This window comes from Arthrobacter endolithicus, assembly GCF_026627425.1.
In the GTDB taxonomy this organism is placed as follows: domain Bacteria; phylum Actinomycetota; class Actinomycetes; order Actinomycetales; family Micrococcaceae; genus Arthrobacter_M.
On the sequence record NZ_JAPNLH010000020.1, the window covers coordinates 1 to 52,670 of the forward strand.

At 61.8% G+C, this 52,670-nt stretch carries 48 protein-coding genes, 4 pseudogenes and 1 riboswitch; of the genes and pseudogenes, 18 read left to right on the top strand and 34 right to left on the bottom strand.

Annotated features, from left to right (window positions below):
• Positions 1-1,696: 1,696 nt before the first annotated feature.
• Positions 1,697-2,065 carry a VOC family protein gene (locus tag OS914_RS15045; protein ID WP_267546881.1) on the bottom strand — a complete coding sequence of 123 codons (369 nt, stop codon included), beginning with the start codon at positions 2,063-2,065 and terminating at the stop codon, positions 1,697-1,699.
• A 63-nt stretch (positions 2,066-2,128) separates the two neighbouring features.
• Between OS914_RS15045 and OS914_RS15050 the strand changes: the two genes are divergently transcribed.
• Complete coding sequence (locus tag OS914_RS15050; RefSeq protein ID WP_267546882.1) at positions 2,129-2,587, top strand: MarR family winged helix-turn-helix transcriptional regulator; 459 nt, start codon at positions 2,129-2,131, stop codon at positions 2,585-2,587.
• 330 nt (positions 2,588-2,917) lie between these two features.
• Positions 2,918-3,574 carry a TetR/AcrR family transcriptional regulator gene (locus OS914_RS15055; protein WP_267546883.1) on the top strand — a complete coding sequence of 219 codons (657 nt, stop codon included), beginning with the start codon at positions 2,918-2,920 and terminating at the stop codon, positions 3,572-3,574.
• Here the strand turns inward: OS914_RS15055 and OS914_RS15060 are convergent.
• Entirely contained in the window at positions 3,571-4,899 is a 1,329-nt protein-coding gene (locus OS914_RS15060) for an FAD-binding oxidoreductase (protein ID WP_267546884.1), read from the bottom strand. The genes OS914_RS15055 and OS914_RS15060 overlap by 4 nt on opposite strands.
• A 93-nt stretch (positions 4,900-4,992) precedes the next feature.
• On the opposite strand from OS914_RS15060, the gene OS914_RS15065 reads away from it, so the two are divergent.
• Positions 4,993-5,847 (top strand): NmrA/HSCARG family protein, encoded by an 855-nt coding sequence (locus OS914_RS15065; RefSeq protein WP_267546885.1) that lies wholly within the window; start codon positions 4,993-4,995, stop codon positions 5,845-5,847.
• Here OS914_RS15065 and OS914_RS15070 read toward each other — a convergent pair.
• Both OS914_RS15070 and OS914_RS15075 read right to left on the bottom strand, forming a co-directional pair.
• Positions 5,821-6,768: an NADP-dependent oxidoreductase gene (locus tag OS914_RS15070; RefSeq protein ID WP_267546886.1), complete on the bottom strand. Its 948-nt coding sequence runs from the start codon at positions 6,766-6,768 to the stop codon at positions 5,821-5,823. The genes OS914_RS15065 and OS914_RS15070 overlap by 27 nt on opposite strands.
• Positions 6,769-7,082: 314 nt before the next feature.
• Positions 7,083-7,658: a helix-turn-helix domain-containing protein gene (locus tag OS914_RS15075; RefSeq protein ID WP_267546887.1), complete on the bottom strand. Its 576-nt coding sequence runs from the start codon at positions 7,656-7,658 to the stop codon at positions 7,083-7,085.
• A gap of 254 nt (positions 7,659-7,912) precedes the next feature.
• On the opposite strand from OS914_RS15075, the pseudogene OS914_RS15080 reads away from it, so the two are divergent.
• Both OS914_RS15080 and OS914_RS15085 read left to right on the top strand, forming a co-directional pair.
• A pseudogene (locus OS914_RS15080) lies at positions 7,913-8,656 on the top strand (class I SAM-dependent methyltransferase); the annotation flags it as partial.
• Positions 8,653-9,663, top strand: a complete 1,011-nt coding sequence (locus tag OS914_RS15085) for an NAD(P)/FAD-dependent oxidoreductase (RefSeq protein WP_267546888.1) — start codon at positions 8,653-8,655, stop codon at positions 9,661-9,663. The pseudogene OS914_RS15080 and the gene OS914_RS15085, both read left to right, overlap by 4 nt.
• 244 nt (positions 9,664-9,907) lie before the next feature.
• Here the strand turns inward: OS914_RS15085 and OS914_RS15090 are convergent, their stop codons facing one another.
• The 4 genes from OS914_RS15090 to OS914_RS15105 form a co-directional block, all read right to left on the bottom strand.
• A complete protein-coding gene (locus tag OS914_RS15090) occupies positions 9,908-10,420 on the bottom strand; it encodes a GNAT family N-acetyltransferase (protein WP_267546889.1) in 513 nt (170 codons plus the stop codon).
• A gap of 358 nt (positions 10,421-10,778) precedes the next feature.
• Positions 10,779-11,303, bottom strand: a complete 525-nt coding sequence (locus OS914_RS15095) for a P-loop nucleotide/nucleoside kinase family protein (protein ID WP_267546890.1) — start codon at positions 11,301-11,303, stop codon at positions 10,779-10,781.
• 368 nt (positions 11,304-11,671) lie between these two features.
• Entirely contained in the window at positions 11,672-12,019 is a 348-nt protein-coding gene (locus tag OS914_RS15100; protein WP_267546891.1) for a maleylpyruvate isomerase N-terminal domain-containing protein, read from the bottom strand.
• Positions 12,020-12,060: 41 nt separating this feature from the next.
• Positions 12,061-12,489 carry a GNAT family N-acetyltransferase gene (locus tag OS914_RS15105; RefSeq protein ID WP_267546892.1) on the bottom strand — a complete coding sequence of 143 codons (429 nt, stop codon included), beginning with the start codon at positions 12,487-12,489 and terminating at the stop codon, positions 12,061-12,063.
• 285 nt (positions 12,490-12,774) lie between these two features.
• Here OS914_RS15105 and OS914_RS15110 point away from each other — a divergent pair, with 285 nt between their 5' ends.
• The 3 genes and pseudogenes from OS914_RS15110 to OS914_RS15120 all read left to right on the top strand — a co-directional run bounded on the left by OS914_RS15110 (position 12,775) and on the right by OS914_RS15120 (position 14,890).
• Entirely contained in the window at positions 12,775-13,221 is a 447-nt protein-coding gene (locus OS914_RS15110) for a DUF6226 family protein (RefSeq protein WP_267546893.1), read from the top strand.
• A 498-nt stretch (positions 13,222-13,719) separates the two neighbouring features.
• Positions 13,720-14,037, top strand: a pseudogene (locus tag OS914_RS15115) (N-acetyltransferase family protein); the annotation flags it as partial.
• Positions 14,038-14,293: 256 nt separating this feature from the next.
• The gene (locus OS914_RS15120) at positions 14,294-14,890 is read left to right on the top strand and encodes a GNAT family N-acetyltransferase (protein ID WP_267546894.1); all 597 of its coding nucleotides are present in this window, start codon (positions 14,294-14,296) and stop codon (positions 14,888-14,890) included.
• Positions 14,891-16,013: 1,123 nt separating this feature from the next.
• Here the strand turns inward: OS914_RS15120 and OS914_RS15125 are convergent.
• Positions 16,014-17,030: a hypothetical protein gene (locus tag OS914_RS15125; protein WP_267546895.1), complete on the bottom strand. Its 1,017-nt coding sequence runs from the start codon at positions 17,028-17,030 to the stop codon at positions 16,014-16,016.
• Between the two features lie 249 nt (positions 17,031-17,279).
• Entirely contained in the window at positions 17,280-17,876 is a 597-nt protein-coding gene (locus OS914_RS15130) for a toll/interleukin-1 receptor domain-containing protein (protein WP_267546896.1), read from the bottom strand.
• Between the two features lie 871 nt (positions 17,877-18,747).
• Between OS914_RS15130 and OS914_RS15135 the strand changes: the two genes are divergently transcribed.
• Entirely contained in the window at positions 18,748-19,872 is a 1,125-nt protein-coding gene (locus OS914_RS15135) for an alkaline phosphatase family protein (RefSeq protein ID WP_267546897.1), read from the top strand.
• Positions 19,873-20,492: 620 nt separating this feature from the next.
• Complete coding sequence (locus OS914_RS15140) at positions 20,493-21,053, top strand: hypothetical protein (protein ID WP_267546898.1); 561 nt, start codon at positions 20,493-20,495, stop codon at positions 21,051-21,053.
• A 258-nt stretch (positions 21,054-21,311) separates the two neighbouring features.
• Here the strand turns inward: OS914_RS15140 and OS914_RS18315 are convergent, their stop codons facing one another.
• On the bottom strand, positions 21,312-21,929 hold the full coding sequence (locus OS914_RS18315) for an HNH endonuclease (protein WP_420713969.1): 618 nt from the start codon (positions 21,927-21,929) through the stop codon (positions 21,312-21,314).
• Entirely contained in the window at positions 21,929-22,522 is a 594-nt protein-coding gene (locus OS914_RS15145) for an HIRAN domain-containing protein (RefSeq protein ID WP_267546899.1), read from the bottom strand. The genes OS914_RS18315 and OS914_RS15145 overlap by 1 nt, the downstream gene beginning before the upstream one ends.
• Before the next feature lie 71 nt (positions 22,523-22,593).
• On the opposite strand from OS914_RS15145, the gene OS914_RS15150 reads away from it, so the two are divergent.
• Positions 22,594-22,836 carry a hypothetical protein gene (locus tag OS914_RS15150; RefSeq protein ID WP_267546900.1) on the top strand — a complete coding sequence of 81 codons (243 nt, stop codon included), beginning with the start codon at positions 22,594-22,596 and terminating at the stop codon, positions 22,834-22,836.
• Here OS914_RS15150 and OS914_RS15155 read toward each other — a convergent pair.
• Both OS914_RS15155 and OS914_RS18320 read right to left on the bottom strand, forming a co-directional pair.
• The gene (locus OS914_RS15155) at positions 22,823-23,272 is read right to left on the bottom strand and encodes a GNAT family N-acetyltransferase (protein ID WP_267546901.1); all 450 of its coding nucleotides are present in this window, start codon (positions 23,270-23,272) and stop codon (positions 22,823-22,825) included. The two genes, OS914_RS15150 and OS914_RS15155, sit on opposite strands and share 14 nt — an antisense overlap.
• Before the next feature lie 71 nt (positions 23,273-23,343).
• Positions 23,344-24,228: a DUF7507 domain-containing protein gene (locus tag OS914_RS18320; RefSeq protein ID WP_420713973.1), complete on the bottom strand. Its 885-nt coding sequence runs from the start codon at positions 24,226-24,228 to the stop codon at positions 23,344-23,346.
• A 1,482-nt stretch (positions 24,229-25,710) separates the two neighbouring features.
• Between OS914_RS18320 and OS914_RS18325 the strand changes: the two genes are divergently transcribed.
• Both OS914_RS18325 and OS914_RS15165 read left to right on the top strand, forming a co-directional pair.
• Positions 25,711-26,067 carry a DUF4395 family protein gene (locus OS914_RS18325; RefSeq protein WP_420713970.1) on the top strand — a complete coding sequence of 119 codons (357 nt, stop codon included), beginning with the start codon at positions 25,711-25,713 and terminating at the stop codon, positions 26,065-26,067.
• Between the two features lie 133 nt (positions 26,068-26,200).
• Positions 26,201-28,507: a putative transposase gene (locus OS914_RS15165; RefSeq protein WP_267546903.1), complete on the top strand. Its 2,307-nt coding sequence runs from the start codon at positions 26,201-26,203 to the stop codon at positions 28,505-28,507.
• Between the two features lie 264 nt (positions 28,508-28,771).
• On the opposite strand, the gene OS914_RS15170 is transcribed toward OS914_RS15165, so the two are convergent.
• The 3 genes from OS914_RS15170 to OS914_RS15180 form a co-directional block, all read right to left on the bottom strand.
• Positions 28,772-29,998, bottom strand: coding sequence for a permease (locus tag OS914_RS15170; protein ID WP_267546904.1), 1,227 nt, complete (start codon positions 29,996-29,998; stop codon positions 28,772-28,774).
• 385 nt (positions 29,999-30,383) lie between these two features.
• Positions 30,384-30,953, bottom strand: coding sequence for a hypothetical protein (locus OS914_RS15175; protein ID WP_267546905.1), 570 nt, complete (start codon positions 30,951-30,953; stop codon positions 30,384-30,386).
• A gap of 107 nt (positions 30,954-31,060) precedes the next feature.
• Positions 31,061-31,303 (bottom strand): hypothetical protein, encoded by a 243-nt coding sequence (locus tag OS914_RS15180; protein WP_267546906.1) that lies wholly within the window; start codon positions 31,301-31,303, stop codon positions 31,061-31,063.
• 43 nt (positions 31,304-31,346) lie between these two features.
• Here OS914_RS15180 and OS914_RS15185 point away from each other — a divergent pair, with 43 nt between their 5' ends.
• A complete protein-coding gene (locus OS914_RS15185) occupies positions 31,347-32,333 on the top strand; it encodes an alpha/beta fold hydrolase (protein ID WP_267546907.1) in 987 nt (328 codons plus the stop codon).
• 255 nt (positions 32,334-32,588) lie between these two features.
• On the opposite strand, the pseudogene OS914_RS15190 reads toward OS914_RS15185, so the two are convergent.
• From OS914_RS15190 to OS914_RS15205, 4 genes and pseudogenes are all read right to left on the bottom strand, one after another.
• Positions 32,589-33,608 (bottom strand): annotated as a pseudogene (locus OS914_RS15190) (IS110 family RNA-guided transposase); the annotation flags it as partial.
• A 377-nt stretch (positions 33,609-33,985) separates the two neighbouring features.
• Complete coding sequence (locus tag OS914_RS15195) at positions 33,986-36,277, bottom strand: heavy metal translocating P-type ATPase (RefSeq protein WP_267546908.1); 2,292 nt, start codon at positions 36,275-36,277, stop codon at positions 33,986-33,988.
• Between the two features lie 35 nt (positions 36,278-36,312).
• Positions 36,313-36,534, bottom strand: a complete 222-nt coding sequence (locus tag OS914_RS15200) for a heavy-metal-associated domain-containing protein (protein WP_267546909.1) — start codon at positions 36,532-36,534, stop codon at positions 36,313-36,315.
• Positions 36,535-36,568: 34 nt separating this feature from the next.
• Positions 36,569-36,892: a metal-sensitive transcriptional regulator gene (locus tag OS914_RS15205; RefSeq protein ID WP_267546910.1), complete on the bottom strand. Its 324-nt coding sequence runs from the start codon at positions 36,890-36,892 to the stop codon at positions 36,569-36,571.
• Positions 36,893-37,424: 532 nt separating this feature from the next.
• Between OS914_RS15205 and OS914_RS15210 the strand changes: the two genes are divergently transcribed.
• Both OS914_RS15210 and OS914_RS15215 read left to right on the top strand, forming a co-directional pair.
• The gene (locus OS914_RS15210) at positions 37,425-37,832 is read left to right on the top strand and encodes a hypothetical protein (RefSeq protein ID WP_267546911.1); all 408 of its coding nucleotides are present in this window, start codon (positions 37,425-37,427) and stop codon (positions 37,830-37,832) included.
• Positions 37,833-37,998: 166 nt separating this feature from the next.
• Positions 37,999-38,139 carry a hypothetical protein gene (locus OS914_RS15215; protein ID WP_267546912.1) on the top strand — a complete coding sequence of 47 codons (141 nt, stop codon included), beginning with the start codon at positions 37,999-38,001 and terminating at the stop codon, positions 38,137-38,139.
• 195 nt (positions 38,140-38,334) lie between these two features.
• On the opposite strand, the gene OS914_RS15220 is transcribed toward OS914_RS15215, so the two are convergent.
• The gene (locus OS914_RS15220; RefSeq protein WP_267546913.1) at positions 38,335-39,318 is read right to left on the bottom strand and encodes a DMT family transporter; all 984 of its coding nucleotides are present in this window, start codon (positions 39,316-39,318) and stop codon (positions 38,335-38,337) included.
• 1,589 nt (positions 39,319-40,907) lie between these two features.
• On the opposite strand from OS914_RS15220, the pseudogene OS914_RS15225 reads away from it, so the two are divergent.
• A pseudogene (locus tag OS914_RS15225) lies at positions 40,908-41,233 on the top strand (integrase core domain-containing protein); the annotation flags it as partial.
• A 417-nt stretch (positions 41,234-41,650) separates the two neighbouring features.
• Here OS914_RS15225 and OS914_RS15230 read toward each other — a convergent pair.
• From OS914_RS15230 to OS914_RS15250, 5 genes are all read right to left on the bottom strand, one after another.
• Positions 41,651-42,085, bottom strand: a complete 435-nt coding sequence (locus OS914_RS15230; protein WP_267546914.1) for a hypothetical protein — start codon at positions 42,083-42,085, stop codon at positions 41,651-41,653.
• Between the two features lie 63 nt (positions 42,086-42,148).
• Positions 42,149-42,595 carry a DUF3515 family protein gene (locus tag OS914_RS15235; protein WP_267546915.1) on the bottom strand — a complete coding sequence of 149 codons (447 nt, stop codon included), beginning with the start codon at positions 42,593-42,595 and terminating at the stop codon, positions 42,149-42,151.
• 89 nt (positions 42,596-42,684) lie between these two features.
• Positions 42,685-43,800 (bottom strand): c-type cytochrome biogenesis protein CcsB, encoded by a 1,116-nt coding sequence (gene ccsB / locus OS914_RS15240; protein WP_267546916.1) that lies wholly within the window; start codon positions 43,798-43,800, stop codon positions 42,685-42,687.
• Positions 43,800-45,506: a cytochrome c biogenesis protein ResB gene (resB, locus tag OS914_RS15245; protein ID WP_420713974.1), complete on the bottom strand. Its 1,707-nt coding sequence runs from the start codon at positions 45,504-45,506 to the stop codon at positions 43,800-43,802. The genes ccsB and resB overlap by 1 nt, the downstream gene beginning before the upstream one ends.
• Positions 45,507-45,518: 12 nt before the next feature.
• The gene (locus OS914_RS15250; protein WP_420713972.1) at positions 45,519-46,172 is read right to left on the bottom strand and encodes a TlpA family protein disulfide reductase; all 654 of its coding nucleotides are present in this window, start codon (positions 46,170-46,172) and stop codon (positions 45,519-45,521) included.
• 112 nt (positions 46,173-46,284) lie between these two features.
• A riboswitch (cyclic di-AMP (ydaO/yuaA leader) is annotated at positions 46,285-46,456 on the top strand.
• Positions 46,457-46,461: 5 nt separating this feature from the next.
• Here OS914_RS15250 and OS914_RS15255 point away from each other — a divergent pair.
• A complete protein-coding gene (locus OS914_RS15255; RefSeq protein WP_267546917.1) occupies positions 46,462-47,277 on the top strand; it encodes a M23 family metallopeptidase in 816 nt (271 codons plus the stop codon).
• 91 nt (positions 47,278-47,368) lie between these two features.
• Here OS914_RS15255 and OS914_RS15260 read toward each other — a convergent pair whose 3' ends face one another.
• The 7 genes from OS914_RS15260 to OS914_RS15290 form a co-directional block, all read right to left on the bottom strand.
• Positions 47,369-48,277, bottom strand: coding sequence for a cytochrome c oxidase assembly protein (locus OS914_RS15260; RefSeq protein ID WP_267546918.1), 909 nt, complete (start codon positions 48,275-48,277; stop codon positions 47,369-47,371).
• A gap of 1 nt (position 48,278) precedes the next feature.
• Positions 48,279-48,527, bottom strand: coding sequence for a hypothetical protein (locus tag OS914_RS15265; RefSeq protein WP_267546919.1), 249 nt, complete (start codon positions 48,525-48,527; stop codon positions 48,279-48,281).
• Between the two features lie 36 nt (positions 48,528-48,563).
• Entirely contained in the window at positions 48,564-49,199 is a 636-nt protein-coding gene (locus tag OS914_RS15270) for a DUF3105 domain-containing protein (protein WP_267546920.1), read from the bottom strand.
• Entirely contained in the window at positions 49,196-50,110 is a 915-nt protein-coding gene (lgt, locus tag OS914_RS15275) for a prolipoprotein diacylglyceryl transferase (protein WP_267546921.1), read from the bottom strand. The genes OS914_RS15270 and lgt overlap by 4 nt, the downstream gene beginning before the upstream one ends.
• A 12-nt stretch (positions 50,111-50,122) precedes the next feature.
• Positions 50,123-51,658, bottom strand: a complete 1,536-nt coding sequence (locus tag OS914_RS15280; RefSeq protein WP_267546922.1) for a multicopper oxidase family protein — start codon at positions 51,656-51,658, stop codon at positions 50,123-50,125.
• Positions 51,659-51,696: 38 nt separating this feature from the next.
• Entirely contained in the window at positions 51,697-52,446 is a 750-nt protein-coding gene (locus tag OS914_RS15285) for a cytochrome c biogenesis CcdA family protein (RefSeq protein ID WP_267546923.1), read from the bottom strand.
• Between the two features lie 4 nt (positions 52,447-52,450).
• Positions 52,451-52,670: beta propeller repeat protein (locus OS914_RS15290; RefSeq protein WP_476375315.1), on the bottom strand; the 220-nt coding region annotated here is incomplete at its 5' end.

Genomic DNA, 52,670 nt, shown 5'->3' on the forward strand with positions numbered 1-52,670 from the left:
GGATCGTGTCCGCTGGGATGCCCAGCTGCGCACCGATCCTGGTGCACGCACCACGGCCGCCACTGGGATTCTTCTGGGCGTCCATCACGAGGCGGACTGCCCGCTGGCGAAGCTCATCTGGATATTTTTTCGGTGCTGGCATGGTGCTCATCCTTTCAAGGATTCAACACCCTCCATTAAACCCGGGGCAGTTCACCTTATGGATTCATTTCCCACACGGCGCCGGCTAGATCCTGGGACTGGGAGTGCCACTCAGTGGTCGCGCCGCTCATGATCGGCGCGGGACTGCGTGAACTTCGGCCAAAATCTTCGAGCGCGTTTCCCCAAAAACGCGGAAAACCGGAAGGGTAGTGTTACGCCCGGGCCAGTGCCCCCGATTACGGGCGCCAGGACAGGCTGGCCCCAATGGGTAAACACTGAGACGCCCCGTGAGCTCCGTTTGGACAGGTTGATGGCTTTCCGCCCGCTCCTCGTGGTCCAAAGATCGAACCCAAACTCCGCGGCGACAACAACCTCCGGCCGCAGTGCAGGCGATGACAACCTGCGATCCGTTCCAAAGTCACAACAAGTACTGTTGAATAGTTTCGAAACGAATACGTACGGTTACCAGTAAGCCACCCCTGTATCCGCACATGGACTGCGGAAGCTGACCCCCTATGGCGGCCGAACACCCACCTGAGGACCCGTCCTCAGCGCTCCATCCCGGCATGAACCTATGAAACTGTCCCGCAAAGCGTTCCCGCTACGGACAGGCTCTGGGCGAGGTCCAGTGACAAGGCGTTGCGTTGACCGCTTGAACCTGTCGCACGACTTATGCCGTTTTCTGCGGCGACCCCATCTGTGCCGGCCAGCAGACCCGAACGTTAGGGGCGGGCAAGGAGTGCATAAAGATGCTCTCAACTTGCCCGCCCCGCGTTACCGGTACTGCTCTGGCCGTCTCAAGCTGTCCGACGACCAGGTGTTACTGGTGTTGCTCTGGCCGTCTCAAGCTGTCCGACGACCAGGTACTGCGGCACTGCTATGTCCGCCTCCTACTACTTGACGGTCCGGTACTACTGGTGTTGCTCTGGCCGTCTCAAGCTGTCCGACGACCAGGTACTACTGCAACGGTGCTTCCCCCTAGACAAGCAACTTCACCTACTGTGAGCGGGGGAACTTCCGTTCTCTTTTTCTGACGAGAAAAAATATAGCCACTCTCTGAAATCTCGTCAAGTCGACTTGCGCCGGCCCGGTTCTCCCGCGCGACTTGCGTGCCTTGGATGTCTTTCCGGAGGCCTTGGCCACTACCGCGCTGGGTGGGGTTCCCCGGCCTAGGTTGGCACTCAACCGCGCCTGCACCGCCTCCCTATTGGCCACGCCGTCGAGACCTACAGCCCTTCTCATCGCTTGGCCAAGTCATATTTGAGGCCAGCCTGATCACGCAGCTCTTCACATCGGTCATTTTCTTCGTCCGCGTGCTGCTAGCGGCTCTGGTCTGCCGGGCGGCTTCAACCAACACCTGGGTTACTTGCGGTGTTTCCACCCGTCCCGCGGAGCGTTCCCCTCCGGACAACACCATCGATCTTGCTCCCACCGTTGCTATATGCGATCCACCCGCCGCAGGGGGACCCTCATACGGGTCACCCCTTACGAGACGTTTGAGATCCGCATGCGATCGCCAACTGGCGACGGTTGGGCTGTGGCGGCGTTCGGCGTCTTAGGCGCGGTCGTGGAGGGTGATCTGGTAGCCGTCGGGGTCGGCAAAGGTGAACGTGCGACCGAAGGGGCCGTCGATCGGAGCCGAGACGATCGTGTGGCCGTCGGAGAGGAGAGCGTCGTGAATGGCTTGGACATCGGTGGCATGGAGCCAGATCGCGGCACCGATGCCGGGCTGAGCAACGGACGCAAGATCGGTGCCGGGAACGATGTCTCGCAGTGCGAACGCGATTGGCGTCGTCTCGAAGACGACAGCATGGGGAGGGCCGGCCTGAGAGCGGACGAGGCTGAGGTACTTCTCGTAGAACGCCTGCGACGCGTCGAGGTCGCGAGCCTGGAGGGAGATGAAGTCGGGGCCGGTGGCAGGCATTATGATGCTCCTTATTGGTGTGTCTGTTTTCTGACACCGATCAATCTATGTCAGAATACTGACATGAGTCAAGACTTTATCGGCGTCGTCCTAGAGACGTCACTGGGCTTCGTGCTGAAGGAGGCGGCAAGTGCCCTTCGCGCTGCCATGGAGGCAGTGCTGCGGCCGCTCGGGATGACCGTGACGCACTACTCCTGCCTCGAGCTTCTGGCACAGCGCCCGGGCCTGTCGAACTCGGAGCTCGCGCGGGGAGCATTCGTGACGCGGCAGTCGATGAACGTGCTGCTGCAAAGTTTGGAACGAGATGGCTACGTGAGCAGGCCGGCGGAGGCCCCTGTCGGGAAAGTTCTTCCCGCCCGGCTCACGCCACGCGGTCGCCGGAGGCTAGAGACGGCGACCGTTGCGGTCCGATCCGTCGAAGTCAGGATGCTGGGCGGCATGTCGGAGGACGAGCAGTCGGGTGCGTTCAGGATCCTGCAGAGCATGATCCACTCCTTGCGCGACGATAACGAGGGTGCGTAAATCGTTCCGGTGGGCACGTCAGCCATCGCGAACGCAGGACGTTCCCTTGTGACACAAGTCCTGGCCAGAGCATGCCGGCTGGGTCTCGACTCGAATCTGCGTGGTTAGCGGTCCCGCTATCGGGCGGTGCCTCGGGGCGAATGTGATCTCGGGTGCTCTCTCCCGACAGCGATGCATTGGGGCCCGTCTTGTCCGGCGACCTCACCAACGGCGGCCCAGATCTGGGCTGAACTGTCGGTCAGCGCTGAATAGTTTTGGCGTCGCTGCTGGGGTAGTTAGCGGAGACTTATCCGCTGCACAGGGTGGCCGCGGATGTGGCAAGGTGGGGTGATGGAGGAGAGCGCTGTAGACGAGGCTGGGCCGCGAGTCCATCGTCGGGATGCGGCGCGGAACCGAGAGCGACTGATTGCGTCGGCGTTGTCGATGATCGCACGGGACGGTTTCAATGTCCCTGTTCGGATGATCGCGCAGGAGGCGGGCCTTGGTGTCGCAACCTTTTATCGCTCGTTTCCTGACCGTAGTGCGCTGATGCGCGAGCTCGAGCACCGGGCTTACGACAGTCTCATTACGATTCTGGAGTCAATTCGGACTGATGGGGTTGGAGGCCTCGAGGCCATTGAGCGTTTCCTCACCGACTCACTGGAGATCGCCGACCAACTCATCCTTCCTTTGCACGGCGCTGCGCCCATCATGGATGGCGATGCAATTCAGAAGCGGGCGACGATCGATAGCACGCTTGAAGAGTTTCTCAATGAGGGGCGCGTTGACGGATCGATCCGGCACGATGCCAACGCCACCGACATCATCGTCTGCAGCGCCCTCATCACCCAGCCACTTCACTTCACTTCACATTGGCACAGAAGCGCAAATCGGCACATTGCGTTGTTCCTGGCCGGGCTTGCTGCTGGAGCGAATCTTCCAGGACCTGCGGTGGAGCAATCCGATATCGAAGCATCGTTTCGACTTGAGGCGGATGAAAACTCTTAGCCGAGGTAGCGGGAACGACTGATCACGCCGTCAGGATCAACGGTGTCCGCAATGTGGGCCACTCGCTGACGCAGGCCTTCGGGCAACGCGTCGGGAACCGAATCACTCCCCTCCGCCCAGGAGCCGAGGCTCAGCCCAAGATCCACGATGGCGGCGGCCCTACGAACTGTCGCGAAAGCCTTGTTGATGTGTTCGCGAGTGTTCGGCCCGATGAGGGCGCCCACCGCGTGCACCACAAACGGTCCCTGGACGGCTGTCTCGGCACCGTCGCGGGTGCGGGCATCGTTATCAAGTGACCGGATCTCGATCATCGCCAGTGCCGATTCCGCTGGTGCGGCCGTGCGCAGGATGTCGGCAGCAACTTGACCGGTGACGGGGCCGAGCCAGCGGGCTAGGCCGATTGCAGGGACAGCCATCGGAGGATCCAGGTGAATGGTCGCCAATCCGGACGCGTCGGTCGGACCCCAGGTGTCGACGGTCGGCGCAATGACGCGACGCACAGCATCCAGCAGGGGCAGCGCCCCCGCTTCGCCGTCGCTTGATGCCACCGCCAGATGGACGACCGGTACACCCTGGAGCTCCTTCGGGAAGTTTGGCGCGGGAGGTGTGTGCAACACGGCAATGCTTGCTGCAACAGACGCGCCAACCTCAGCGAGTGAAGCAGCCCAGGCCTGAACGACGTCGTCCAGGGCCTCGATCGGCCAGAGCAGATAGCCGGCGTGCAGGTCGTTAATCGGCACGAGATCGAAGTCGAGGTGCGTTGCAATCCCGACGCCACCACCACCGCGGAACGCCCAGAGAGCATCACGGTCCATCGGATCCACTGCATCGTCGGTAGCGAGGCGAAGGTTGCCCTTGCCGTCGACGTATTCGACCGAACGCAGGGCCGAACTGGCAGCCCCGAACGGGCGAGTCAACCACCCAAACCCGCCCCCGAACGTGTAGCCGCCCACGGCAACGGTGGGCGATGAGCCAGCCAGACCCATCAGCCCGTGAACCTCAGCTTTGGGGTTGATTTCTCCCCAGGTCAGCCCAGCGCCAGCTGATGCCGTCCGTGCATCAGGGTCGATCGTCAGTTCGCGCAGACCTGACGTATCGATGATGATCGTGTTGTTCCCCACATGGCCACCCGCACCGTGCCCCGTCGCCTGCGGCATGACCTTCAGGCCTCGACGAGCGGCCTGAACAACGACTTCACTGACCTCCGCGGCGGTCGCCGGCTTCGCGACGAACGCCGGTTCCTGGGTTCCACTGGAATTATCCGCACTCGTTCCCGCCACATACTCAGGCGATGCGGGCGGGTAAAGCTGGACCGATTCGCTCATGCCGGACTCCATTCATCGAGGGTGGCGGTGACCGTCCGGTGGACAACATCGCCTAGGGGACGAAATCGTCCGCTTCTGTGGGATACTTTAAGTATGACTGAAAAGACCGCGCCTCCCTATGCTGTCATCGGTGCTACCGGGCAGCAAGGAGGCGCCGTGGTTGATGCACTTCTCGACCGTGGCGCCAACGTGCGCGCCATAGTGCGAAACCCCGAATCTGATAGGAGCCGAGCTCTCGCTGCGCGAGGGGTGAGTCTCGTTCACGGCGACCTGGACGAAGTCGACTCGATTGCGTCGGCGTTGGCCGATGTGAGCGGGTTGTTCCTGATGACCACCTACGACGAGAGCGACGGCGGGACGGACGGTGAGATTATCCGCGGCCGCGCCATCGCCGACGCTGCGCAACACGCGAAAGTCCCACGCGTCGTGTATTCCTCCGTCGGCGGGGCCGAACGCAACAGCGGTGTCCCGCACTTTGAAAGCAAGCGACTTGTCGAGAAAGCCTTGACCGATGTCGTTCCGGTGTCGTTCGTCCGACCAACGTTCTTCCTGGAGAATCTCGCCCGCTCGCTGGTGCCAAGCGGCGACACCGAGTTCGTACTTCGGCTTCCCATGCCTGGCAATGTGCCCCTACAGATGGTCTCGGTCCGCGACATCGGAATCGTTGCCGCCGAGGTCCTCCTCAACCCCGCCCTGTTGCCCGACGGTGCCATCGAGATCGCGGGCGACGAACTCACCTGTGAAGCTATCGCTCAGCGAATCGGCGAGCACCTCGGCAAGCCCGGGCAATTTCAAAGCGTCCCCCTTAGCGTGTTCGGCGCCGACACCGATCGACAGGCCATGTTCCGATGGTTCGTGGACACGCCCGCCTACCAGGCCAACTTCACCGCAACCAAACGAATCGATCCCGACGTGCTCGATCTAGTCGCCTGGCTTCGACTCAAATGAGACGTCCAGCACGACTTTGCCGATGCCACGCCCGCCCGCCAACTCGAGGTAAGCCTCTCGAACCTCCTTGAGAGGGAAACGAGCACGAATCGGGACGGTAACCGCGCCGGAAGCAACCAGATCAGCGAATTGGACGACAGTGGCTCGAATGTCCGCGAGTTGGTACATGCCCTGGGTGAGGATCCCGAGCCGCTGGCCGGCCGCGAAGTCGATGATCGTATCGATTCGGTCGGGCGAAACGCCGAGCGCAATCGCAAGATCCGCATTGCCGTCCCCATGCGTGTCAAGAAACGCATCGACCCCGCCAGGAGCAGCCGCCTGAATGCGCTCAAGCACGCCGTCACCGTAGACGACCGGCGTGGCGCCGAGTTGGCGGACGGCCTCCTGATCACTGACCCCAGCAGTCGCAATAACACGAGCCCCGGCCAGAATGGCGAGTTGCACCACGGTGGCACCAACGCCGCCCGCGCCGCCCGCGACAACGACGGTGTCCCCTTTGGCAATTTTCACCGCTTGAATCATCGACGTTGCTGTGGCACCAGTGATCGGGATCACCGCTGCAGTCTCCCAGTCGATATTTTCCGGCTTCGTCAGAACGTTGGTGATCGGCACCCGCACAAAATCGGCCTGAGCGTCACGACCGTCGGAGAAGCCGATTACCACGTCATCGACGGTGACACCGGTCACATTGTCAGCCACCGCCACAACCACTCCCGAGAATTCGGTGCCTTGACCAGAAGGAAAATGCGCAGGATTCATCGCGTCCATCAGGCCCTCACGGATGGCTGCCTCACCCGGATTGACACCGGCCGCACGCACGCGGACAACGATTTCACCGTTTTGCGGGGACGGCATCGATACTTCGCGAATCTCCAAGACCTCGAGACCGCCGTAAGACCCGAATTGCACTGCGCGAGGCATAGCGCTCCTTTTTGCATGATCACTAAAGCTACAAAAACCGGAAACCGGATGATTTATTCCGTATTCGGCAATACTCAGCATACTAACGCAGGACGATGTCACGAGCGAATCTATTTGGGACAGGGCCAGCTCGCTGATCGTTAGCCGGGAGTCCGGTGAGGTCCGGCTACCGGGCGCAGCCTTCGCCGACCGGAGGGTTCACCTACCCCAGTCGAAGTTGAGTGGGATGCCCGGGTGGTTAGGCAGGAGAGCAATGACGTCGGGGTCTGCGCCTGAGGGGTGGTCATCAGGTTAGGCGGGCCACCTTTTCAGACTCATCGCCGGTGTTGGTGGCCTGGCAGGTGAGCTCGCTCCCCGTCGCGATCGAAGATCGTCAGCAACTCCACGGGCCCCTCGTGCGCCTCTATGGAGTGTGGGGTCATCGTGGAGAACTCGGCCGCCTGCCCTTCGTGGACCAGGATTGTCCGCTCCCCAAGGCGCAGTCGGATAGTTCCGCTGAGCACGGTGAACCATTCGTATCCCGGGTGCACCTGCGTCTCGTTTACCGCGCGGTCGGGAGTGATCCGCATTTTGGCGATCGTGACGCCGCGGCGATCGCGCTCGCGCGAGAGAACCCACACGGTCGAACCGGCGCTTGTCTCGGGCTCGGGGCGGATGACAACGTCATCGTCGCCCTCAGGCTCAACGAGCTGGTCGAGCGTCGTGCCAAGCGCCTGAGCGATCGGCAAGAGCTGATCGAGCGCGATACGGCGATGGCCCGTCTCGATGCGGCTCAGCGTAGACGCCGACAGGTAGCAGCGGCCGGCGAGCGTATCGAGGGTCCAACCCCGGGCCACGCGAAGGCTTCGAATTCGTTGGCGGACGATCTCATCAAGCAATTCTTGCGTCATACGCAATAGCCTATGCCGAAAACGGATTGCTGCGATAACCTGATTACCGTGACCCAAACCCACACCACTGTGCACCATTCACCTCACGACCTACCCGAACGCGGATTCGCACCGGAGCATGACGCCGGTCTTGCCGAATTTTTAGACCTCGACGCTACGCTAAGTGCACAGGTGTTGGTGGCAGCGCTGAATGCCGCATCCGATGCTCTCGGCACTGAGCCGCGTGTCGTTGTCGACCTTGGTGCCGGAACGGGAAAAAAACTCTTGCTCTCGCGACCCGCTTCCCAGACGCCCAGATTCACGGTCTCGACTCCTCACCCACAATGCTCGTCCGTCTGCGTGCCGCGGCAGCGGCGGGTGAGGTCGCTGACCGGGTCGAGACGCACTTGGTTAACCTCGATGGCGACTGGCCTGCGGTTATACCGGCCAGCATCGACCTCGCCTGGGCGGCGCTCTCGTTGCACCACGTAACCCGCCCCGTGCAGGTTCTGAGGCAGGTATTCGAAGTACTGCGCCCGGGCGGTGTGCTCATCGTCATCGAGCCGAGCGGGGCGACAACATACGAGCCCGCCGACCTAGGCACGGGCAGCCGCGACCTTGGCGAACGTCTTGCCGGTGGACTCCCCGCACCCGGATACCAATTGGCGGCCGAGTGGATGACGGCACTTGAAGCGGCTGGGTTTTCGCTAATCAAACGCCTAGAAATTTCCTTCAATGCGTCGGCGAACACGATAGATGGTGCACGCTATCTCGAGCTGCAAATGACCCACAACCGGGCCATCCTCGTCGATGACCTGTGCGCGGATGATCTCGCCGCGATTGACGCCGCGATATCCGAACTGGCAGCTGGAACCTTTGAGCTCGGGTTCACCTCCAGTCGTGACGTCTGGACCGCCGTTCGTCCGGCCAGCGTCGAGCCGATACTTCCGGACAAGCGGTCAGTCGACCAACTTGTAACGACTAGCACTAATTCAAATGAGAAGGAAACAACCCAATGACCACCAACAAGCAGGCTGATGTAGTAGTAATTGGAGGTGGCGTCGCTGGACTGGCCGCCGCTGTCGTGCTTGGACGCTCACGACGTAGCGTCATCGTCGTCGACGCTGGGCAACCCCGTAACGCTCCCTCCGCTGGTGCGCATAATGTGCTCGGCCTAGAGGGTATTTCGCCCCTTGAGCTGCTAGCCCGCGGTCGTGCTGAGGCCGAGTCCTATGGAGTGAACATCGTGACAGGATCTGCCACGAATGCCTCCGGCGTGCTGGACGACTTCACAATCGAGGTCGACGGTGAAGCGCTCCACGTCAAAGCTCGTCGAGTTGTCCTCGCAACCGGGCTCATCGACGAGTTGCCTGCTGTCCCAGGCATCGAGGCTGCGTGGGGCCACAGTGTCCTTCACTGCGCGTTCTGCCACGGCTGGGAGGTACGAGACCAACGCATCGCGGTGCTTGGTTGCAACGAGAACTCGTTCCATCAGGTGCTGCTATTTAGCCAACTCAGCGATGATGTCACATTTTTCATCCACGATGCGCCCAATCCGACCGACGAGCAACGGGAACAACTCGCGGCCCTGGGAGTAGACGTCGTGACACCACGGGTCGAGCGTCTCCTCGTGGAGGGCACACAGGTGCGAGCGGTCGAGATCGAGGGCGGCCGGTCCTTCGAAATAGACGCTGCCGTTGTTGCACCCCGGTTCATAGCGCGGACCGCACTCTACGAAGCGCTCGGGGGTAACCGAACGACGTCACCGTTCTTCGAACAGATCCCGGCCGATCCGCGCGGAACAACTGCCGTGCCCGGCGTCTGGGCGGCGGGGAATGCGAGCGAAATCATGACGATGGTAGCGGCCTCGGCCGCCTCAGGAGTGACGGTGGGCAGCGCCGTCCACGGCGATCTCGCCGCCGCCGACCTCGCGCAGGCCGTCCGTGCGCGGCGCAAGCCATTCTCAGCTGCAATGGAAGCCGAGAATTGCGAGGCGATTCTCGGCGACCGGCGACACGGGATCTGATGGCGGTCGCTCCAGCCAACCGAGCCAGCTGCCACTGAGAGAAGCGAGCGTCACACTACTCGTCCACGTGGCCCACAAATCGAGTGGGGAACTGGACGCAAGCGTCGCAGTGAAGGTTCGGTTTACGGAGGAGCTGTCGCTGAATGGGTCGCGTTTCCAATCCGATAGGTTGGCGACCCGATCCACGACCTTCATCACCCGCTGCAAAAGCGCCACCACCACCGGAGTCACGGGTGCGCCGCCGTCATTTCTGCTCTTCATGAGTTTCTGTATTCATTTCGACAAAGGGATACGATCCTCCATTTGTGGCCTGGATGAACGACCGCTTCTTCACAAACCCCGCGGCCTCGTACACCCGGATGGCGCGCTTGTTGAACGATGCAACTGACAGAGACAACGTCCGTTCCGAGCCCAAGTCAGCAACAGTCTGACCAATGCAAGCATCTACAAATGCTCGTCCCAGACCGTTGCCCGTAAGGTCGGGCCTCATCCCCAATGAGATCTCACAGAACGTTCCCCTTACGTCCACCTGGAAGAAGCCGATCAACTCCCCTCGGACGTACGCGCCATAGAAATACTCCGGCCAAAAGGTCGGATCAATGAACTCCCTATAATCACCTGGATCGGCATCGGCGTTGTAGAAGTCGTAGGGGGGAGAATATTTCCACTCATCTGCGATCTCCCGCGCGATGTCCGGAAGCATGATGCGGAACTCTATGGCCGTTTGAGAGATTGCCATGAGACCATTTTCGGACATCTCGTCCTTCCTTACAGTAGCTGGGTGGGGTCTAAGCGGTCTCTAGGTGAAGCGCAAGATTTGCTGGCTCAGACCATCTCAGTTCTAGATCGGTGATTTACGTCCCTGCTCACCGGAGGATCCATGGCATCACGATACATGTCGGACCGGCGCGTGCCTTAGCAATTAGTCCAAAGCTAAAAGTAGGTCCTCCCCTCACAAAGGACTTGCGCCCGCGGCGATCGTCCCAGTTAGCGTTCCACTAGCGGAACGGGCTGGGGCGGGGTCCGAGAAATGTTTGGCAGTGTTTCATGAGGTCCCGCGCCAGCAGTGGTGCCCCGGAGGCGAAGAGCCTGGTGTTGGAATAATTGATGTGCTCCTAGACATCCACGGTGGTGGATAGCATGCCGACCAGGGCCGGTACGTCGACCGGCGAGGAAGTATCGATCCTGACGATCCGCGCTATGCCCAGTGGGGCCGCATTGGCCGACCAAGCGGCCCACTCCGGTTCTGAAGTGATCCCCGTGGGATGAGTCTCGTGGCGTTGGCGGTCCGAGTATCTCTTCCACGCCAGGCTGGAAGAAACGTCACACCAGATTTCTACAATTTTGGGACTACTCGACTGGGCTATTCCTTCACACACAAAGGCAAGATCACGCGGCCGGTACCACCAAGACTCGGCGATCACCGTCCCCGGAACCGCTGATATCACCTGCCACATAGTTTCCGAAGCAATCTGGCCAAGCCTGCCGCTACCCACTTTGCCCAGACAGATATCTGCAAGGGCCTCCTTGATCCTGTCTTTCGACACAACTGGCACGCCCAACTCTTCGCCCAGCAGATTACTCAAGGTGCTTTTGCCAGCCCCAGGAAGACCATTTACCAAGATCACAGATTCAGCCATGATCTATTGTTACCCTTCACGGAATGCCGTCCGTTCAGGGTTCCCTTGTGGCGTGCGGAACAGTCAGCGGGTCAGCTGTGTCGTTTGTGCAGGCCGAGGGCTTAGCTCACCAGGGAGACAGTGTTGTCGACGCATCTAACGGCCCACGACCGGCAAGCCACGCCATGAGAGACCGTCTTTCACTGGATGATCCCAGCCGTTCCGGGGCTGTAGCGAATAACACGGGTAGATCCCAGGCCACGTACTCGTCCGGCCAATCCGAAGGGGTGTAGCCGAGGCCGAGATCGACGTGGTGCATTTCCACTTCGCGCAGCCTGTGCGCGGGGCAGCCAGCTGCACCGTAGTGCCCTCCGCCGAGGAAATGGCAATTAGGCCACCCTGCTACTTGTGCACTGGGTAAAGATCTCTTCGAGATGCGACATGCTCACGTTGAGGTCGGCGATAATCTCACGGGCGGAGCGCGTGGATCCTTCCTGAATCTCGTTACGACGTTGCTCCTGACCGCTTTCGTATTTTGGAACGTCTCGTCCATGCAGAGCACCTGATAAACGGCGCGAGTGGGCATCAGCATTACGAGCCAGATGGGTCAGTACATGGCCAACGGTCCAGTCGGGTAAAAGACTTGGTGACCGAATGTCCTTGTCGGTGAGCTGTACCACCCGATGCATCAAGCGTGCCTGCGCTTGGCGGCACAATTGGGATGCGTGCTCCGTCACTCGTTTGCAGGTCATCTTTTCCCACGGTGGTCAGCGCTTTGTCATGACCGCACCCATGGAAGTTCCATCCCGCGCGACGGGTTGATCTCGGTGAAGCCGGCCTGCTCATACAAGCGCCTGCCTGGAGGGTCAGCAATCAGGGTGATGTAGGGGTTTTCCGGGGCACCTTGGCGAATTTGCGCCACTAATGTGTCAATGACCCGCCGGCCCAGGCCTCTGCCTTGGAATTCTGGAAGTGTCGCCATGTCCGCGATGTGAAAGCACCAACCACCGTCGCCAATAACCCGGCCCATGGCCACGGCACGGCCGGCCTCTCTGTCCCGAACATGGCAAAAGAACCAGCTTCCGGTCAGGGCAGCAGCACCCTGTTCGGGGGTCTTCTGCGACAGGCCCGCGTCCTTTCGCAGTGCGAGATACTCTTCCAGCGCGGGAGGATCTGGAATCAGGTCGAAGTTGTCGGCAAAGTTCATGTCTCCAGTGTTCCATTTTGACCCGTGCCTTTTGTTCCGAGAATGGCCGTATCCATGCGACCAAGATGGCGAGCCGTTGGGAACGTGTGCATCAGCAACATCGAACATCGGCACGACACCGCATGGACTTACCCTTTGCTCGCCCGCGGCGTGAGCGGCTAAGGACCCGCCAGCCAAGCGCTGGCCGCAGCGGCGGAATGGGCCTTTTCAGAGCACAACCCTTTTCGGCTTTCGCCACCGAGGGACTCGAACGTCAAAAGCTCAAATACGAGCAAGAGCGATTCGATGTCGAGACCCCGACTCGACACGCCTCTGCACGCGGTGGCCGGCGCGCTCATCGAATGGCTGCAGAGCAACTTCGAGGTGAGCGTTGAGCAAGACCCGGGGGTCGCTGATGATCTCCTCCACTTGCCAAATGATGTTGTTCGAGCGGTACGGGTCGTTCCTCGTGACCCAGCAACGGCAACGCTTTCATTTGTTCTCACGAAGTTCCCTGGCGCGTACCTTCACGTCTCGGCGCCAGTAAATTGTCTGACCACGACGAGGGGGCGCCGTCTGGACCGTCATGAGCGATCCGGAAGGCAACAAGTTCTGTCTAGGACAGCGTCCACTGCAGCAATAGAGACGCCAACTCGCACCGACCATGTCGACTACTCATTTTGCGATAATCTTGCTGGCCGATCCGCTACCGAGACTCGGCCAGCACGTGTCCCGTTGACCGATGACGAATAATACACGTTCAGTTACGAGCTAAATATTGCGATGACTTCCTGCACACTGCTCCGAAATCGTAGCTACGGTCCGTAGTAACCTCTTCCCCGATCAATATCTCTTCGCGCTTTCCTGAGAGCTAGCGCGGTTTCGGGATCCCGGCCCTCAATGTCCTTCGCGCTCTTGTCAAAACTCCGATAGGACCCAAACAAAATCGGCAGCACGCAAAGAACGCAAATCCCTGCAATTATCAAACCGGAAACGATATCCATCGATGGATGCCCCCTTACGTTTGCGAGCAGACGACGCCCGCGACTGCCAATTTCTGCGCTTCTTATCTTTGAGGCTACCCCTCCCTTCTGCTGATGAAGGCACCGTGGCCAGTATCCTCTTCGTATGGAGTTTAGGGTGCGCAAAGCGGCAGTCGATGACGCAATCGGTACGGCGCAGGTGAACGTCACGTCATGGCGGGAGGCGTAGCCGCATCTTCTTTCGCCGACTTTTCTCGCCTCGCTTTCTGAATACGATCTGGCGCAGGGTTACCGTCGTGGTCTCGAAGCAGGAACGGCAGCCTGGGTTGCAGAGGACGAGACCCACATTGTGGGCATAGCGACCGCCAGCCAGCCACGAGAGGAAAATCCGCCCCGAGCCCTGGAGCTCCGCACGCTGTATCTGCTGTCGGCCCATTACGGAAGCGGTGCTGGGCAAGGTCTTCTCGACGCGTCGGTTGGCACCGGACCCTGCATGCTCCGGGTTGCGAGCGAGAATCCGCGCGCGATCGCCTTCTACCGTCGCAACGGATTCACCCTCGACGGTGCGCAAAAGATTGAGAAGTAGTGGGAAAACATGAAATCTGACCGCATGGTGAGGTGAGACGATGTCCTCCGTCCCACTAACTGTCCTCAAAGTGGACACCCGTCCAGGAGTGCGGACACTCTTCGTCGCGGTTTGGTTGCCAGTCGGGTTCGACGACCCCGATCTGTCGGTCTAATTCCGCCCTCGATTGTGGCCGCCCAACGTCCGCGACGGGCGGCGTCCGAGGGCCTGGGACAGCGGAGCGCCGAGGTCAATCTCAGTGAGGCACAATCGAGGGATGACTCTGACTGGCATCTTCGCGATCAAACCGACGATAGAAGGAGGGCGTGCGACGCTTCGGCCGTTCACGCCGGCTGATATCCAGGCGATGGGGTCGATTCTTGCTGACCCTGAGATACTCCGCTTCACCGGCTCTGTGCACACGACCGCGGAGGCGGGGAGTCGATCCCCGCGACTGGACGAGGCTACACGACGATGGTACGAGACCCGTGCGGACCAAGCCGATCGGCTCGACCTCGCTGTCGTGGACCGGGTAACCAACATGTGCGTGGGCGAGGTCGTGTTAAACGACGTGAATGAGCCCAACGACGCCTGCAACTTCCGCATCCTGATGGGACCCCATGGTCGTGATCGTGGGATAGGTTCCGAAGCAACCCGCATGGTCCTCGACCACGCATTCCGGACCACAAGCCTGAACCGAATCGAGTTGGACGCGTACGTGTTCAATCCGAGGGCTCTACACGTCTATGAACAATGCGGATTTGTCTACGAAGGGCGCAGACGGGCAGCACTAAAATTTGATGCCGAGTACGTCGATGCCATCGTCATGTCCATGCTCCGTTCCGACTGGGAACAGGGCATTAGCCGCCAATGACTTGTCCGGTCACCGTTCTATCTACGGGAAGAGCTGTCGCTGACGGTTCGCGTTTCCAATCCGATAAGGTGGCGACCCGATCCACGACCGTCATCACCCGCTGCAAAAAGCGCCCCCCACCGGAGGCACGGGTGCGCGTCAACCGTATGGAGTGGGTATCCTCGGAACCGCACCCGTACACGAACTGGCTGTGGAGGAAACGCGGCCTGCGACGGCGTCTTTCACCAGCGACGATGCCTCAGCGATCCCAGCCCACGAGCACCGCCGAACCCGGACGACGGCTGACGCATAACTGGCCAAGGCTGAACTCCCCCGCTCGACTCATCGCACCCGACCGGCTGGTAAAATAGATACGAAGCGTGGGGTGCTACCGGTTTCTTGCCTCAACAAACAACACACCTCCCCCCACGCGTCAACCGTGGTGCCGAGCCAGCCGCAACGTTGGTCAAGACCCTTCGGCTCATCATCCGTGACATTGATGGCGGACAGTCTGACGTAATCCTAATGAAGCGGCGCCATGTCACTTCCGGGTTTCCGGCAGATGCGTGAGATGGGAGGGGTTCGAAGCGAGGCTTGTGGACCAATCCCGCACCCTAGAGTATAGGCTTCGATCCGGCGTCGAAACGCAGACTCAGACGTTCGAGATCGGTCATTCGGCTCGGCCAGACCGGCTGGTCGCCACAGATGTGTTGATGGCGTTGCAGGCTTATCAGCACATGCGCACCTTACACAACCAGTACCGGCGGCGGCCCGGTCTGGGCCGCACCGACGGGCAACGGCTCGTGCGGGAACCAGGGCATCACGCCGCGGTAAGGTCCGGATCTTCCGTGGATACGCGGGCGCAGCCACGATGATCTTAGTCATGCGATCCGGTGTGTCATATAAGTCCCGCCCCGTTACCGGTCAGTTCACCGGACACCCCTTACTGGACGGTCGGCGGCCAGCAATCGCAAATCTGCACTTCAGGAGCGGATATGTTCGGTGGAGGACCGGCTTACGGGACATATGCAGGCACCTTCGGAAAATGCTTATAATGCGTCTCCCTTCGAGCTTTTGTCGCTCGTTGAAAACCACGACGGCTTGTCGAGATGCTGATGCAACTGTCTATACGCGTCTCGAATGATCAATCTATGGATACGCGGAATCTTCCGAAACGCAGAACGGTACGGTCAGCTTTGGCAGGCGCAGAGTGGTCTTGCTGGAGAAACTTGTCTGCATTTGTGAGAATCCGCTGGAGAAGCACGTTCTCAGCTGCGACTAAGGCGTGGGCGCCCTTCGCTTCGCCTATCGCTTTTCGTGCATCCTTGAGCGCGTCAAGATTGATGCGGTGCCATCGCCGGGCACGGTTGCCTCTTGTCACGCAGTAGAACAACGTAGCGATCGCGCCGACTATGGCCAACAGGCCCACTGCCGCCCACGGCCTCCAGGAAGTGGCAACCTTGAGCTCCGCGGGGCCAATTGCGAACCACACGATCCCGGCCATAAATACTGCGAAGCCAAGGAGGGGCCATCCGAATCTGAAGGGGAATCGGAGGAGTGCTGCGTAGTATACCTGGAGGGATCGGAAGGCAGCCAACCAAAACCTACGTGTTTGTGCCGCTTGGGTGAGGTTCTCGGCGAGTCGGTCAGAGGTACCCTTTACGGAGAGGTTCATGGAGCGGGCAGAAATGCTTGCTTCCCATTCGTCGAGCTGTTGCTCCAGGACGTCCGGATCGAGTCCTGCGCGCCGTGGGGCCGCTGCGCTCTCATCCGCAGCGGCACGGATGGAGAACGGGTCGCGAGCCAACTCCACAGGTTCACCCACATCCTTGAGAACGGACCACAGGGTGACCACCAACGCGATTGCCCCGGCAAAGAATGTGACGATCCCGGCCAGCTGGAGCCATGAGTCTTGTTGTCCAGTGAAGCTTGCGTAGAAGAAGGATGCTGCAAGGCTGACAAAAAGACCTGAAATGAGTGCCCCCATCGCGGGCACAAAAACCGTCTGATACTGCGTCGCAGCTAGTCGAATGTAAGTAAAAGTCTGCCGTTTCGGCGGGCGAATGGTGCGGAGCGTAGCCAGCTCGGCGACTCCGAGCAAAAAGCTCAGAGACACCCAAAGTCCGCCTACACCGATCAGCCATGTTGTGGTATTTTCCATCTGTTCCCTCGAGAAGATCATGCAGCCTCGCTGCCATGTATGTCACACAACAGCTCCGCATTGATGGGTACCACGATATGAGCCCCGTCGAGCGACTCCTGGACGCGATGGTCGCAGTTCATTGGCAGCATGTAGCTTCGCGCCAACCAGGCGGAGAAGGGACGGGGCTGTCCCGCAGGGCGTTCACCTATCGAGAAGGTCTCGAGGCGTCGTGGCCTGTTGCTATCCGGCGCTACTCGGGGCTCAGCATCATGCTGATTTCGTGGCCTCTTCCTCCGCGAGCGTCCCAACGAGTTCGGTGATCTTCACGACGATGTCCTCCATAGGCTCCTCCGCCGTGCTGAATCCACCACGCGACGCGAGCGTGGGGCTGACCTGGTCAAGCTCCTCGAACGTCACACCATGCATGACAGGCACTAGGAGGTTCCGGCGCAGCAGAGCGCTGAGCTCATTGCTCGCGATGCTTCGGTCGGTGCGCAGCTTGTCGAGCATGGCGGGCGTTACCAGCACGATCCCCATGCGCGAACTCACGAGCCCCTTGTCGATGGCTACTCGCATGTCTGTGCCGGGCCGAAGGGTCACCTCGCTGAACCACACCGAGACGTCGTTTCCGACGAACAAGTCGTAGACATCTTTCGCGTCTGCCTGGCGGTCGGGCCAGGCGTGGCAGAGAAACACGTCGTGCGCCTGCGTTCGTGCCACCGCTGCCACGCGGACGGGCTCGAGGTCGCGCACCTGCTGCGGCGTGTACGAGACGGTCGACGTGCTCGGCTGCCAGGCCGGACGGGCGGTGCCACGTCCCCCGCCGCTGCCACTCGACAGGCTCCCGCTCCTGCTCGTAGGCACGACCGGTGCTGGGTAGGACGAGTACGACCGCGGCGCCGAGTAGCCGTACCCTCCGCCGCGACCGTGAACTGGGCAGTCGGCGCCGGCGCCTCTGATGTGGCCTCTGATTGGAGCTGTGCACTGGGACATGTGTTTGATACTACTGGCTCCCCCCGACATGACGCGCCCCTCATCCTCCGCGATAGCAGATTGTCGATATGGGTCGCTCGAGTGGCCCCGCCTGCGAGATAGTCAGAGGTGCTGTACTTGATCCTGCTTTCTCGGACCTGGTCGTTTCGAATGCGAAGAACTCGGAGAAGTGCGCCACTAAACTTCTTCACCGTCCCGTTAACCGTTCCTCAACTGGAGAAGAGGTTCATTGATGACCTTCCTGGAGTCTACGTGTCGGCTAAATTGCCTCCGGCAGTGTTGCCTTCGCGCTCTCGGCCTGCCACTGCGGGTCCGGTCCGGTGAACAATCGGATTTTTTGAATCAGACCTGGTCGTGTCGGCCGCGGAGGTCATTGGCGCTGATAAGCGCCAGGGCGTTGCCCGGCAGCGGGCCGGCGACGTAAAGCCAGAGGCGGCTGAAGTCCCCTGAAACGAGATCGGGCCCAAAAGGACAGGGCGGATCCCGGCAACGTGAAGCAACTGCCTTTGCCGATGCCGGCTCTCGCGTGCGTCCGTGGAGCGTCGTCCCTCCGGCTTCCTAACCGTCCCGGACATTCCCCCATGCCCACCCGGAGACCGCCACAGGAAAAGTGCCCCGCAGCCGCGTGAACTCTTCCTTACAACCGCCCCCGTTTTCGCTCCGGAGGAAAGGTGCGGCGGGATAATCGAAGGATCTAACCAATCAGGGTCCGGATTTGCGGATCAACGAAAGGAATGAAGCGATGTCCATCAAGCGCGTGATCGTTATGGTCCAGGAAAACCACACCACAGACAACTACTTCCGGGCACTGGCGCCCTATGGTGCCAACGTCGCTACTGGCTGGCCGGTCCAGGCGAACCCGCCCGCGTCCGACCAGCCCCACGACCGGCACGCCTACTACGGCTGGCTCACCGGCCAGCACACGGCCACCCGCACGCAGTTCGACACGGAGAAGGTTCTGCCGTTTTACGAATACCTGGCTCTGACCGGGGCGTTTCTGGAAAACCACTGCAGTGGCTTCGGGACAAACTCGACGCCGAATCATCTGCTGATCGTCGGTGGCCAGACCCCGACCCTGCGCAACCCTTCCCGGACCCAGCCCCCGCCGCTGTGGGATATGCCCTCGGTCCCGGGCCTCGCCCAGGACGCGGGAATCGGCTGGGCCTGCTACACCGGCAACAGCAACTACCCGGTCGGGTTCTATAAGCAACTTAACGGCTCCAAGAATTTGATTCCCAACTCACACTTCGTCGCGGACGCCGCTGCCGGGAAACTGCCGCCGCTGACCTACCTGTGGCACAACTCCCCCGAAGACGAACACCCGACCGCCGACGTGACGATCGGGATGAACAAAATCTGGGAATCCGTGGACGCCGTGGTCAAATCCGGAGGCTGGGATGAGACGGTGTTCCTGCTGACCTGGGATGACTGGGGCGGCTGGGATGACCACGTCGCCACCCCCAACGTCGAACACACCCCGGACGGCGTTCAGCTCGCCTACGGGCCCCGGGTGCCGCTGCTGATGTTCGGCGGTCCCGTCAAGGCCGGGATCGATAGCCGCTGGTCCACCCATGCCGGCATCCCCAAAACCGTGATGCAACTGCTCGGGCTGCCCAAACTCGGCGTGGACCGGGTCGATAACGACCCGGGCCTATCTGACCTGGTCGACTCCTCCCTGCATAACCCGCCGCCACCGGCCTACGGAACGAAAGTTACGCTTCCTGCTCCCCCGCAGCCGGCGCCGAAACCCCAACCGCTGCCAGCGCCGTCGGCAGCCACCTCGATCCCGGTCGGCCCGGTCATCCTGCGCGGCGGGGGAACCCTCCCACCACCGAACGACGTCCCCCTCAAAACAGGAAAACCCTAACGCCGGCATCCATACCTCTAAACATGCAAAGAACAGGACAAGCTCCCCGGGCGAAATGGCGTGCACAGCCCAGCGGTACCGGTTCGGTTGCCGGTCCACGACAACGGCGGCCCCGCACCGGTCGTAGGAGGCACCCAGTGTCGAAACGGGTTGCCAGCCGTGTGGCCAGCGGAACCTGTGAGCCGCTCCTACACTCGCGCCGTCGAGCACACTGACGTCCACGGAACACCGTGGCGCATCGGGCCCTGCGGCGGGGGGATCTTGAGCTGCGTCCGGGAGGGCGTGCTGGTTACCGGCGGGAACGGGTCGGGAAATAGTGACTGGATCCCTGGTTCTTGCCTCAGACGTCCAAGCCGACGTGCTATGACTCGGCGGTACCGTTCCAGCCTAACCCGTAGGGGCTCTGCGTCAGTGAGCTCTTGGATCGCCGAGGGGAGCGTCGTCTCGTAGTACGTCCAAATCTCGTCTATGACCTGCGCCGTCCAGACATCTCCGAAGAGCGTGTAGAGGTCGTTCTTCTCGCGCCGCGATGCCCACCAGCGATCCCAGCCGCCAGCCTCACCCGAGCCGCCGCCAGTATGACGGCCGCAAGGGCGAGGCCCAGGCGCTAACGTTGAACGGTGAGCAACTCAAAGCCCAAAAACGATTGGGAGACGCTGGAAATATTCGAGGCCCTCGCCGCCGAATACTTCGCCGCTAAAGCTGCCCTCAACTTCCCGAGCCTCCGCGAAGTGATAGCCCAGGAGAAAGACCCCCGTACCTACTGGCTCCAGCAGATGCAAGGAATGATGCTCCGCAAGTTCTTTGCGGACAATGACAATGTCCAATTGCGCGCCGTCGCCCAAGCCCTACGGGGTTGCGCTGTACCCTCTGCCATCGGCGACGTGGACAAGGTCGCCGGGTGTATTGAATGGCAGTTCGAGCAAGCCGAAGCCGACGAGACTGTGAGCTTCAAAAAGCTACTATCCGAGGGCGGCCAAGACGCTTTCAAAGACCTCATTTACGGCCGCCTCCTCCACGCCGAGGCCCCGAGGTTCCGGCGCACCCAGCTAATGCAGCCCCATGCCCGCGCGGTCGCCCTCTTCATTGGCACCGCTGACGTTCAAAAAACTCTCCAACTTGCGGCGCACTACGTGGCCTTATGCCGGGAGAATGGCTGGATAGCCGCGCCGCCGGAATGACCTAGACTTGAACTGAATTCCCCGCGCCGACACCCAGCGGCTCCGGGACTTCTTTGGTTCCGCAAGCTCGCACTCGTCGAGTAGCCCTGACAATCCCAGACAATCCGCCTCACGGCCTCTAGACCGCCCTTCACCTGGAACTAGCCCTAGGCGGCACAAAGCCGCCAGACCCGCGGCTCTAAACGCGGGCCGCCTTTTCCTGACAGCTAGGGCGCGCGAGGGGCCTTTGTGCGTTGCTGGCGCGCCCGATAGCAGCAGCTAACCGAACCTGACTAGGGCGCTTTCGCGGACAAGTTCTTCTCTACTAAAACCATCGTCCCCGAGCATGGAATTGCACCATCTGTGAGCTGTTCGGAGGTTGTCCGGTTCGTCGTCGCCGCCGTAAAGTGCGATCGACGAGATATGGTCAAGTGTTGGATACAGATCATCCGATGGCCTTGCCTGTGGATCAGTCGGGAGGCCGCAGATCTGGCAAACGTATCTGTCCCGGTCCAGGACGAACTGCCTGTGCTTCGTGTGGCGACCCGTTCCGCGCTTGCGTGCTGACGGCGGAACAGACAGGACTGTTGTTATTCCTTTGCGAGCCTTGCATTCCCTGCACCGGCAATCATCAGGCCGCCCGCCGAGGTCAAGAGCGGCCTTTCTGCATGCCTCATGGTTCTTCACGAACTCGGCCCGCGATGTGCCGGCCTCATAGGCCCCCGGCGAGAGCGCCTCTTTACAGTGAGGGCAGATTGCAAAGTCTGTTGACATCAGCGGCCCGCTGGAAACCATGCTGAAATAGACCGAGCACTGGCCACAACAGTAAGTCCGGCTCGGGTGATGAGCCTCGAACTCCGTCCCGCACCCCTTACACGTCACTTGCTCCCGAAACATCAGCCACGCTCCTTGTCCAGGCTCATGACAAATGCCCTGAGTTTCGGAATGGCCGGAACGTCCACCCACATGCGCCGTGAGTTGCCCTGTGGCGATGTGCCGCCGACCTTATACGCATCGAAGGCGAGCTCGTCGAAGATGGGAGCCAGGGCAGCCGCTTTGGCCTCGGCTAGGTACCCCACCTTGCGCCCTTTGCTGTACACGGCGACGGCGTTCGCATCCCACTTATTCTTCGGCTCGCGGACCAGCACGTAATCGTTCCCACCATGCTTGTAGCGGGCCGAGTCGGTAACCCAGTACGCCGAGCCCACAATGCGGAACCGGCTAGACGGAAGCTCGCGGAGGTCAAGTACCGACAGCGCCGCCTCGTCTAGCATGACCTTCTTCACGCCCGCAGGCTTAGGCTCAATCGCTCCTTCCGGCTCACTCATCGCCCTCACCACCTCCGGCTCGTGCGCCGGAACCGGATGGTCGACTACCTCTTCGGCAGGTTCCGCAACCTCCACAACAGGTTCAGCCACAGTCTGTTTCGGCGTCTTGACTTCCTTTTCCCCGCCCCTAAGCATGGCCGTGAGCTTCTGAATCATCTCCATGACGGAAGAGTAGCAGTGGCGCATAACGCCACCGCCCTCTATACGTCAGCCCGGCCAGTCAGGGTCGAACCATGACAGGTCAAGAGGCGGCAGGAACGGCCATGGTCCGCCTCGACAGCGCCGGCCTGCGCGAAGAGGCCCTGACCACCATCGAAGAAGCCGTCAAACTGTACCGGGGGTTGGCCACCGCCAGCCCTGCCGCCTTCACCTCCGACGTCGCCAGTTCCCTGAACAACCTCTCCAACCAGCTCGACAGTGCCGGCTGGCGCGAAGAAGCCCTGACCACCATCGAAGAAGCCGTCAAGCTGAGATGAGGCGGGCCACCGACCCCGCCTGTCGGTTACGGAATGCAATTCTGATGCGAGAGGGTAGGGCACGCATAAGGAGTCCGATTCCGCCAGTGAAGGTGGTGGTGTGGAAGCCGGGTGCACGAGCAATCTCTTCAAAACCCCATTTATGGTGCAGCTCTATGGAAGGGCCATTGCGTATATTGACGATGTACCACGCCTCAGCTGCCCGAGAAAAGATCCAGTTCATGCGAGCTGCAGTCAGCGCAGTACCGACACCGCGTCTTCGCCAATCTGGATGGACGGTAACGCCACCGAGGTAGTGTTCAGCCGGGGCAGGTTCGTCGGCATAGTTCCAATAGTAAGTTTTTGCCCATCCAATAGCTTCGCCATCGCTTGTGGCAATAACGGTGTGCCGCGGGGGATCAGTTATGGAGGCTACCACGGCGTCTGCCGTTCCCATCGGCCTCCCAGCGGCCCGACTGATGGCAAGAACAGCGTGAGTGTCCTCAGGGTCAGCTGACCGTACTTAGCTCAAGGCGGGAAATGACGGAGAGCTATTGGCTGAGATGGCTGCTCCGCATGGAACTCAAGAGTAAAATGGAGGAGAAGTGTGGGGTGCTGGCGGTTTCTTGCCTCAATAAACAACACCCCTCCCCCGCGTGTCAACGGTCGCGCCGAGCCAGCCGCAACGCTGGTCAAGACCCTTCGGCTCATCATCCGCGACATTGATGGCGGACAGTCTGACGCGATCTGCATGAAGCGGCGCCATGTCACTTCCGGGTACCCGGCAGATGCGCGAGACGGGAGATTTCGAAGCAAGGCTTGTGGACCAATCCCGCACCCTAGACTGCCCACCGGGACGGTCACCGACTTGGTGCCAACCGTGAAGGTGTAACTGCCCGATACTGTGCCATTGTAGTTGTCCGCCTTCTTGCAGATCTTCAACACGCCCGTCGTAGGCGCCGGTGCGGTGATTGTCACCGTCGCGCTGGCGGAGCCGGTTGCAGTGGTTCCTCCCGCGCCTGCGACGGTGGCCGACGCGGTGTCGGTCTCGCTCGCCCCGGCTGCGCCGGTGAAGGTGCGGGTGAACCGGCAGCTGTAGCTGGCACCGGCGGCGATTGTGCCGCCCGATGCGCAGGTGCCCTGGCCGTTCAGGTTGCCCGAGATGCTGTCGGTCAGGGTCGTCAGCGTGACGTCCGTAGTGCCGGTGTTGGCGACCGTCGCGGTGTAGGTGAAGGCGCCGCCGGGTGCTGGCAGAGAGGTCGGGCTAGCGCTTTTGGAGACCGTGATCGACGGGGTCGTAGGCGCCGGTGCGGTGATTGTCACCGTCGCGCTGGCGGAGCCGGTTGCAGTGGTTCCTCCCTCGCCTGTGTGGTTCTTCGTCCAGCTGATCGAGAACCGAACACGCACACCCATCGACGCCGGGACGGGCCTGCCCACGGTAACAGTCCCCGACAATTTTTTGCCGGCTAGTCATGTCGTAAAGGGCTATTGCCACCATGAACAGGTACAAGAACCAACAAGGCCACCAGCCCGAAAGGAAGGAACGAAGATGCTAATCAACCCAGCAGCCAGGACGAGGAGCGACGCCATGACGTAGGCAACCAGGCACCGACAAGGCGTCCCATGAGCACCAAATGTGCACGTTTTGTGCACACTCAACAGGTCAATACGCCCCTGACCTGCCGTAACACTGCGCCCAAGGTGGGACTCGAACCGGCTTCCAGCCCCCGCAAACACAGGGAAGCCCGTGAACATACCGAATCCGAAGCAGTCCGGCACCAGTCCGACCCGATCCGACGCCCAAAGTGTGCACATTGTGTACACCCCGTTTTTTGCCCTCCGACAGTAACCCCCGCGGGCAGGCAATTGTCAGCCACCGACGTTGGCTCAGCGCTCCTCCCCCCTGTGCAGCATCATGGTCAGCGCCTCCTTCCGTACGAAGGAATCTCTCTACTCTCCACCGGAAGTTCGGCGGCTTTCAACCTCTGCGAGCCCTGCCAGGGCAGTAGTTACCGGCATGGGGGGCCAAAGCCTGGCCCGGTGCGCCACCAAGCCCCATCGCAGACACGATCTGAAAGTTTCACGAGCACATTACGTGAAGTACACACAAATCATTTCGCGAGCACACTAACATGAGGCACCCCGGGCGATTTTCGATCGACTGACGCGGCTTGGCGACAGGCGTCTCAATTGTCCAGCCATCGCCAGCACGACATTCTGGACTCATTCGTGTTGATCAGCCAGATGTACGCTGAACCTGGACTCTTCCGCGTTCCATGGCAAGAATAAGGGAGGCCGCGGCGCCAACGATCGTTCACGGTGCGGGTTCTCTTGTCCCCGGGGAAATGGTCTGGTCAGTTTGATACGCTCAATCGAAAGTAGAGCTTTAGCTACACCCAGGAGACGACAGTCGTGGAACTCCGACTCGGGCGAGAGGGGCATGCATCAGGGCAACTAGGTTCTCCCGTCGCCACCCGCCGTCGTCGCACTGAGTGGGTTAGCGAGTGCTCACGTCGCAATGCTTCCTCCGGCGGGCGCTACTCACCATTCCGAGTCAACGGTCACCACGGCAGCGGCACACCTGCTGGAGATCCCGCAGTCTTCTGGAGCGATTGCGTCCGCTGCTCGCCATGACGGGCTGCAGGCGCGGCTCTCGATACGGCTGAAGCAGCCCACCGGGTGATCCCTGCCCGGTTGCCGTTGGGTGAACACGCGCCCGGGCAACAAGTCCTGGATACCCAGATCAAGCTGATCACCCACGCGATCCGTATGGCAGCTTTAAACACCGCCACCATCAGATACACGGATTCTCTCGCGCCAGGAAAACCACGATACTCAGCCCCGTCATTCAAGTCGGATCCACCGAGTTTTCCACCGACAATAAGGAAACCAAAAATGCTCAATGAATTCACAAAGAACAATCTAGATAAGCAAGGATTTGGAAACCTTGATCAGGACGCTAAGTCTTGCTATGCGTGGCCACTGCGATTCGCGCCAGGAGTGGGCACGGTCCTAATCGTTGTCGGATTGACCTTGCAATCGCCCGCTTTTCTTGGACTTGGGGCAGTCGTTCCACTTAGCGGAGCGCTATTCCCTCGCGGAATGATTCTTGATCTGGTTTATAATTTCGGCGTCCGTCATCTATTTCATGGGCCGGCGCTTCCGCCCACGCCGACACCACGACGGTTTTCGTACCTGCTCTCCACCGTGCTACTGACGGGCTCGGCCCTGTCCTCAGGACTCCTGACATGAGATGGTCGGCTGTGTGGCTATGCCCTGCGTTCTCGGGGTTTCGTTGCCTGGGCGAGTGTTAATTTTGCCCTTCTTGTTATATAATTGAGTAGAGGAAATAATCGGTTGTTGAAGGGGTGGGATGATGGGTGTGATGACTGCCCAGGCACCCCTTCCGGTAACTGTTGAGGCCGGTGCCGTGCCGGTTGGTGCGGCGGCGTCGCTGCTGGAAGATGCCGAGGGTGGCCGTGTTTTCCTGTACGGGCAATTGGTCTATGCCTGGGATGCCGGAGACACGGCAACGCGCCGGTTCGCGGCCGCGAAACTGGCGGACATGAAGGCAGCCCCGATGACCGATATTGCTGCCGGGTTCGGCATCGAATCCGGGACGTTGTGGCTGTGGCGCAGGGAGCTGAAGGCCTCCGGCGTGGCCGGACTCGTGCCGGAGAAGCCTGGTCCCCGCCGCGCCAGCAAACTCACCCCGGATGTTGTCGCTGACATCAGGTCCCGGCGTGCCGGCGGGGACACCTTTCGCACGATTGCCGCGGCTGTGGGCGTGTCCGTCTTCAGTGTCCATCGGGTGTTATCCACCGCCCCCGGGGACAGCGCGGAGGCGGATGCGGCCCGGACCCGCACCGCTCCGGCCGCTGACGTGGGGGTGCGGACAGGGTCCAACCCGGCCAGGCAGGACCGGCAAGGCGATGCCACCACCGCCGCAGCGGTAAAGGAGCTGCCGGTGTTGCCCGCCGGGGCGGACCGTTCCGGGGAGCGGGTCTGGGCCCGGACCGGGTTGTTGGAGTGTGCGGCCCCGGTGTTCGCCCCGGCGGCCCGGGTGCCGTTGGCAGGGCTGTTCCTGGCCCTGCCCGCCCTGGAAAAAACAGGACTCCTGCAATGCGCGAAGGAGACGTTCGGGGCGCTGCCGAACGGGTTTTACGGACTGGACACCATCCTGGCCGGCGCCGTATTCCAGGCCTTGGCCGGGGAACCACGGGCAGAGGGGACCACCCGGATCGACCCGGTAGCGATGGGACGGGTGCTGGGCCTGGACCGGGCACCGGAAGTGAAAACCCTCCGCCGTAAACTTGCCGCCCTGGCCGGGACCGGTAAGGCCGGGGACCTGCTCAGCCTGATGGCCACCAAACACCTCAACGGCAGCGGTGACGCAGAGGATGGCAGCCTGGCGGCCGTGCTCTATGTTGACGGGCATGTCCGTGCCTACCAGGGCACGAAGAAGCTCGGGAAAGTCCATTCGACCCGGTTGAAGTTCCCGGTCCCGGCGACGGAGGAAACCTGGGTCGCCGACGCTAACGGCGCCCCGGTGCTGGTGGTCATGGCCGAACCCGGCAACGCACTGACCGGGGAACTACGCCGGCTCCTGCCGGCCCTGCGCACCATCATCGGCGATGACCGGAAGGTGCTGGTCGGTTTCGACCGCGGCGGCTGGTCCCCGGCCCTGTTCCAGCACATGGCAGCAAACAGGTTTGATGTGTTGACCTGGCGCAAGGGCACCACCGCTGACATTAATGACATCCTCTTCACAGAGGTCGCCCACACCGACGACCACGGACAAACCCGGACCTGGGATGCCGCCGACACCCACGTCGAGGTTCCCATCGGGACGACCGGGGAAGTGTTTTCGATGCGTCAGATCAGCCGCCAGGTCAAGGTCCCCGGCGGCGGGTCCCGGCAGATCCACATCCTCACCACCACCACCGGCATGAGCGCCGGAGAGATTGTTTACCGGATGGGCGCCAGATGGCGGCAGGAAAACTACTTCCGCTACGCCAGGATGCGCTTTGCCCTGGACTCCCACGACGCCTATACCAGTACCGATGACGATCCGGAACGGTCCGTGCCGAACCCGGCCAAACGCAAGGCCTACCAGAAAGTCCTGACCGCTAAAGCCCGATACGAAAAGACCATCGCCGATACCGATGCCGCATTGCTGGCCGCCCGGACCCCGGCACCGGGAACGTCCACGGTCCTGATCACCAACACCGAGCACAACGCGATCACCGCGGACCTGTTCACCGCCCAAACCGCCCTCGACCAGACCCAGGCCGCGCACAAGGACATTCCGGCACGGGTCCCGCTCGGTGAGATAGCCCCGGGACAACAGGTCCTGGAGACCGAGACGAAACTACTCGCCCATGCGATCCGGATGGCCGCGTTCAACACCGCCACCACCCTTGCCAGGGAAATCCGCACCAACACCGGCTACGCCCGCGCCGACGACGAAGCCCACGCCCTGATCCGGCAGGCCCTCACCACCAGCGGGGACATCGACCCCAGCCATGACGGCTACCTCACCATCCGCCTCGACCCGCTCCCCACCCGCCGCGCCACCACCGCGATCAGTGAACTCTGCGACCATCTCACTGCCACAGAAACCCGCTATCCCGGCACAAACCAAGTCCTGCGCTACGAAACCAAAAACCGTGAAACGTCGCCACCAAATTAAATACCTATGTCAAGAGTCCTGGTCCTTCTACTACGGGTTATCAACGTTGGGAATCATCCTAGGAGGAGTGGTCGCCGTGGGGGGCCTAATGCTGACCACCACCCATTGGTGTCTCGGTTCGTGGATCTACAGATTATTTTTCCGACATTCAGCGGCAACGTCGTAACTACAGGAGCATCAACGCGGCGCTGTATCTTCACCAATACCCCAAGGGGTACCTAACAGAGGGGAAGGAGATTTCTCATCACTGTTGATGGTGGTCCGCTAAGCCGGAGGGTCTAGGGGCGCGGGCTTGGGGTGGCCCTGGTGATTGTCCGAGGGGTGGTCGTCGCCGGTGTGATCCTGTCCGGAGTCAGGTGAGCCACCCATCATTTTGAGCATGCTGCCGGAGCCGCTGCGGAAGAACACCACGAGCAAGGCCAGCCCGATGAGGATGAAGATGATGTTGAGCCAGGTGGTGTAGTTCCAGCTGATACCGGCGTCGATGATCGAGAGGTGCCGGTTGGTGGGGACCAGGTTCAGGGGGGTGAAGATCAGTTCGACGACGTAACCGGCGAGCACCATCGCCACGTAAAATATCGCGGTGATACGCAGTGCCGCTTTCGTGCCGTAATACTTCCGGTAGATGAGGATGATCGGGATGATAATGAGGTCCGCGAAAATGAAGCTGACGACGCCGCCGAAGCTGATCCCTCCATTCCACAGGACTGCGGCGAGGGGCACGTTTCCAACCGAGCAGACAAAGCTGACGACCGCAATGATTGGACCGATCAGGGGCCCGAGGATAAACGCCAAGGTAGGGTCATTGACGAAGAAGATCGCTTGCAGCCAGGGTTTGGGAACCCACGCGGCGAACGCCCCGGCGATGAGCAACCCGATCAGGATGTCGCGGAGCACAGCCGCCCAATCCATCACGAAGTACCGCGATACCGACGTGACGCCGGCGCGGGAGAACAGCCTCCCCCAGAAGCTGCCTTCTGCAGCGACGGACATATCCATCGCTGCGTGACCCTCCATTGATCCGGCCAGACCCTTGTCGGCTTGCTCCAGAGCGGCATCCACGACCTTCCCGCGCATCCACAGCCGGAATCCGAGAGCGACGAACACGATGATGAACGGGCCGCCGACAAACTCCGCCAGCGTAAACTGCCAGCCCATCACGAACGCCAGAATGAGCCCGAGCTCGAGCACCAGGTTCGTGGAGGCAATCTCGAACGCCATCGCGGCAGTGAAGTTGGCACCCTTGCGAATCAACGCCCGGGCGAGCGCGACGGCCGCGTAGGAGCAGGACGACGACGCAGCGCCGAGACCAGCCGCGATCGTGAGGGAGCGGGGAGAGTCATCACGCATGAGAGCAACGATTCGCTCCTTGCGAACAATCGCTTGAATCACACCTGAGAGGGTGAATCCGAGCACAAGGGGCCAGAGGATCTGCCACCCCATCGAACCCGCGATGGCAAGAGCATTGCCAACGGCTTCCAAGATGAACATGCATTCCCTCCTTCACTTCCTATGTAAGTGTCTACCCCCTTGGGGCATTTGTGGCTGCACTCGTTTCGAAAGATCAGTCAAGGTGACCGGGTCTGGACAGGCCTGCGGACGTCCAGACAGAGCACGAGCCGGTCACGTTCTGGGCGACAAGCCGTGACTCGCGTATCCGAACCCATCAAACTAAAGCCAAAACGTGCGGCCGATGTGAGCGCCTCCTGCCGCCCGCGGGCTGGGAGAGGGGGACAAGTTCGGCGACGGAGCCCCAGATGCGTCCACGGAGTGTATCGAGCAGATTATTGCCGCGACACAACCGAGACAGGAACCGAGATGAGTACATCAAGAGTTCCTGCCGCACTGGCCAGGGTCCAGGGCTCCCGACGGTGATTTAGTTTTTGTTGGCTGGTTCCCTGTTCTTGACGGTGTAGCGCAGGATCAGGTCCGTGCCTGCGTAGCGGATTTCGGTGCTGATGAGGTGTTCGCAGAGCTCGGCGATGGCTTTGCTGACACTTGCTATGGGGAGCGGGTCCAGGCGGATGGTCAGGTATCCGGGCGCGGTGGTGTCGATACCGCCGCTGGCGTAGAGTGCGGCGCTGGCCAAGGCGTCTGCTTCTTGGCTGGCCCGAGCGTAGCCGGCGTTGGTAAGGATCTCTCGGGCGAGGGTCATCACGGTGTTGAACGCTGACATTCGGATCCCAAAGGTGCTCAGCTTGACTTGGGTACCGCGGACTTCCTGGCCGGGTACAAGTTCACCCAACGGCAGCCTGACAGGAATCTCTCGGTGTGCGGTTTCGGCAGTGTCCAGGGCAGTCTCGGGAGCAAGGAGTGGTGCGTGGATGGCGTTGTGCATCGCGTTGGTGATCGTAATTTTCCCGGCACCATATACCGGTGTTTTCAGGGCCAGCATCGCCGCGTCCGTCTCAGCCGATACTTGATGGTAATGGGTTCGGGCTACCAAGACTGTTTTGTAGGCATCCTTTTGGCAGGGTTCGGCACTGACCGTTTCGGGTCATTATCACTGCTGCCGTAAGTATCGTGGGAACCGAGATCACATGCATCCGGGCGTCACGGAATCAGTTTTCCTGCAGCCAGCGCGACCCCCGTTCGATAGATCACCTCACGGATGCCCATCTCGCTGTTGGTGGTCAGGATGTGAATCTGCCGACTGCTTCCACCACGTGCCGGGACGATCCTGCTGATCTGGCGCATGCAAAACACTTCACCGGTCGTAACCGTCGCTATCAGGGGCAAGTCCACGACGGTGTCGGCTGCTATGGATGTCGGTCGGTCACGCAGAGCCGCCGTCACCGACCCGATCCAAACCGGTGGCTCGACGCTTAGAGTGGGTCGCATGGACGATCGACGAATCAGTGCGGCCACGGTTGTGGCCGTGTTAATCGCAGCATCCGTCTGGCCCGCCCGGCACTTCTATTCCGGCCGGGTGCATCGCTGGCGCCGCGGAGCGGGGGCGCCACGCCGCGCCGGGCGACTTGGCCTGCGAGTGTTCGGCCAGGGCAACCCCGTGCTCGTGCTGCTGCCGGGCATCGCAGCGAGCCAGGCCTACTTCGGAGCGGCCTATGACCGGCTCGGCGAGGTCGCGACGGTGGTCGTGATCGACCCCCTCGGCTTCGGCTCCTCGATGGATGCCGGCGTCAGCACCGACTCGTTCGCCCTCGAGGAGCACCTCGCCGCCGTCACAGGCGCCCTCCGAGCCCTCGACCTCGACGGGCGCCCGCTGCACGTGGCCGGCCACTCGATGGGCGCGTCGCTCGCGATCCAGTGGGCGGCGGCGAGCGAGGGCGATATGCGCACGGTCGTCGCGTTCGACGCACCCCTGTTCCGAACCCGGGCTGAGGCGGAGGAGCGGGTGCGGCACATGGGATGGTTCGAGGCGCTGCTGTCGACCGGCTCGTTCGCCCACAGGGTGTGCGCGTGGATGTGCCGGCACCGCTCCGCCGCCTCCGTGCTCGCCGTTGCGCTCAACCCGACGATGCCCGCGGCCATCGCCAGAGACGGCGTCAAGCACACCTGGTTCTCCTACATCCAGAGCTTCGAGGCGCTCGTCGCGGCCGACACCTGGACCGGAGCAGTCGCCGCCCTGTCCGGCCGGGGGGTGCCGGTGCTGCTCGTGGACGGGGATGTGGATCCGGTACAGGTCCCCGGACGCGCCCGCGCGCTCGCGGCGGAATTCCCCAGCGTCACCGCCCTTACCCACCGTGGCGGTCACGACCTCCCCCTCTCCTCACCCGGCTGGTGCAACGACCTGCTCTACCGGCAGATCGCCACGGCCTCAACCCACTGGTCCGTATCGCCGATCAACGATAGGAATGAACGATGACCTCGGGTGAGGGTGTCCCTGACTTGTTCTTTGATGCTCCTATAGTTGTCAAGCTGCGATCTGGGCGTCTTGCTGTTGGTTGAGCCATGCTCGGTAGTGGTGGAGGAATCGGGTGTCGCGGATCGTGCCGCGTTCGATGAGTGAGATCTTGCTGATCGCGCAATCGAGGGCGTCTGCGACCTCGGTGAGGGCGAGTCCGAGGCTCTTGCGTGCGGGCCGGAGGTCGCTGCTGTCCGCGGCCGGTGGCGGGGTAATGATGAGGTGGAAGACCTCGCGGGCGATGGCGCGCTTTAGGCAGCGGAGGATGTCCTTCTTCGTTTTGCCCTCGGCGGTGCGGCGGGCAGCGTAGTCGCGGGTGTTGGGGTCTGTGGCCAGGCGCACGATGGCGATCTGGTGCAACGCGGAGTTCGCGGCCCGGTCGCCGCCGCGGTTGAGGCGGTGACGCGTCGTCTTCCCCGAGGAGGCTGGCAACGGCGCGGCGCCGCAGAGCATCGCGAACGCGGCCTCGGAGCGGAGCCGCCAGGGGTTATCGCCCGCGGTGATCAGCAGCTGCGCGGCGGTGACCGTGGAGATCCCCTAAGTTTGCACGAGATCCGGGTTCACCGTGTCGACGAGCTGGGCGAGGTCGGTATCGTGACCGGTGATCTCCTCATCGAGCTGCTGATAGCGCACGGCCAGACGCTTGAGAGCCGTGCGGGTCCGGAACGCGACCTCGTCGTCACCCACGCGTGCACGAGAGCCTTTAAGGCGCGGGATCAAGCGAATCGTGGGCAGATCCCGGTACTCCACTCGGACGCGTTCGGGAGCGGTCACGATCAGTGACTTGAGCTGCACGATCACCTCGGTGCGAGCCTTCATCGCACTGCGCCGGGCCGCGTTGGTGACACGGATCGCCTCCACGATGCCGATGCCGGTCTTCGCGGTCACCGTGTCATTGTTCGCCAGTGCGATGTGCGCGGCAGCGTAGGCATCGATCTCGTCGGACTTGCCACGCATCCGCCGTGTCTGCCGCGCCGGGCGGATCACCTCGACGACCTCGACGCCCGTCTCATGCAGGTGCCGGGTCAGGCCCGCGCCGTATGAGTTCGTGCCCTCGACGCCGGCGCGCAGCAGCGCGCCGTAGCAGGTGATGAACCCCACCAACGCGCGGTAGCCGGCATCGGTAGTCGGGAACTGCGCCGCGCCAAGGTGTTCCCCGGTCCCGGAGATCACCGCTGCGTAGTGCGTGTCCTTGTGCGTATCCACGCCCGCGACGATCAGAGATTGATCGCTCATGATGTACTTCCCTTCGCTCGTGTTTCACAATGGGAAGTGGCGGCCGGGCAGGCAGACAAGACGTTGACGAGACCGGGTCAAAGAGGTTAAGCTCCTATGAAGTCATGCTCCGCCCAGCTACCACTTTGACACCGCCCGGGGCAGACAGATCAAAACAAAGACAGACCCCCTCGCGGGAGGCGTCAGTCAAGTTGAGGGTCATGACCCGAAAAGCTGCTTCCAGTATCAACGTCAAGCTGTTTGGGTGGTTTTCGGAAGCTGGGGTTTCCCGGGTTTTTGGGCAGGGAGATTGCTTCGGCGCTCTAAATCTGCCGGTGCACAAACCGACACCAGAGGGCGTTACAGACAATGGTCCAGGGTGCCGGATTGGGTAGTGGCTACCGGGCGAAGCGGCGCAGCCGTAGGGAGTTGGCCACCACGAGCACCGAGCTGGCGGCCATGGCGGCCCCGGCGATCATCGGGTTCAATAATCCCAGCGCGGCGACGGGGATACCGATGGCGTTGTAGAAGAACGCCCAGAACAGGTTCGTCTTGATGGTGGCGAGGGTTTTGCGGGAAAGTTCGATGGCCGTGGCGACCTGGCCCAGGTCGTTGCCCATCACGGTTAAATCGGCGGCCTCGATGGCCACATCCGTGCCGGATCCCATGGCCACGCCGAGGTCGGCCTGGGCCAGGGCGGCGGCGTCGTTGACGCCATCCCCGGCCATCGCCACCGTGGCACCCTGCCCCTGGAGTCGTTTGACGGCGTCGACCTTGCCTTGGGGCAGGACATCGGCGAAAACATCTTCCGGGGCGATGCCGACGGCGGCCGCTACCTGGGCGGCGACCGCGGCATTGTCACCGGTGAGCAGGATGGGGCGCAGCCCCAGCGACTTAAACCGGACGATGGCCTGGGCCGAACCGTCCTTGATGGTGTCTTCGAGGCTGATGATGCCCTCAACGCTCCCGTCAACGGCAACCCAGATGGCCGTAGCCCCGGAGTGCTGCTGGCGGCGCAACGTTTCTTGCTCCGTGTCGGTGGGTTGGATGCCGTTCTCGACCAGCCAGCCGGCGCGTCCTGCCACCACCGTGTGCCCCTCAACGGTGCCGCGGACACCGCCACCGGGGGCGGAGTCAAAGCCCGTAACTGGGTAGATGCCGGGGCCTGACGTCGCTGCTGCGGCAATGGCGTAGGCAATTGGGTGTTCACTGGCGGCCTCGACGGATCCGGCCAGGTGCAGCACCTCGGTCTCGTCCAGGGTTCCTAAGGCCAGGGTCCGGGCGACGGCGAGTTTGCCGTTGGTGACCGTCCCTGTTTTGTCCAGCAGGATGGTATCGACCGTGCGGGTGTCTTCGAGGACCTGGGGGCCCTTGATCAGGATGCCCAGCTGGGCGCCGCGGCCGGTCCCCGTCAGCAACCCCACCGGGGTAGCCAATCCGAGAGCGCAGGGGCAGGCTATCACCAGGACTGCGACGGCCGCCGTGAAGGCGTCCTGGACATCGCCGGCGAACACGAGCCACAAAATAAACGTCAGGACGGCGAGTCCAAGCACGATCGGCACAAACACGGCACTGATCCGGTCCGCCAACCGGGCAATCGGGGCCTTTCCGGACTGGGCCTGGCTGACCAGCCGGCCCATCTGCGCCAGCGTCGTCTCGCTGCCCACACGGGTTGCCCTGACCAGCAGCCGCCCGGACGTGTTGAGCGTCGCCCCGGTCACCGTGTCATCTACGGCCACGTCCACGGGCAGGGATTCCCCGGTGATCAGAGATGCATCAATGGCGGATCGGCCCTCCACCACGTAGCCATCGGTAGCGACCTTTTCACCAGGCCGGACCACGAACACGTCACCGGCGACCAGCTGGTCGGCGGGAATCCGAACCTCGACACCGTCCCGGAGCACCGTGGCATCCTTTGCCCCGAGACTGAGCAGCGCCTTCAGCGCGTCGCCGGCCTTGGCCTTGGCGTTGGCTTCCAGATAACGACCCAACAGCAGGAACGTTGTGACGACCGCGGCGACCTCGAAGTACAGATCCGCATGCCCACCCATCCCCGGATGCGCCGTCATCACCGGATCGGAGACGAGCGTCACGGCCGAGAACAGGTAGGCTGCGATCACGCCCAGGGATACCAGGGTGTCCATGGTGGACGCAAGATGACGGGCATTCACGGCAGCGGCCCGGTGGAAGGGCCACGCCGACCAGGTCACCACCGGTAACGCCAGTAACCCCACAACCCAGCCCCAATTCGGGAACTGCAGGAGCGGGAACATCGATATTAGGAAGATCGGGACACTGAATATTGCGGCCAGGATCAATCTGGGCCGCAACTGGGCCGCCGTTCCGCCATGATTAATTTGGCCGTGGCCGCCACCGACCGTGGCGGCATCATGGCCATGGCTGTCGGGTTCGGGGACTCCGACTGCGCTGTGGTCGAGGGCCCTTGGTGTGGTTTTTAGCCGGGCCTTGTATCCGGTGGCGTTGACGGTATCGATGATCTGCTGGTCCGTGACGCCCACGGGAACCGTGACTTCGGCGGATTCCAGCGGCAGGTTCACCGCCGCGTGGACGCCTTCGAGTTTGCCGAGTTTGCGCTCCACCCGCCCCACACACGAGGCACAGGTCATGCCCTCGATATTTAGTTCGATCACCCTGGTCAGGGGTTGGTGGAGTAGTTCATCGGTACTCATGAAGGGATCCTTTGTTCCAAGTCTTGGTTGGGTGTTTAGGCGTTGTTGGCCACGACGAGGTAGCCGGCCTCGGCCACGGCCTCGCCGATTTCCTCTTTCGAGAGCGTCAGCTGCGAGGTCACCATCGCCGTGGAGATGCCGCCGGCGTTCAAATCGACGCTGACATCCTCGACGCCCTTGAGGGATTTGAGCTCTTCCATGACGGAAGAGACACAATGCCCGCACGTCATGCCGGAAATGCTGATGGTTGTCTTCATGATCCTTGCTTCCTTCTCGAAGTTCGCTGCACGATTAGCGCAGCAGCCGACCAATGGCGTCGGCGGCTTCCTTGACCTTGGCGCAGACAATGCCAGTATCCCCGCTGGCTTCAGACTCGCGTGCCGCACCGATCACACAATGCTTGATGTGGTCCTCGACCAATCCCAGGCTGACTGCATGGAGGGCTTTGTTGACTGCAGCGACTTGGGTCAGGATGTCGATGCAGTATGTGTTCTCATCCACCATCCGCGCAATCCCCCGCACCTGCCCCTCGATGCGTTTGAGCCGGCGCAGGTATGCATTTTTGTCCGTGGTGTAGCCGTGGTCGATATGTTTGTCGACAATTTCGCTTGTCATCGTTCCTCCAATTGACCCTCAACACAAAGTATACCCCCATAGGGTATACTTTCGGGGAGTTCTTTCGTTTGGAACTGAGCTGGGGGCGGCCACGGACGAAGAGGCAGCGATCACTGATGCAGCGATCACCTCCATCCATATGTGCTGAACCGGCTAAGCCTCTACTGATTGCCGTCATGTACCGTTTCTCCGTCGGTGTATATCAAATCCGCTGCTGTCCTTGTTTCTCTTCGATTCGCCCCGAGCAAAGCGCTTTGCCAGCAAGTTTTTGGCAGCGTTCATTCCGGCCGGTCCGGGGTTCCACCGAGGGAACGTGCAAGCAGGAAAAATCCCGCTTCATAAAATATGTATCCGCAAACGCCGATGTCGCCGGGCCCGTGCATCACCGAGATTGCTCGTTTGCTGTCTCCGGCACGGGAGAAGGCACGCTCATTGCCGCGACCGTTTCCCTCCCCGTCGGGGCTGCCAGTGGGCGGGGTACTGCGGATTTTTTGCCCCTGTTCACATCCACCGCCGAAGCGCAGGACGCCACATGAGCCGGGCAGGCGTGATCGTCGCCGGAGTCCTGGAAGAAGTGCTGGCCCGAGCGGACGTCGTCGTCGATGCGACACCCAAGCATGTAGCGGGCGGCAATGTGCCCCGCTACCGGGCCACGGGTGTGAAAGCAGTCCTTCAGGGCAGTGAATCCCATGACACCATGGGTCAATCATTTGTCGCCCAAGCCAACGATGACAGCGCACTGGGCCGGGACATGCCACTGGTGGTGTCGTGCAATACGACGAGCATCGTCAGGATACACGGTACTCGGTGCGCTTCAGGACGCGGGCCTGGTGGCCAAGGCCCGCGGAGGCTATATCCGCCGTGCGACCGACCCTTGGGAATCCCATTTGGGCGAATCATGGACACGATGGTCCCGGAACCGAAAATTCCGTCCCACTAGGGCCCGGACACCCGGGCTGTCCTGCCCGATCTGCACGTCGTCACCATCGAGGCCAACGGCACCCACACCTAAAGCCATAACCATTACTGGACGGTCCAGCTCACCCGAGACGCCGGGATGAGGTCCTCGCTACCATTCGGGCCTCACCGCGGTCGCCTTCATCCCGATGGCTGACGGACTCGTCATCCAAAATGCGACGATCGTACTGTCGCAGGATCTGGGGAAGCCACGCGGGGACATGTGGGAGGGCGCCATTTGGGAGGACCTGATCACGATCGTCAAAGACGAGGCCTACCAGACCTATTAGGTCTCCAAATACTCCATCGTTGTGCCGGAAACCATTGATTCGATCCACGCCCTGACGGAGTCAGCCCCGATGGCAATAACGGACTCGACGCTGGGGATACGGCAGGACTTCCTGGCCGCCAGCGCACCCGGCAAGCCGAAGTGCCGGACATACCGATCATGAACCTCACGGGCACGATTCGCTCCCCAGATACACCTAGCGTCGTGATCTCGTTCTCGCGCCGTTGTGGGCTTCGTCGGGGGCATCGGGTGGGCATGCCGCGCACAGGTGACCTGGCGGGCCGGAACCCGGGATGCCCTGCTTGGTCAGTGCCACCCACATGCTCACCAGCACCAGGGCGACACCCAACCATGTCCACGCGGTAGGTCGTTCGCCCAGCACGACCACCCCGATCAGAAGGCCGAATACGGGGATCAAGAACATCCACACGGTCAGCGAGGCCAGCGGCGACCGTTGGGCCTCCACGAACCAGGCCAGCGTGGTCGCCGCGGTCGCCACCAGGCCCAGGAACCCGAGCACGATCATGAACCGAGGGGTCCAGTCGATGGCGGGGGGCCCTTCCACCACAAGTGCCGCCCCGGCCAGCACCAGTCCGCCGATCAGGAAGTGCGCTGCACTGAGCACCACGACGTCGATGCCGGCCATGCCCCGCACCATCAGCGTACCCGCGGTGACCGCGGCGGCCGCGATCAAGGACAGCAGCGCCCCCGAGCCGCCGCCGCCGGGCACCGAAACCACCAGAAGTCCGGTGAAGCCCACACCCAGTGCCACCCCGGTTCGTGCTGTGATTCGTTCCCCGAACAGCCACCACGCGGGCAACAGGATCAGCAGCGGCTGGGCATTGGCCAGCACCGCTGCGACCCCGGTGGCCAAACCGGCGACGCCGGCGAACATCGCGGCGAAGGCCAGGCTCACGTTGACCAGCCCGAGGATCGCAGTCCTTCCCCAGGCGCTGATCGAGGAGGGCAGGCGTCGCCGCTGCCAGACGGCGACGATAGCCAGCGCGGCGCCGCCGAGCAGCGCCCGCAGCGCGGCGAACCACAACAGCGGAGCGTCGCGCAACCCCCACTGGATACCGAGGAAACAGACACCCAGGGCCGCGGTGATCCACAGCATCCGCAGCGGCGAGGGTAGGCCGGTGGCGGTTCGGGCACGGCCCGCGTCAATCGGCGCCTTCACCGACCACTCCGATCCGGCAGGCGTCCGAGGCAGTGGCATTGTCCGACGGGCACCGCAATGATGCTCATGTCAGCGATGCTCGGCCACCGCGGATACTTCGGCCGAAGCGCCTCACCGCGGTTGCGTTCTCCCGACCCATTGTTGTTACCTCTCGAGAAATCGATTCCTGCGCAGCGCCGACGGCGCAAACAGTAGCAGATGCCAGTCTCAACGGTCGCAGAACGAAACCAGCCCGTAAAGGCCTAATCGGATATAGGCCGATGTTAGGGTGCCTGTGCACCTCATCGAGACGTTCCGGTATGGCTGATTGATAGGCTGACTGCGCCCCCAGCGCCGCGCGACGGGCGGCAATTCTTGCTCATCGATCCCGCCGAGCGCGAACTGATCGTCTAAGTAGATGCTCAGCGTCGTGGTGCGTGGCCGCAGCGGCTCCGCTCTTGGGCCTGCGGACGGGCGGAGCACCAGCACCAAGGGTAATGAGTCCGTCCCAGCACATGGTCATCATCAGTGCCAGCGCGATTCACCCGCCAACCCCCGCCCAAATGGGCGCCGTCCCACCCGTACATCATTAGTCCTACCTCTTATTGGAACGTTTTAGCGCCGCTTCGCGTTGTCGTAGGGACCTTCGTCCCTACGCATCCTCATGTTTTTCCGGGAGGCATACGGCACGATTCGAGTGGCGTCGCCAGGTTTCAAGCTCTACCCAGGAACCGCGTCAGCTGTCGCTGCCTATGCCATCGCGGCTGTAATCAGAGCAGCCGTGAAGCAGCCATGTTCAATCGTCTTCGTCGAGTTCACACGGCACGTTTTGACGGTATCCAGCGAGTTTCGGCGGGGCCGCAGCAAGCGGTTCGGCGGTGATACCCGTGACGTGGAGGAATCGCAGAAACGATGCCAACGCGTTCACCGATACTAGAACGTGCGGACTGTGCTGCGATATATCCGCTGACCTCGGCTGCTGACGGTTCCTCGAGCCAATGATCCAACTTCCTGCTGAAACTTTCGGCGACATGCAGGATGACCGGTATCGAGCTCTCGACAAGGCCACGCTCGGTGACCAGATAGCTGCGATACCGCTCCAAAACCAGGGAACACTGATTAACAGGTGCAGGGGCCTCAGGTACCACGCCGATCCCACGCAAATACGCAATCGGAAGCGCAAAGTTCGCCACCGCGATGAACGTCTTCCGCCCCTGGCCCCGTCGAGCCGCGACCAACCGTTCCACGCAGCCAGCACCCAGATCGCCGGCGGCCAGACACTGCCCACGCAACCACTGATCCAGTGCGACAAATTTTGCCGCAGCTCCAGCGTACCGAGACCGGAGCGTAGCCCCGGCCTTCCAGACTCTGCCGAAACCCCTCAACATACAACGAAAGCGGTCCCGTAACGCCCACCGACTGCCGCTGCTTCATCTTGGCTTCCTCTGAACGAAAATCCCGTAAAGAGCACGCATCAACCTACGGCGCAATTATGCCGAACAGTTCAAGCCACGGCAGCCCTCTGACGAGGGAAATCATCCCGGAACGGTTCCGCACTCGGCATAACCACGAGCATGGGATAATCGGAGTTATTCCGATATCGGAATAACAGCGAGGCGCTGTTCAAGACCCTAAAATACGAGCCGGAATTCCCCGCGCGCTTCGCCTCCGTCCACGATGCCTCAACCTTCATCAGCGGATTCGTGGACATGTACAACCATCACCACCAGCACTCCGAGATCGGCTTCCACACCCCTGCGAATGTCCACTGTGGCCACGCCACCGTCATGGCCAGGAACGCTCGGCAACGCTGGCTGCAGCCCGTGCCAGAAACCCTGAACGCTTCACCACCAACACCGGCCCGAAAATCCTCGCACTACCCGACGAAGCGTGGATTAACCGACCAAGGGAAACCACCACAACCGAAGCCGCCTAGCTCCCATTGGTATCGTTCAACTTTAAAACTTCCGACCCGCTCGGCGTGCGGAAGTGACTGTATTGTGTCTGGCCCTGGCGGCGGTCGTGGCGGGTCCGGGTTTTGCCCGCGAACCAGTCCGTGCGTGAGGTCATGACGAAAGTCTGGGCCGGATACCTCAGCGGGGGCTGCCGCCCCCGGATACTCCCAGCTGCCTGCCAATCATCGGCCTGCTCATTGGTGCATCCGCCGACATAGCCCAAGAAACGCTTCCTTCCGAAGATCTGCGACAGCAAGGTTTGGCGCTCCTACGAGCTGAGGTCCGGTCCGGCTTTTCGTCGACAACACTTGGCAGTACCGCGCACGGTTTCCCGTCCCTGGTGGCGGGCGGCTGCGAAGAACCTCACCGCGGAGGCAGCACCGGCAAGAAGTCTGGCCCTAGGAAGCTCCTTCCTTATTCCCCACCCTTCGGGCGCTCACCCTGCGGATGAAGGCGCAGCCGGTGCTGATTATCATGGCGATGAAGGCACACAGCCCGATCACGAACAGGCTCGAAGCGGAAGCCGGCTGCGGAAGAGCCTTGTTCACGGCATCGAGGATGGGTAACCAATAGGCAATGGTTGCCCCCACCCAGACGGCGCCAAAGGCCGCAGTGAGCCACATTAGCGGCTGTCGCCCGGCTATACCGCTGGTGGACAGGCCTGTGAGGACGATGACTAATCCGACCACGGCGAGGAGTTGCGCACCCGTCAGCAGTTGCGAGGCAACGACGCCTCCGAGGACGGCCAACACTCCTATCAGGATGGTCCGCCGGGCGGACAGGGGTAGGCGCTGGGGCGTTTTGCTTGCGGGTTGGTGTGATGCTTCGGTCAAGGGGGTTGCCTCCTGGCAATGGTCAAAAGTGGGTGGAAAATTCACTGGTGTCAGGTTCCGATGTCAACCAACCGGAATGGAAGGAACGTCTGCGGTCCCCACGCACCGGGCGACGGGAGGAGTACCCGAAATCGCCGCTGCAAGGGTGGCTGGCACTTCTCCGGCATGGGCATTGTCGATCCGCACGAGCACCTCACTGGCCGGCGTCCGCCCGTAGGTGGTCAGCGTTATGGTATCCGCGGTCTCATTCACGAGCCAGTCAATGCCGTTGACGGTGGCGCACGTTTGCGTTGTGGGGCCGGGTGCGCGGACGCCGCAACGAAGTACTATCCCGGATGGCGTCCCCCAGACGGCGGTGGACCTGCCGGAGGTTTCCTGGCGATTGAGCCCTGCGACGGTATTTGGTAGTTTGGCCAGCAGGTTGGCGCACTCAGGATTGGCTGCATCGGCTGCGGCTTTGATTTCGACGGCCGGGGCTCGGGAGGTAAAAGTGAGGGTTAGAAGTGCCAAAGCTACAGTGATGCGCTTGATGGCCGCCTTTCGGCGCTTCTGCGGGCGTCGGGGTCCCGCTCTTATGTTACGCTCAGCAAAGCGCATGGTCAGCGGACTCCGGCGTAGGAGTGAAGCCCGGCGAAGTAGACGTTGACGATGCTGAAATTGAAGACCACGCAGAGGTAGCCGACAATGGACAGCCAGGCCGCCCGGGTCCCGGTCCAGCCCCTGGTGGCGCGGGCGTGCAGGTATCCGGCATAAACCACCCAGATCACGAAGGTCCAGACTTCCTTGGTGTCCCAGCCCCAGAAACGGCCCCAGGCCGCTTCCGCCCAGATTGAACCGAACATCAGCGTCAGGGTCCAGCCCACAAAGGCGACGGCGTTGATCCGGTACGCCATATTCTCCAGGCTCAGTGCCGACGGGACCAGGCGCATGAATGCCAGCTTGTCTGCCGTGCCGCTGGTCAGGGCGACCTCACGGCGGGACTGCATTAGTTGCAGGACGGACATAGCGAATGTCAGGGTGAACAGTGCCGAGGACATCACCGCGATGGAGACGTGGATGATCAGCCAGTAGCTTTGCAAGGCCGGCACCAAGTGACCGGCGGGTGTCCAGAAAGCGACGGAGGCGGCAGTCATCATTACCAGCACCAGGCCGATGACGAAGGTGCCCAGGAAGCGCAGGTCCCGTCGGGTGAGGACGATCAGGAACACCGCCGCTACTACGAAGCCGCCGGTCGTGCAGAACTCGTACATGTTCCCCCATGGCACCCGCCCCGCGGCAAGGCCGCGGGTCAGTACGCCTGCGCCGTGAATAACGGCCGCTACCAGCGTCAGTGCGACGGCAACCCTCGCAGTGCCACGGCGCGCGGACCCGTAACGCATCGAATCATCGGCGGTGACTGCGGCGCCGCCAGCACCAGCGGCGGGGACCGCAGCATGAAACGTGGGCCGTTGAACGCGACCCTCCGGGCCACCCAAGGTAGTGTCCTGGTAGCCATCCTCTTCTCCGCTCTCCGAGCCGGTCCCGGACATCGCACGCACGCGCGTCTTTGACGCCGCCGCCGCGGCCTGCTGGCTCTGCGCGAGCACAGCATTCGTCGTCTTGCTGTTCTGCACCAGGTCCCAGGCGAAAGCGACGAATGCGATCGCGTAGGCAATGGCTGCCAGCAGCATGAATCGCTCGCTGTACAGGGCGAATGTCTCATTAATTTGTGGCATTACCAGTCCTTGCTCATTGTTGGAAATGTTTTTGTTTCGCCGATCGGGGCGCCGGCTCGCGCTGTCGGCGCCTTGGTGTCGATGGTCCTGACTTCTTCATCCGGTACTTTCCACTCCTGCTGCAGCAGTCTCCGGATTGCTGCAGCTTCCGCGGGGAGCCGGTGGTTCTCTCCGCGGGCAAGGAGTCCGTATTCGATTAGGGTCCGCCCGTCCGGGTGGGTTCCGGTTCTGACCCAGACGCGGTGCCGGCCTACGAAGAGGGAACAGATCAGACCGGCGATCGCGGCGAGGGCAAAGACCAGTACTCCTCCCTGGCCGGGATCGTGGCGAATATCGATTCCGACGTACCGTTTGATTCCGTCGAAGCTGATGGAGCCCTTGCCTTCGGGTAGCGTGTAGCTTTGTCCCGGGGACAGGACGATACCGCCGGCTTTGAGGTCACGGCCGTTGAGCTGTGTCAGGTTTTTAGTGTCCAGCGTGTACACATTGCGCGGCTGCCCGGTGTTCAGGCCCAGGTCACCGTAGAAGGAGTTTAGGTTGAGCTGGGGGTTGAAGGGATCGGGGTCACTGGCGTAGGAGATCCCCTTGTCATTTACCAGGGCTGTGGGGAGGAAGAATCCGACAAATCCGAGCTGTGACGGTGCAGCGTCCGGTGCCTTAATGACCAGCAGGGAAGTGTAAGCCCCGTCGCTCGGAATGGAAATGACAGGCCCGCTGAAGGCAGTTTTCCCGGTTCCGTCCTTGACCGTGACGACCGGAGCGTACCCATTGCCGACGAGGTAGAAACTGGCTCCGCCGACGCTAATGGGATCGTTGACCTTTAACGTCTGTTTCACTGGTGCCGCGCCCGGTTTGTCCTTGACCGTCATGGCTGCTGTGAAATCGATGGGCTGGCCGTAGTGGGCTTTAGATGAGCGGTCAAAGGTAACCTGGAATCTGTCCAAGGTGATGGCGAAGGGGTCAAGCTTGGACGGGTTGAAGTTGGCTCCGGGAGAAAAGGAATCGTAGCCCACCAGTGTGTTGACGAAGGTATCCCCCTCGACAAGAATCTTTTGTCCGCGGTACCCGAAAAGACCGCCGATGGCAACGCACACCAGGACACCAATGAGAGAGACGTGGAACGCGAGGTTTCCGATCTCCTTAATCAGGCCGCGCTCGGCGGAGACGGATGGCCGGGCCCCTGCCGCGTCGTAGAGATGTATCCGGTAGCGGCGGCGTCTGAGCAGTCGTACCGCATCCCTGACGGCCTGGTCGGCGCTGATGCCGAGTTCTTCCGGCAATGCCAGGGTGCCGTACTCGGGCATCCTGGACAGTCGCCCCGGAGTGCGGGGTGGGGCCGAGCGCATCGTCTTCCAGTGGGCGCGGGTCCGGGGAACCACACAGCCGATCAGCGAGATAAACAGGAGCAGATAGATGGCCGAGAACCAGATGGAGGAATACACGTTGAAAAATTGCAACCTGTCCAGCCACGGTCCGTAGCCCGGATGGTCTTTGAGGTATTGAGTGACAACCGAAGGGTTGACTGGCCGCTGGGGAAACAACGATCCCGGAACGGCCGCAATTGCCAGCAACAGCAGGAGAAACAGGGCATTGCGCATACTCGTTAGCTGCCGCCATACCCAGCGCAGCGTTCCCGGCACCCCCAGCCGCGGCAGGACGGGATCGATGGGCGTATCTTTCATTGCTGCTGCAGCGGCCTCGTTCATTGTTCGCACGGTTTATTTCCCCGCCAGTGCGTCGGTGATCAATGCTTTGAGGGTGCTCTGGTCGGCGAGACCGAGGATGCGGGAAGCCACCTTGCCGGCCTTGTCGATGACGAGGGTGGTGGGGACCGCCTGCGGCGGAACATACTGCGTCATCGCCAGCAGCACACCTCCATCAGTGTCCTGCATGCTGGGGTAGGTGATGCCAAAGGTCCGCTCAAACGCGGCGGCTTCGGGTTCTCTGTCCCGGATGTTGACTCCGTAGAAGAGCACGCCTTCGGGCGTAAATTCCTTGTACAGCGTCTCCAGCCGGGGCGCTTCCAGCCGGCACGGGGAACAGGCCGCATACCAAAAGTTCAGGACCGCTACCCTGCCCGCCCAGGCCTTCGAATCGACGGCCGTCCCATCGAAGAGCCTTCCAGCGATGACCACAGGGGCTTTCCGCTCGGTCTGCGCATACTCCGTCACGGACCCGTCCCCGGCGATGTAGTTCTTGTTATCTCCTGCGTTGGCCTGTTGCGCCAACGAGTCATTCGCCGAGCACGCCGACAGGACGGCCGCGCCCATACCTCCGAGGAAAGAGGCTTGAAGAAAACTGCGCCGTGAAGGGCTGATCCGGGCTGACACGTCTGTTGATTCTGACGCGGGACGGCTGGTTGTACGAGACATTGGAATCCTTTATAACGAAATTGTAACTTCGAGTCTTGTCGGCTAAAGTTGCGTCCATGCATACCCCTAACCGGTATGCTCGTGGTCCGCTTCGCCAAACCCCGTCGGCGGCCCCCGGCCGTCCGATCTCAAGACGGGGGTGGAGGAACCACCACCGGTGCACCTGTGCACCTTGGGGTGAAGCTCTCCCATCGAATCAACGCCCTCACGGTGGGATTCCAGGAGTGCCGGGCAGACCCCTCGCCCGAATCCGACAGCTAACTTCGCCGGCGTCGAGAGGAATACCATTTTGCCTGCCAACCGCCAGCACGGCCGCCGTCGCGCCGTCTCATCCAAGCCCGCATTTGTTTCCCGAGGGCGATACAGCCCTGATGCCGCCGGCCGGGCGAAAGGCAACCGAGGCCAGCAGCTCGGTGCCGCGGCTGTTGTTGCCGGGCTCATCGCACTGACTGCCCTGCCGGCGGCCCATGCAGCGGAACATTTGTCACCTTCGGCTCCTGCCGGTCCTGCCCAGGCCGCGGCACCTGCCCTCTCACAGTCGGTCACGGCAGCCGCTGACGCTTCGCTTTCCTTCGTTAGGCCGGGAGTCACTAGCGAGCCCGCGCAGGAATCGCATCCTGTGCCGGAGCTGCGCCCCGCGGGAACAACCCAAACTCCCGGGCACGACGTATCTCCGCAAGCAGTGCCCGCACCGGCGGCACCGGCACCAGCTTCCAACGGCCTGCAGCCCCCGCTGACTGCCTTGACCGTGACGTCGCCGTTCGGGTATCGGGTAAATCCTTTGACCGGAGCCGCGGGAGAATTGCACAATGGAATCGACTTCGCTGGAGCCTGCGGCACGGCCGTGTTTTCCGCCGGACCCGGAGTCGTTGTCGAAGCCGGATGGAGCCAGTACGGCGGCGGAAACCGCATCGTCGTCGACCACGGCGGTGGCATCAAGACCACGTACAACCACTTGGCTGGCATTGTCGTTCGGATGGGGGAACAGGTCGGACAAGGCGCACAGATCGGCGGCGTGGGAACTACCGGTAATTCCACCGGCTGCCATCTCCATTTCGAGGTCATGGTCAACGAACAGACAGTCAATCCGGCTCCTTTCATCTGATACACCACGTGTCATCCAACAACATGCCGTTAACAGTGGCGGCCTGAACCACTCCAGCGTGGCCTTAACCACTGGCTCATATTCCCGGTGGTTAAGGGCCGAGTTGGTCTCCGTGTTCTCGTTGGTTGGCCAAATGGGCCCGGCTAAGTTCCTCGAGCTGGTCATCGGTGAGTTCGTCGAAGGTCTTGGCCTCGCGCTTATCGCTTCGCGAGAAACGGACAAACATGAGGATGATGAGCGGCAGGTCCACGATTTCGGCCAAAAACCAGAGCAGGTCCCCGGCCAACTGCTGGTCCCGCAAGGGGTTCGGCAGCCAACCCGGGTGGTTGAGAAGAGGCACGGCGGCGCCGTCCAGGATCTGCGGACTCATCCGCATCATGATGCCGGGGATTGCGTCCGCGACGAGTTCGATAAACACGTAGATGAACTCAACCACGATCAGCGCACTGACCGCCCCGGCAGCGCCTTCCTCGATGATTGGCACCGTCATTAACAGCCCCATGAGCGGTACCACCAGAGTCAAGACCGCATCCGCTCCGGGGCTCGTGCGCAAGGGATAAAACAGCGGCGTCAAGAACACGGTAAACATCGTTAGCCCCAGCAGCGCCGCGACGATCGTATTACTGAGCAACCGCATCAGCCGGTAACCCAGAAAGGCTTCAAGCCTGGCCGACCCAACCGGACCCAGTGTCAGCCGGGTCAACGTGAGCGGCTTGCCGAGGCCGGCAAGTAGCGGTACGACAAACAGGTAGCAAGTGATCTTCAGGGTGAAGGCCCAGCGAAGGTCATGACTGTAGACGCCGGGAAACCCGAAGCTCAAGGCCGCAAAGCTGCCTAGTCCCAGAACGTAGAAGGACACAGCTCTCCACAGCGGCCAGTGGATGCCGCGCTGGCGGGCCGAGGACAGGCCCCGTGCATAGAGGGCTGCGGCGGGGACCATGACCACCAACGCGGCCCAGTTCAAGGACCACGACGTAATCACAGTCTCCCAGGGAGGCATATCAGCGCTTCTTTGCCGCAGTCTGTCCGGCCATGACCGCCCCGGCGAGAACCAGCAGGCCGCCGGTCGGATACCCAATCAGGAGATCCTGGATCACCGGAGGTCCACCGACGATGCTCATGTGCGCAATCAAATGAGCGAGCGCGACCAGGGCGCCGACCAGCATGATCGCCTGGCCGCTTCGTACCAGGCGCCGGTGATTGCGGTATCTTTTCGCGGCGTCGTCCTTGGGGAGGTCCTTCTTCATCATGTTTCCTTCGATTGGGCTGAAATACTTGCACGGCAGTTATCCATCGACGCCTCCGGAGCATGCTGCCCCTGGTTCGGGCGTTTGCGGACCTTGAACAAAAGCCTTAAGGAATGCCGGAATACGAGCATCCCCTGCCTCCTGCAAGGCCAATTGATTGCCCCAGGCGGTCACTGTGACGGGCTCGGGCTGGTTGGGGTTGGGGCTCAGTAGGATGTAGGGCTTGTCTTTGGCGAGTGACGTCAGTGTGGCGACGTCGGCTTGCGGGAGACCGGGCTGGTAGCTGATCCATACGGCGCCGTGTTCGAGGGAGTGCACCGCCTGTTGTTCCTTCACGGGCTGGGTGTAGACAGCACAGTTCGTCCAAATCTGGGCGTGATCGCCGCCGACTCCGGGTTGCTGCGGGTAGGCCACCGCTGCCGAGACGTGGTTCCGCGTGAGATCGCTGTAGGTCTTGACGTCAGCAATCGGTTGTTTCGCCGCATCGGCGGCAGCATTGTTCTGCGTTATGGAGCCGGTGACAACGTAGGCCAGTACGGTGATGATGGCGACGGCGAGCAGACCGAAACCTCCGTAGATCAGGAGGTTCCGTTTACGTTGTTTGGCCCGGTGCTGGGCGTAGACGGATTCGACGATTGCCTGGCGTTCTGTTTGGCGCTTTTCCGCGTTGTTCACTGAGTACTTCCATTCCCTGATGTAACGGTGTCCGCGATCGGTTCATTGTCCGGGCTGTCCGGCTGGGCTGCGGAGCGGTCTCTTGGACGCAACGCCAGGAAGCCGGTGAGACAGGTGAGCAGGAGCAAAGCGGAAACCCAGGTGTTGACGCGCAGCCCGAGGATGGTGTTGGCGTAGTCGGAGCGCAGTAGCTCGAAGATGAACCGACCGGAGGTGTAGAAGACCACGTAGAGAGCAAATACTGATCCCGCGCCAAGCCGGTATCTCCTATCCAGGAACATCAGCAATGACGCGGCCGCCAGGCACCACAGCGACTCATACAAGAACGTGGGCTGGAAGTAGCCAAGCACCACGGGTGCCCCGGCCGCGTCCGTGACCGCATGGCCGGTGGCAAAATCCATCTGATGGATCTGCAATTTCCAGGGCAGCGCCGTTGCGTCGCCGTAAAGTTCGTTGTTGAACCAGTTGCCCCACCTGCCCAGCCCTTGAGCGATCAGTATGCCAGGTGCGGCCGAGTCAATCAGGGCGGTAAAGGGCACGTTGTGCCGGCGGCAGCCAAGATAGGCTCCGAGCAGTCCCAGGGCCACGGCTCCCCAGATACCCAGGCCGCCGTCCCAGATTTTGAACGCATCCCACGGATTCTTTCCGGGAACGAAGTAGAGTTCCGGGTCCGTGATGACGTGATAAATCCGGCCGCCCACGATGCCGAACGGAACAGCCCAGATGGCGATGTCCCAGACCACGCCGGCGCGGGCGCCCCGGGACGTGAGGCGACGGTCGGTGAGCCAGACCGCGAAGACGATCCCTGCCAGGATGCACAGAGCATAGAACCGGATCGTCAGGGGGCCAAGCTGGAAGGCATCGATGATGGGTGAGGGGAAAAACAGCTCAGAAGCTGCCGCTGGGTTCATGATCGGCCTGTCTTAGGTGGTGTAGGAGAAGACGCCCATCATGCCGCGTTCGGCATGGAAGGCGTTGTGGCAGTGGGTGAGCCATTGGCCCGGGTTGTCCGCGTCGAACTGGACGGTGACGGTCTGCTTCGGCCTGACAATGACGGTGTCTTTGCGGGCACCGTCATCGCCCACCTGGAATGTGTGGCCGTGGAGGTGCATCGGATGCCACATCATCGTGTCGTTGATGAACTTCACCTGGACGCGCTCACCGATTTTCAGGTCAAAGGTGTTCTCTAACGGCTTTGCCATATCGAAGCGCTTGCCGTTGATTCCCCAGTCGTACTTGTCCATCCCGCCGGTCAGGTGCAGTTCGTGGACTCTGTCCGGCGCCTTCATTGGCAGGGTCACGGATGGGTCGGCCTTGAGCTGACCACCGTCGAGGACGACGCCGTCGAGTTGAGCGGGCAGGTCCGCTGCCGCGGGCGGCGTCCCGATGCCGGTGGCGACGAGTCCGTATGTCAGCTGGCCCTTGCCCTCGGCCAGCGCGAGGACAGGAGTTATTCCGTCCCGGACCGTCAGGAGCGCGTCGATCCGCTCCCCCATGCCCAGCACGACGGCGTCCACGTCCCGGTGCTCGACGGGGAACCCGTCGGTGTGCGTAAGGGTGAGTTTCTGCCCCGGGATACCGACGCGGTAGGCCGTATCCCCGGCGGCGTTGATGATGCGCAGCCGGATGACCTCGCCGGGCTTAGCTGTCAGCGTTTCCGGCTGGGACGGCGGCCTGCCGTTGAAGAGGTGAAAAGGAAACTTCACGTCTCCGGCGTCCCCTCCCAGGAAGTCGCTGCGGGCCCCCATCAGCATGTGCCCCATATCCATCCCACCCTGCCCCATGCCCCCGGACATCCCGGACATACTCATGCCCTTGGACAGCTCCTGCAGCACCTCATCGGGCGTGCCTGTGACGCCGTCGAGCCAGTCATCAAGGACAATGACCCAGTCCCTGCTGTACTGCAGTGGCTCCTTGGGGTCTTCGATGATCAGGGCGCCGTAGAGCGCCCGGGCCCGCTGCATTTCCACATGCGAGTGGTACCAGTAGGTTCCCGGATGGGGCAGCTTGAACCTGTAGGTGAAGTCGGCCCCCGCAGCGACGGGCTGCTGCGTGACGTTCTGGACGCCGTCGTCGTTGTTCCGCAGCGCCACACCGTGCCAGTGCACCGTCGTTCCGTCCGTGAGCCCGTTGGTGACTTTTGCTTCCAGCAGGTCTCCGACGCTCGCACGGATCAGTGGTGCGACGAGGGCTCCGTTATAGCCCCAGGTGGTGATCTCTTTGCTGTCAAGACTGGTCTTGAGCGCCGCAGGTGTCAGTTGTGAGTTGACGGTCTTACCTGTAAAGGTGCGGCGCGACTCATACTCGGCAATCAAGGGACTGTCGGGCATGATGCGTTGCGCCGCCGCGCCGGTGGACTGGGTGGGAGCGGGGTTGCTGGTGCAGGCGGCAAGCGCTGCAGCCGCGGTGGCGGCGACGGAGAGTCCAATGAATGTGCGGCGGTTGACCTCAGTGGTCATGGTAACCATTCCTTACTGATAATGATGAGTTGGGAATTTCAGACCGGAGTGAGGAAGGTTCCGGAGAGGCCCTGTAATTGGTAGATCCACTGCATCCAGAGACCGCTCACCATGAGCAGGCCGAGGGCAATGAGCATGGACGCACCGGCGATATTGACTGCGCGAATGTGCCTGCGGACATAGCCGAGGATTCGCGAGACCCAGCCGAGCCCCATCGCGACAAGGGCAAATGGAATCCCCAGTCCCAGGCAATAAACGAAGGCCAGCAGCGCGCCGCGCCAGGCGTTGCCGGAGGTCACGCTGAGAGTCAGGACAGCGCTGAGGGTAGGACCCATGCACGGCGTCCAGCCAAGACCGAAAACAATGCCAAGAACCGGCGCCCCAGCCAAGCCTGTGCGGCGGCCAAGTGCAGGTTTGCGGGTCTGCTGGAGCCAGGAGAATTTACCCAGCAGCACCAGACCCATGACGATCACCACGATGCCCAGGACCCGGATGAGCGGGTCCTGCCACCGAGTGAGCCATGACCCGACGGCACCGAAGGCCGCGCCGTAGAGCGTGAAGACCGCCCCGAAGCCCAATACGAACAGGCCAACTCCGGCGAGGACGCGGCGCCTGTTCTTAGGCTGGCCCGGATCCGTGAGCCCGGAAACGTAACCGAGATAGCCCGGGACCAGAGGCAGAATACACGGCGACATAAAAGACACGATGCCGGCGATCAGTGCCAATGGCATCGCGATCAGCAGCGCTCCGGAGCTGACCGTCGTGGCGAAAAATTCTCCGATGTTCATTGAGCTACCCGGATACCGCTGGGCTGAAAGTCGTTCCGCCATCCATGGAGACCTGAACGCCGGTACTCGTTGCTGCCCAGATCTGCGGCTTCCCCGCTTCTCCCTCAATTGCTGCGATCGCCTGCACCTGGTCGCTGATCTGGCCGGTTTGCACCCAGCTCAGTCCCGCGTCGCCGGAAAGGTAGACCCTGCCGTCCGGCGTGACTCCGACGGCCGCCGTCGTT

Coding starts and splice junctions, on each gene's coding strand:
- OS914_RS15260 (WP_267546918.1), bottom strand. CDS start 48,277: ATGCCTCCCTGGGAGACTGTGATTACGTCGTGGTCCTTGAACTGGGCC.
- OS914_RS15050 (WP_267546882.1), top strand. CDS start 2,129: ATGAGTCAAGACTTTATCGGCGTCGTCCTAGAGACGTCACTGGGCTTC.
- OS914_RS15265 (WP_267546919.1), bottom strand. CDS start 48,527: ATGATGAAGAAGGACCTCCCCAAGGACGACGCCGCGAAAAGATACCGC.
- OS914_RS18325 (WP_420713970.1), top strand. CDS start 25,711: ATGCTCAATGAATTCACAAAGAACAATCTAGATAAGCAAGGATTTGGA.
- OS914_RS15210 (WP_267546911.1), top strand. CDS start 37,425: ATGAGCCGGGCAGGCGTGATCGTCGCCGGAGTCCTGGAAGAAGTGCTG.
- OS914_RS15060 (WP_267546884.1), bottom strand. CDS start 4,899: ATGAGCGAATCGGTCCAGCTTTACCCGCCCGCATCGCCTGAGTATGTG.
- OS914_RS15280 (WP_267546922.1), bottom strand. CDS start 51,658: ATGACCACTGAGGTCAACCGCCGCACATTCATTGGACTCTCCGTCGCC.
- resB (WP_420713974.1), bottom strand. CDS start 45,506: ATGAACGAGGCCGCTGCAGCAGCAATGAAAGATACGCCCATCGATCCC.
- OS914_RS15165 (WP_267546903.1), top strand. CDS start 26,201: ATGACTGCCCAGGCACCCCTTCCGGTAACTGTTGAGGCCGGTGCCGTG.
- OS914_RS15250 (WP_420713972.1), bottom strand. CDS start 46,172: ATGTCTCGTACAACCAGCCGTCCCGCGTCAGAATCAACAGACGTGTCA.
- OS914_RS15145 (WP_267546899.1), bottom strand. CDS start 22,522: ATGGAGATGATTCAGAAGCTCACGGCCATGCTTAGGGGCGGGGAAAAG.
- OS914_RS15110 (WP_267546893.1), top strand. CDS start 12,775: ATGTCGAGACCCCGACTCGACACGCCTCTGCACGCGGTGGCCGGCGCG.
- OS914_RS15120 (WP_267546894.1), top strand. CDS start 14,294: ATGACTCTGACTGGCATCTTCGCGATCAAACCGACGATAGAAGGAGGG.
- OS914_RS15045 (WP_267546881.1), bottom strand. CDS start 2,065: ATGCCTGCCACCGGCCCCGACTTCATCTCCCTCCAGGCTCGCGACCTC.
- OS914_RS15185 (WP_267546907.1), top strand. CDS start 31,347: ATGGACGATCGACGAATCAGTGCGGCCACGGTTGTGGCCGTGTTAATC.
- OS914_RS15170 (WP_267546904.1), bottom strand. CDS start 29,998: ATGTTCATCTTGGAAGCCGTTGGCAATGCTCTTGCCATCGCGGGTTCG.
- OS914_RS15095 (WP_267546890.1), bottom strand. CDS start 11,303: ATGGCTGAATCTGTGATCTTGGTAAATGGTCTTCCTGGGGCTGGCAAA.
- OS914_RS15155 (WP_267546901.1), bottom strand. CDS start 23,272: ATGGGAACGGCAGACGCCGTGGTAGCCTCCATAACTGATCCCCCGCGG.
- OS914_RS15215 (WP_267546912.1), top strand. CDS start 37,999: ATGGCTGACGGACTCGTCATCCAAAATGCGACGATCGTACTGTCGCAG.
- OS914_RS15070 (WP_267546886.1), bottom strand. CDS start 6,768: ATGCCTCGCGCAGTGCAATTCGGGTCTTACGGCGGTCTCGAGGTCTTG.
- ccsB (WP_267546916.1), bottom strand. CDS start 43,800: ATGCCACAAATTAATGAGACATTCGCCCTGTACAGCGAGCGATTCATG.
- OS914_RS15285 (WP_267546923.1), bottom strand. CDS start 52,446: ATGAACATCGGAGAATTTTTCGCCACGACGGTCAGCTCCGGAGCGCTG.
- lgt (WP_267546921.1), bottom strand. CDS start 50,110: ATGAACCCAGCGGCAGCTTCTGAGCTGTTTTTCCCCTCACCCATCATC.
- OS914_RS18315 (WP_420713969.1), bottom strand. CDS start 21,929: ATGTTTCGGGAGCAAGTGACGTGTAAGGGGTGCGGGACGGAGTTCGAG.
- OS914_RS15075 (WP_267546887.1), bottom strand. CDS start 7,658: ATGACGCAAGAATTGCTTGATGAGATCGTCCGCCAACGAATTCGAAGC.
- OS914_RS18320 (WP_420713973.1), bottom strand. CDS start 24,228: ATGGGTGTGCGTGTTCGGTTCTCGATCAGCTGGACGAAGAACCACACA.
- OS914_RS15105 (WP_267546892.1), bottom strand. CDS start 12,489: ATGAACTTTGCCGACAACTTCGACCTGATTCCAGATCCTCCCGCGCTG.
- OS914_RS15135 (WP_267546897.1), top strand. CDS start 18,748: ATGTCCATCAAGCGCGTGATCGTTATGGTCCAGGAAAACCACACCACA.
- OS914_RS15195 (WP_267546908.1), bottom strand. CDS start 36,277: ATGAGTACCGATGAACTACTCCACCAACCCCTGACCAGGGTGATCGAA.
- OS914_RS15125 (WP_267546895.1), bottom strand. CDS start 17,030: ATGGAAAATACCACAACATGGCTGATCGGTGTAGGCGGACTTTGGGTG.
- OS914_RS15205 (WP_267546910.1), bottom strand. CDS start 36,892: ATGACAAGCGAAATTGTCGACAAACATATCGACCACGGCTACACCACG.
- OS914_RS15150 (WP_267546900.1), top strand. CDS start 22,594: ATGACAGGTCAAGAGGCGGCAGGAACGGCCATGGTCCGCCTCGACAGC.
- OS914_RS15055 (WP_267546883.1), top strand. CDS start 2,918: ATGGAGGAGAGCGCTGTAGACGAGGCTGGGCCGCGAGTCCATCGTCGG.
- OS914_RS15065 (WP_267546885.1), top strand. CDS start 4,993: ATGACTGAAAAGACCGCGCCTCCCTATGCTGTCATCGGTGCTACCGGG.
- OS914_RS15090 (WP_267546889.1), bottom strand. CDS start 10,420: ATGTCCGAAAATGGTCTCATGGCAATCTCTCAAACGGCCATAGAGTTC.
- OS914_RS15085 (WP_267546888.1), top strand. CDS start 8,653: ATGACCACCAACAAGCAGGCTGATGTAGTAGTAATTGGAGGTGGCGTC.
- OS914_RS15200 (WP_267546909.1), bottom strand. CDS start 36,534: ATGAAGACAACCATCAGCATTTCCGGCATGACGTGCGGGCATTGTGTC.